A 43,654-nucleotide genomic window follows, 5' to 3' on the forward strand; every position below is an offset into this window, starting at 1 on the left:
TACAATACCAGTACCAACCTATACTGCAAAGACTTTAGCAGCCTGTTAAGGGGTTAAGGGGCTGCTTACGCAGCCCTCGTTATCCATCCCCGCACTAAAAGTACGAGGTCTTACGCGATTTTGATAATACCGATCGCTACGGGTCACTGCTGCACCTTGCGCAGTGACCCTTAAGCCTCACCTAATACTTGCACTCCCTCATCGAAACGATAACCATACACCACTTAAAACGTATGTTTATAACGCACTCAGTGCATTATTCCGAGGTATTGCTTTTATGCTGCACGGTCTCCCTCCCTTATTAAGGGGCCTCATTGCTTCTTTATTATTAGCACTCAATACACTCTTTTGGTGCTGGCCACTTTTTGCGCTTGCCTTATTAAAACTGATCCTGCCATTACCCCCTGTTCAACGTAAAATCCGTGTTGCCATGCACTGGATTGCTGAGGCATGGATCTCTATTAACTCTTTTTGGATGCGCTTGGTACAGCCCATAGATTGGGATGTGCAAGGCTTAGAAAAACTGGATCTGACTCACTCTTGGTTAGTCACTAGCAACCATCAAAGCTGGGTGGATATTCTCGCATTACAATACCAATTCAATCGCCGCCTACCCCTATTGAAATTCTTTTTAAAACAAGAGTTGATTTGGGTTCCAGTGATTGGCCTATGCTGGTGGGCATTGGAATTTCCATTCATGAAACGCTACAGCAAAGCTTACTTAGAAAAGCACCCTGAAAAGCAAGGCCAAGACCTCGCAACCACTCGTAAAGCCTGCGAGCGCTATAAAACCACTCCCGTCTCGATCTTTAATTTTCTAGAAGGTACGCGCTTCACTCAAGCAAAACATGCACAACAAAACTCACCTTTTAAACACTTACTCAAGCCTAAAGCCGGAGGCATTGCTTTTGTTTTAGATGCAATGGGCGAACAGTTACACGGTATGGTCAACGTAACAATTTACTACCCCGGTGGTCGGCCAACCTTTTGGGACTTACTCAGCGGCCAAGTCAAACGTATTGTCATGCGTATTGAAATCATGCCAATTCCCGAACAGTTTATCGGACAAAGCTACGATCAAAATATGGAGTACCGCGCTGAATTCCAAAGCTGGGTCAACCAGCTTTGGCAAGCAAAAGACCAACAGCTCAGCGAGATCATTACAGAAGAGCAAAATATCAAAGCCAATTAGCTTACACTTACCACCATAGTCGATGACGCGCGACTGGGCGAACAACCTCGATGCGCGTTATACTTATTGGCTTATTAAGCACCTGCACCGTGCGTTAAAGCTATTTTAGCGCACTCACTGCCTGCGCATTCACACCGAGTCTGCTGGTTAAAGCACTTGATGTTCCCTTCACACTAGAGGAGCGTTTCATGACAGTTATTAAGCAAGATGATGTAATTCAAAGCGTTGCTGACGCCTTACAATTTATTTCTTATTACCACCCCCTCGATTTTATTGAAGCCATGCATGAGGCTTATTTGCGTGAAGAATCTGCATCTGCAAAAGATGCGATGGCGCAAATTCTCATCAATTCACGCATGAGCGCCACGGGTCATCGCCCACTCTGCCAAGACACAGGGATTGTTACCGTGTTTGTTCGCGTAGGTATGGATGTACGCTGGGACGGTGCCACCATGGGCCTTGAAGATATGATCAATGAGGGTGTGCGTCGTGCTTACAAACTGCCTGAAAACGTACTCCGCGCCTCTATCCTAGCGGACCCAGCCGGCGCCCGTCGTAACACTAAAGACAACACACCTGCAGTGATCCATTACTCTGTGGTTCCAGGTGACAAGATTGAGTTTGATGTAGCGGCTAAAGGTGGTGGCTCTGAAAATAAAGCTAAAATGGCCATGCTCAATCCATCCGATTCCATCGTTGACTGGGTCCTCAAAACTGTTCCCGAAATGGGTGCAGGCTGGTGCCCGCCAGGTATGCTCGGTATTGGTATCGGTGGTACGGCAGAAAAAGCTGCAGTTATGGCCAAAGAAGTCTTGATGGAGCCCATTGATATTCATGAACTGCAAGCTCGCGGCCCACAAAATCGCACTGAAGAACTGCGCTTAGAACTGTTTGAAAAAGTTAACCAATTGGGTATCGGTGCCCAAGGCCTCGGTGGTTTAACCACAGTCCTTGATGTAAAAATTATGGACTATCCAACCCACGCAGCGTCACTACCGGTGTGCATCATTCCAAACTGTGCTGCCACCCGCCATGCTCACTTTGTATTGGACGGTTCTGGCCCTGCTGCACTAGAAGCACCTTCTTTAGATGCTTTCCCTGATATTGTCTGGGAAGCAGGCCCATCAGCTCGCCGTGTTAACCTCGACGAAATCACCCCAGAAGAAGTACAAAGCTGGAAACCAGGCGAGACCATTCTACTTAACGGTAAGATGCTCACTGGCCGCGATGCTGCGCACAAGCGCATGGTCGATATGCTAAACAACGGTGAAGAATTACCTGTTGATCTTAAAGGCCGCTTTATCTACTACGTTGGCCCAGTTGATCCAGTGGGCGACGAAGTTGTTGGGCCTGCTGGTCCAACAACAGCCACCCGTATGGATAAGTTCACCCGTCAAATCCTGGAAAGCACAGGCCTCTTGGGTATGATTGGTAAGTCTGAGCGTGGTCCAATTGCTATTGAAGCAATTAAAGATAACAAAGCTGTATACCTGATGGCTGTAGGCGGTGCTGCTTACCTAGTGGCTCAAGCCATTAAAAAATCACGTGTAGTGGCCTTCGAAGAACTAGGCATGGAAGCCATTTACGAGTTTGAAGTCGAAGACATGCCAGTTACTGTTGCCGTTGACACAACAGGGGAGTCAGTACACATTACTGGCCCAGCCCTGTGGCAGAAAAAGATTGCAGATAACCTAGCAGTTGAAATTAAATAAGCTAGACACTTCAATCAATACAGCTGCATTCAGGCCGAGACTTCCCTCTCGGCCTTTTTATTTATTGATGCCTTACATCATACCCTATCGAATTGCAGCTACTCCGTCCGCTGTCCCTCGCAAATACATCCAGTGAGCTCGGTGTTAGTGGCCAGTCTTTAACGGCTTAGGAAACTTACGTAAACGCCACGCTGGCCATAGCGCCAATAAGAACGCGACACCCAACAAAATAAAGGTACGTTCAAAGGCTATGGTTTCTGCTGCAAAATCCCCACCTAAGGACTGATGTTGCCACTCCAAAAACACAGTTAATAAGTTAATCCCAAAAGCCCCACCTAATTGCCGCACAAAGGTCACTGCGCCAGCACCATAAGGCAGCTCATCCACGGTCAAACTATCTAGAGAAGCTGTGCTCAGAGCTGGCATAATTAATCCTAACCCCATGCGCCCTAGCCCAGCAATGATACACAACCATAAAAACCCACTGGTTGCTCCCCAAATACCGTACCAAACCGATGAAAAAGCAAATAGAAAAAGTCCAAATCCCAACAACCAAACAATGGCTATACGGTCACACAGCCAGCCACTGGCAAAGGATGCTAAACCTAAAAAAACACCTGCTGGTAATAAAAGAATCCCCGCATCACCTGCGCTATATCCTTTAATTGTCTGTAGAAACAATGGGATTAAATAGGTTGAACCATACAGCCCTAATCCTAAAGCTAATGCCACCCAGCTCGCGCGTCGAAAAGGTGCTAAACGCCATAAGCGCAACGACAGGATAGGCTTCTTACTCTGTAACGTGCGCACAAAAAAAACAACACTGCAGATCAAAGTTAACAAGACTAAGCGACCTACGCGCCAATCCCCCCAAGCATAGCGTTGCGCTTCTGATATAGCGCCCAAGCCAGCAAAAATTGCAGTGGTCAACATAACAAAAGATAGTATATCTAAGCGCTTAGCGTTAACTTGCCTTTCATCAGGCAAGAGCCAATGCCCAGCAACTAGTAGCACTAAACATACCGGCAATGGCAACCAAAAAGCCGACATCCAACCAAAATGGTCAATCAAATAGCCACCCACCGTAGGCCCTATCGTCGGCGCAATCATTAAACCAAGCCCATAAACACCCATAGCTTTGCCGCGCCCACCGGCAGCATAAACACGAAATATCAACACCGTAGCTAAAGGTTGAATAATTCCAGCACACGCGCCTTGCAAAGTACGCAACACAATCAATTGCCAGCCCTCTGTTGCTAGCAAGGCAAGCACCGAGCAAATAACAAATAAACCAATACTAATGTGCACCGTTAACCGAGCACCTAGTTTAGTTTGCGCCCAAGCTGCCAATAACAATCCAGCTGTCATCGCTGCTAAAAAACCAGTGGCCAACCATTGCGCCATAGGCCGCCCCATTACGAACTCATCCATAATAGCCGGCAACGCTACGTTAATACTGGTAGATGAAAGCACCATAACCATGCTGCCGAGCATCAATACGCACAGCAACCACACTCGATACATAGGGCCAAAGTGGGCATTTAAACTGGCTAAATCTCGTTTCATGTGATGCTTTCTAGATTCGCCAACATACGGTTATGGATATCTTGGCACAGCTGAATATCTTGCTCCGACAACCCAGCAAACACCTCGGTGCGTACCGAAGTCGCAATGCTTTCAATTTGCTCGATCAAGCCTAAAGCCGTATCAGTAAGGAATATTTTTTTGACGCGACGGTCATGCTCAGCCAACTGGCGTTCAACCAAATGTTGCGTGGACAGCGCATCTAAGAGCCGAACTAAGGTGGGATTTTCTATTCCAAGACTGCTTGCCAACTCACCTTGCGTGAGTGGTTCTGAAGCACGAGCAATATGTAAAAGCACTTGCCAACGTGCTTGGGATAACCCAAGACCGGCTAAACGTCGATCGAGCTCTGCGCGCCAAGCACGCGATAATTGCGTGAGTTGCATTCCAAAGCGGTGCTGTTCATACATGGCTACGCAGTCTCCAAGCTATCCATTAGCTGACTCAGTATACCAATATTAAAGCAAGCTGCTAGAACAGCAAGCCCCACCTTATGTCATATAAAGCGGGGCGGTACCAAAACATCTATTTAACAATAATGCGCGCAGTATCCAAATAAACCGGCGCAATTTTCTTCAGTTCATCACGCTGCATATTTTCCGAAGCCAAGTGCACTTCTTCCAAAGCGTCAGCTAAATCATCCAACTCATCATCAATACGCTCAAGCGCTTGCTCCAAGGTATAGGTCAACTCATGAACCTGCATCATATCTGCGGCCGTCAGCTCACCCTTTAAAAGCTCCTCGAGACGATTATTGTACTCTGCCAAATGAGCCACTGCAGTTTGCAGGTCAGGCGATGCTACACCTTTAAAATGGGAAGGACGGTCATCATCAGCTAGCACACCGCCTGCCACCGCTAAACTTACTGTTAATAACGCACCTTTAATTAGATTTTTCATATCTCTCTCGCTCTACTTGATTTGCAAGTAACTTATCAAAAAACCATCGTAATGACAATCGTTATCATTAGCATTTCAGTAGAAAGAAGCTTCAGCCGCACACTAACTACCCATTGACATCCTCCCTGACCTAAAGGATGGGGATTCCTACTGCTAGACGACCATGCCCAGCCGCGAGAATTTTACGTGCCGCGTTGATATCGCGATCGTGGGTGACACCACACCCACTGCACGTCCATTCTCTTATTCCAAGTCCTGCGATACCTTTCGGCCTCGACCCGGGCAAACTGCCGCAACTCGAACAGGTTTGGGTGGTGTATGCCTCGTTTACTTCCTTAAAAACAATGCCTGCGTGAGCGCATTTATAGTCCAGCATTGTTTTTAATTGACCCCAGCCAGCGTCCAGCACTGACTTGGCCATCGTGGTTTTAACAAGTTTTAAGCTACTGACATTGCCCACATAGATTTCACCGCAGCGATTGACCAGCGTGCGGCTGAACTTGTGCAGGGCATCTTTTCTACGGTTAGCGATTTTCGCATGAATGATTTTGACTTGGGTTTTATTTCTGGCTCGTTGCGCTATGGCTAATTTTTCCTCAAGGCCACGGTAGAAGCGGCCCGCTTCCAGCTTGGTGCCGTCCGAGCAGGTGGCAGGAAGGACAGATAAAAAAACACCCCGAATAATCGAGGTGTTTTTATTATGATGCTTCTCTATGCTGCACTATTAATGCTCTTGTGCACCTGAACGACCAATACCGGTCTGACTGCGCACAGTTAATGCAGTAAAGGCATCACGCTCTTTATCAGCACGTGCGCTCTTATCGGTGATTGAGAAGAACCAAATAGCTGCAAACGCTAACGGAATTGAGAAAATACCAGGGTTCGGGAACGGACTGATCGGCTCTGCATTACCAAACACATCAACCCAAACTGTCTTACTCAACACAACCCAAATCGTTGCAAAGGCAAGGCCTAAGAAACCACCGATGGTTGCGCCGCGAGTTGTACAACCGCGCCATGATACAGAAAGTACCAATACAGGGAAGTTAGCACTTGCAGCAATAGCAAAAGCCAACCCAACCATGAAGGCAACGTTTTGATCTTCAAAGATGATACCCAGCAATACCGCTAAGACACCTAACACAAGCGTAGAAATCTTAGAAATACGCATTTCCTGCTGCTCAGTTGAACGACCACGAGCAATAACGTTGGCGTATAAGTCGTGCGCAATAGCTGCAGCACCAGCAAGTGCCAACCCTGCAACAACCGCTACGATAGTAGCGAAAGTCACGGCAGCCAAGAAACCTAACAACAAACTACCACCTACAGCATTGGACAGGTGTACCGCCGCCATGTTTGTGCCACCGACCAAATCTTTAAGCATATCGAAACTGCCATCAGCAGCTAGGTTAAAGTACTCAGGGTGACGCACCAACAATGCAATTGCGCCAAAACCAATGATAAAGGTTAGCAAGTAGAAGTAACCAATGAAGCTGCTTGCCCAAATCACAGATTTACGCGCTTCCTGCGCGCTAGATACAGTGAAGAAACGCATCAGAATGTGCGGCAAACCTGCTGTACCAAATGCTAACGCTAAACCAAGGGATAAAGCATTCAAAGGATTACCACTCACTGCTGCACCTGGTGCCATCAGTTCAGCACCCGTTGGGTGCACGCTCACTGCCTCAGCCAGCATAACATCTGGGTTCCAGTTAAACGCCATCAATACTAGGGCAGCCAATAAAGTACCACCTGCTAGCATCAGTACGGCCTTAATAATCTGCACCCAAGTGGTCGCGGTCATGCCGCCAAAGAATACGTAGATCATCATTAAAGTACCAATAATGATCACTGAAATTTTGTACTCAAGACCAAATAGCAGCACGATCAGCTTACCTGCGCCCACCATCTGTGCGATCAGGTAAAGCGCAATGATTAACAGAGAGGCACTGGCAGCCAAAACACGCATTGGTGTTTGTTCTAAGCGGAACGCGGTCACATCAGCAAAGTTAAAACGACCAAGGTTACGTAAACGCTCAGCAACTAAAAACATCACTACCGGCCAACCAAACAGGAAGCCAATGGCATAAATGATGCCGTCAAAACCACTAACATACACCATTCCCGCAATACCCAAGAAGGATGCTGCAGATATATAGTCACCAGCAATAGCCAAACCATTCTGGAAGCCAGAAATACCACCCCCAGCGGTATAGAAATCTGAAGTTGTTTGCGTTTTACGTGCTGCCCACCATGTAATCACCATGGTACCTGCGATAAACACCAAGAACATCACAATAGCCGATGTATTGGCTTGCCCTGTTGCCGCAAAAGCAGGTTGTGCAAACATAGAAAGCAGTGCGGTACTTAATAAAAGCTTTTTCATTCTACGTCCCTCACAATTTCTTCCAACAACGGATCAAAGGTTTTATTTGAGACGTAAACATACAAAGAGATCATAATGACTGCACTCAGCACAACCAAAATGCCCGTAAAAACCCCGACACTCATGGTCCAGCCTGCACCTAATGGCTGCGCAAATACCTCTGGCATGTAAGCCAAGGTTAAAATGAACCCAGAGTAAATCACCAGAGCTACAGCAAAGAAAATCATACTCACACGAGTACGACGTTTGACCAACTCCTCATATTTAGGATGCTTAAGCACCCGTTCAACTACGGTATCTTGCATTTTATTTCTCCTACTCAATCAAGCCTGTGCTTTGCGGCACGCTCGTCGAGTTATTTATTTTTATCAACTTCCTGCAATGCATGCGTGAAATCGCCAATTGCTGATGATGGAATATATGCAGCCACTGCAACTCGATACTTATTGTTTTTATTTGGATCTTGCTAATAACTGATTCATCCAAGGAAAGCTAATGTAATACCTTCAGCTCAGAGATATAGCCGACCTTGGTCTAAATTTGAAAAAAATAATGCATAAAAACAACACTTTACCCGCCTTTATCTAAGAAACGGGCGATGCATACCTACAAGATAGATGCACAACTGCCAACAATACCCTTGATTCTTACATGGTTATAACATTGATATACTCCTGCCAAGCCGCACCAGCCGTGGAGCCTCACGCAAAGCAACCTTGTCTACGCTGTCAAGCAATGACCCATCTGCTATTACTTAACATTTCACTCAGTACGCTGTTTAAAAGTGACGCTCCGCCTCTGCGTCATTTCGTCACTCCAGTAAAAAAACTACCGTTTTAAGTGCATTTTCACCAAGAAACCATAGCCTTATAACAAAAAGAACTTAAAGAAGATAAAAAACAGGCTTGTACGCTATATCGACCTGCACGATAATAAGCACCCATTTCATAACCGTTGATCTTTGACTATATAGCCATGAGCGAACTCTTACTTATTGTGGTCAGTGCCATCTTGGTGAACAATTTCGTATTGGTTCAGTTCCTCGGCCTGTGCCCTTTCATGGGGGTCTCCAAAAAGGTTGAAACCGCCATTGGCTTATCATTGGCGACAACCTTTGTTCTGACCTTGGCATCAATTTGCAGTTACTTATTACAGCAATACATTCTCAAACCTTTCGACCTAGAGTTTTTGCGTACCATCAGCTTTATTTTAGTCATTGCGGTGGTCGTGCAATTTACTGAGATGGTAGTTAATAAGACCAGCCCCATGCTGTATCGCGTATTAGGTATTTTCCTACCTTTGATTACTACCAACTGCATTGTTCTAGGTGTCGCGCTGCTCAATGCAAACCGAGGCGAATACACCTTTATTCAAGCCAGCGTAAACGGGTTTGCCGCGGGCATTGGTTTTTCTCTTGTTTTAGTTTTGTTTGCCGCGATGCGTGAGCGCATTGCCATTGCCGACGTACCTCAACCTTTCCAAGGCGCAGCAATTGGGATGCTTACTGCTGGCCTTATGTCTCTAGCCTTTATGGGCTTTAGTGGTTTAATCAAACTATGAGCATGGTGTTTATCGCCGTTACGGCGTTGGTTTTCCTGAGCCTAATTTTTGGTGCTATTTTAGGATTTGCCGCCGTACGCTTTCGCGTCGAAGGCAACCCCATTGCCGAACAAATTAATGCCATTTTACCGCAAACCCAATGCGGCCAATGCGGCTACCCTGGTTGCAAACCTTATGCAGAAGCCATTGCTGCAGGCGACAAAATCAACAAATGCCCACCGGGCGGCGAATCCACCATCCAAGCCTTGGCTGAATTATTGGATGTCGAACCTGAGCCATTGGACGCTGTAGAGGGCGAAAAGATAGAGGTAGTCGCCTTTATTCGTGAAGCAGAATGCATTGGCTGCACGAAATGCATTCAAGCATGCCCTGTGGACGCTATTTTAGGTGCTGCACGACAAATGCATACAGTCATTGCTAGTGAATGTACGGGCTGCGATCTCTGCGTTGAACCTTGCCCTGTGGATTGCATAGATATGCTTCCAGTAGCAAGCAGCTTACAAGATTGGAAATGGGATCTGCCTTTACCACCAGGCAGCATTATTGCCACAGATCGGGAGCAGGCAAAATGAGTACTTGGTTGATTCATCCATTGCGCGGCGGTATCCATCCGCCTGACTGCAAAACACTGTCCAATCAGCAGCCCATCCAACGTGCACCGCTACCTAAGCAACTTATCGTGCCTTTATTACAGCACATCGGTCATATAACCCAACCTGTAGTCAAAGTGGGTGATTATGTGTACAAAGGTCAGTTGCTTGCAGATTCTACAGCCCCACTCAGCGCGCCAGTGCATGCCCCTAGCTCAGGCACAATCAGCTTTATTGGTCCACAGCCTTACCCCCATGTTTCAGGTGAGATGCTAGACGCCATAGTTATTGACACCGATGGCTTAGACGCATGGTGCGAACTGCGCCCAACAGCTGATTTTACCAAACTGGCAATCCCAGACTTATTAGATAAGATCCGTCAAGCAGGCATCAGCGGCCTAGGTGGCGCAGGCTTCCCTACTTCGAACAAATTATCACCCCGCGCAGATCAACCCATTAGTACCTTGATTATTAATGGTGCTGAATGCGAACCCTATATCACCGCTGATGATGTACTTATGCGTGAACGAGCTACAGAATTGATACTCGGTATTGATATCTTAGCGCATATTTTGCAGCCTAAAAACGTACTGATTGCGATTGAAGATAATAAACCTGAGGCCATCTCTGCTATGCAACAGGCGGCTCAGGCGCGTGATTACCATGTGGTCAAAATCCCCACAATCTACCCATCTGGCGGTGAGCGCCAACTGATTCAAATTTTAACCGGCCAAGAGGTTCGCGCAGGACAAATCCCTGCTCAACAAGGCATTGTGTGTCAAAACATAGGAACAGTCTTAGCTGTGCATGATGCCGTCATCAATGGAAAGCCTCTGATTTCTCGCATCACAACCCTTACCGGTCAAGCCTTACAAACGCCAATGAATGTTGAGTGCCTGATCGGCACCCCAGTTCATGAACTATTGGCATTTGCCGGCCTACAAAATGAACATTTGAGCCGTTTGGTGGCAGGTGGCCCGATGATGGGGTTCACCTTGATCGATACAGCTGCACCTGTAATTAAAACCAGCAACTGTTTCTTAGCTGCAACTGCACAAGAATTACCCCCCCCCCCGCCAACCATGCCCTGCATCCGATGCGGTGACTGCGCAGAAGTTTGCCCTGCCAATCTACTGCCACAACAGTTACATTTTTATGCTCTCGGCAACGATCATGAACAACTTGAAGCCCACAACCTGTTTGACTGCATTGAATGCGGCGCCTGCGCCTATGTATGCCCATCAAGCATTCCACTGGTCCAGTATTACCGCGCGGCCAAAGCAGACATGCGCGAACAGGAACAAAAGCAGGTGAAAGCTGAACATGCCAAAGAACGCTTTGAATTCCGCCAAGAGCGCTTACGTCTCGAAGAAGAGCGTAAAGAAGCCGCACGTAAAGAGCGAGCTGAACGCTTAGCTCGTAGCAAAGCAAAGCAAGCGAAAAAAGCTGAACAAAACAAATCCGACGGCAACAGTGATAGCGCTGCGGCACAAGAAGAAATCAAACGCCTTAAAATCGCTTCAAGCATGGCACAAGTAGCGCTGCGTAAAGCTCAAAAACAATTTGATGAACATGGTACAGATGAACTTAAAGCCCAAGTTACTCAATTGAGCGCTGCTGCTGAGGAAGCTAAACAAGCACTACATAAGGCAACTAGCAAAGCTGAAGCTACTGTCCCTCCCAAACAAGGAGTAACAGACGATGAACTCAAACGCTTAAAGATCACAGCTAGCATGGCTCGAGTTGCTTTAACCAAAGCACAAAAGCAACTCGAAGCCCATGGCACTGACGAGCTTAAGGCTCAAGTCGAACAGCTCAGCAAAGCTGCAGATGAAGCAAAGCAAGCTTTAGATAAGGCGAATGAAAAAGCAACAGTGTCTGCACCACAACAAAGCTCAGCAAATGAAGTCAAACGCTTAAAGATCGCAGCCAGCATGGCCCGAGTTGCTTTAACCAAAGCACAAAAGCAACTCGAAGCCCATGGCACTGACGAGCTTAAGGCTCAAGTCGAACAGCTTAGCAAAGCTGCGGATGAAGCAAAGCAAGCCTTAACAGCAGCGACAGCTCGACAAGCGGCTGACCCAAAACCGACAGAAAAACCTGCTAAGCCTGAGCCCAGCGCTGCTGAGCAAGCTCTAAAAAAAGCTAAAATTGAGGCTGCCATGAAACGCGCCGCTTTACGCAAGGCCGAACGTGCGCAAGCTGATGCTAGCAGCATTACCGCTTTACAAGCAGAATTGGCCGAGGCGGAACAACACTTAGCCAAACTTAATCAATCTGAAACAGCGGACGTATAGCGCCCGCTGATGCAACATATTTGGAGCTCCGATGACTCTGCCCCGCATCACCTCACCACACGCCACAGGTGCCAATCGCACACAGCGCGTTATGCTACGCGTGATGGCCGCTACAGTGCCGGGTATTTTGACCCTCTGCTATTTCTTCGGCATCGGCCCACTGCTGAATATTGCCTTAGCCTGTAGTTTTGCTGTGCTCTTTGAAGCTTTGGTCCTACGGTTACGTAAGCGTCCAGTCGGATTCTTTCTCAAAGATGGCAGCGTTTTGGTCACAGGTTTATTACTGGCCTTAGCGCTCCCACCTTATTCCCCTTGGTGGCTCATCACCGTTGCGACAGGCTTTGCCGTTATTTTTGGCAAACAATTGTTCGGCGGCCTTGGACAAAACCCTTTTAACCCAGCAATGCTTGGCTATGTAGTCGTGCTAGTGTCTTTCCCTGTAGATATGACACTGTGGCCAGCTGCACACAGTATAGAAACAAGTGCCGGCTTGCAACATGTCTTCTTAGGTCAGGCTTTCCCTGACGGTTGGAGTCAAGCCACAGTGTTGGACGTATTAAAAAACAATAACAACCTCACTCTACAAGAGCTGTGGAATAACAACCCTGCCTACGGTCTGTTTGCCGGTTATAGTAGCGAATGGGTGAACCTAGCTTTCCTGCTCGGCGGTTTATACCTTCTACGCAAAAAACTTTTTAGCTGGCACGCACCGGTCGGCATGCTCATTGCACTGTTTATTATGAGTCTATTATTTTGGAATGGTAGCGGCTCTGATTCCAACGGTTCGCCACTGTTTCACCTGCTCAGTGGAGCCACTATGTTAGGGGCATTCTTTATCGTCACCGACCCCGTCAGTAGTGCGACCAGCGTGCAAGGACGCTTAATTTTTGGCGCTGGAGTGGGTGTGTTAATTTACGTTATTCGTGTGTGGGGTGGTTACCCTGATGCTGTGGCTTTTGCTGTACTGTTAATGAATCTTTGCGCCCCGACCATCGACTATTTTACCCGTCCACGAACCTATGGACACAAAGCTGCTAAGCGCGGCTTTAAGTCGGGAGAATAAAAATGCTGCCAGAAATTACGCGTTCTATGCTCAAAAATAGCCTTGTGCTTGCCGCCTTTGCAGCAATGACAGTGGCAGTGGTTGCAGTCACTCAGCAGACCACTCAATCACGTATCGCTGAAGCAGAGCGTGCCGCACAAGTTCGCGCCCTCGGTGAGATCCTACCGGCTGACAGCTACGACAATGAACTCCTCGACAATGTAATTTATTTACATGAGCCACTCTTAGGCCATCGCAAGGCAACACCGGCTTATTTAGCAAGCGCGGACGGAAAACCTGCTGCAATAATCATGCAGGCCAATGCCCCCGACGGCTATAGCGGCTCGATCAACTTGTTAGTAGGGGTTTTGGCCGACGGCACTTTAAGCGGTGTGCGAGTCATTCAACATAAAGAAACACCTGGCCTTGGTGATCAAATTGAGCTTGCCAAGAGTCCATGGATTAAAAATTTCGATGGTAAAAGCTTAGACAATCCCAATGAGCACGGTTGGGCAGTAAAAAAAGACCGCGGCGAGTTTGATCAGTTTGCTGGTGCAACCATCACACCTCGCGCGGTCGTTGGTGCAGTACATAAAGCACTACAATATTTTGATCAAAACCATACCGAACTCTTTGCGCAATTGAATACATCTGAGGTGAGTCAATGAGTGCGTCCTTTCGCGAAATCAGCATCAATGGCTTATGGAAAAACAACCCTGGTTTGGTTCAGCTACTTGGGTTATGCCCTTTATTGGGTACCAGCAACTCAACTGTAAACGCACTAGGCCTAGCCATTGCTACCGCCTTAGTTTTGATTTGCTCTAACGCGGCTGTCTCACTCATTCGTAACGCAGTCACTAATGCTGTGCGACTACCGGCCTTTGTGATGATTATTGCCGCACTTACCACCTGTATTGAGCTATTAATGCAGGCTTTCACCTATGAGCTATTCCAGATCCTTGGTATCTTTATCCCACTGATCACAACTAACTGTATGATCCTTGGCCGTGCAGAGGCCTTTGCTGCTAAAAATACCGTGTTGCGCTCCAGCTATGACGGTTTAATGATGGGCATCGGCTTTGGTTTGGTCCTAGTCATCATCGGAGCAACCCGTGAGCTTTTAGGCACGGGTATGTTATTTACCAATATGCACCTACTCTTTGGCAGCATTGCTGAGCACTGGCAAATAATTGTCTTTACCGATTACAAGGGTTTCTTATTAGCAATTCTACCGCCCGGTGCTTTTTTAGTTTTAGGCTTATTGATCGCATTAAAGAACTGGATCGATGCTTACTACACAGAACACATCGCCAGTAAAACTAAAGTTACGACAACTGTAGCAGCAGATCGTCGAGTCCGTGTGACTGGTGCTGTGGACTGACAATGGAACAGTCAGGCACATTGAGCACATGGAACGATGCCAAAGGGTATGGTTTTATTCGCGACCAACAAGGCCGAGATCACTTTGTGCACATTTCTAATGTCCACGGTAACCAACGCCCGCAACCAGGTGAACAGGTTGTTTTTATCCCCGGCACAGACAAAAAAGGACGTCTCCGTGTACAGTCGATGCGCAGCCTTGGCCCAGTGTCAGCCAACACAGCTCAGCGCAAACAGCGCCCACTCGCCGCTCGCAACCTTAAGAAAAGTCTTAGCCTAGTCTTACTCACTAGCCTTGCCCCTCTGCTAGGCGCTTGGCACATGTTTCAACAACACGCACTTCTATGGCCCTTACTTTTGTATATCGGCATGAGCCTGTTGGCTATCCTAATGTACTGGCGCGACAAAAACGCAGCTCAGAAGGGTAAATGGCGTGTACCAGAACAACAATTACATCTTATTGAGATGCTTGGTGGTTGGCCTGGAGCATTATTAGCTCAGCAACTTTTTCGCCATAAAACCCAAAAAATATCTTTTCAAGTTATCTTCTGGCTCATTGTTGCAGTTCACCAAGCGTACTGGATTGATCAGTTGGGCTTCTCTGGTGAGCTGCTAAGCAACTTGCTCTAAACAGCTCAACAAACTCAATCCCAGCGGCTCCGCATTACTGCACTCAACCAAGACAGTTAAAGCTGCCGCACCCAAAATACTTCATGCCTACGTACAGCTTTGCGCAAAAACTCATTCTCACCGGTCTTCGGCCAGCGACGCCCTGTAAACAATGCTTGGATATGCCTCCGTATACGTTTTTTCAAGGGCAGTGGCGGCTGCAAATCATGCTGCATTAATAAAGCCATAGCCTTATCAAGCTGTTGCTGCTCATTTAGCACATAACTGAATAACTCATCAGCAGGTAACTCAACCATTGCTGGCGGTAGCGCCACCCCCGTATTCGCCACTCCCATTGGCCAACGATCATTATCATGCAGATGATTGGCATATAAGAACAATCGCTTAGGTTGCCATGTACTTTGTTCTAACGCCTGATACAAAGCCTGTGTGGTAGCAATATGATCAGCATGCGGATCAATGTCTGGATGCGGCATCACCACAACATCAGGTTTAAAATGCTGTAAACACCCGACTAAATCAGCCACTAAGTTCTGCCATGTTGGCTGACCTGTTACATCGCCTGCAAGCTTGAGACTGTTGTACTGACGCACCCTGCGCGTATCAGTCTCACCGGACTCTTTCGATGCAAAAGGCACGCTTGGCTGCTTTGCCATTTCGGATAGCTGCATACAGTAATAACCGAGCTGCACACAATTAGTTTGTGGCACACCACCCCACAGCGGAATCGCTAAGCTGTCCCACGTACGTAAACGCCCTTTCAGCAGCGCAGCTTGCTGCTGCGACAAACCCAAACGCTGATAATACTCAGCCTCTATCTCACCTTGAGTCAAAGTAACGATGCTGACGTTATCTGCACTGCTATATAAACCAAAGGCTGCCAATTCGGCATCATCGGCATGGGGAGCAAGGATCATGATATTTTCATTAACAGGGCTAGTTTGCTCAAAGATGTACAATTCAACCACTGGATCAAGGTGACAAAAACGCCCCTGTACCGGCAGCCCTTCAGTCATTAAAGCCTCAGCCTGCCCCGTTAAATTTAAATAACGCACACCTTGCGCACCACGCTCAAAAGTTTGACTGTCATCACCTATACGTACAACAGGATCAAACCAACGCCCGAGCCAAGAACTTTTCAAACTCACTTTAGCAATTACTGTTGCTCCCGTAGAAAGTTGTTCAGTCGTGACCTGCCAACGCTTATTCACGGCAGTTAACTGTAGCCGACGGGTATTTTTAGGGAAACGATACTGATAATCATCTGTCGGTGAGTAAAACAAGTGATCAGCAAACCAAGCTTCATGCGCAGCCCATAGAATCAATAAAGCCAACGGAACAACCCAGAGCGGCATCGTCAAACCCAACACTAGCAAGCCCAGCAAGATGATAAAGATAGCCAAGCGCTTATTGCGACGGTGCTGCTTTAATAGTTGCTGTTTACGCACCGACATTAAGACACCTCATAGACGGCTACGCGGTTACACCAGCGGTCTTTATACTCACGGTCCGCGCGGCCAAAAGAGTAACGCAAAGACTTATTTAAAGCACGAGCATGCTGCCACTGCGCTTGTGTATTCACATAGCTCAACACACTACCAGGACTCATCTCATTATATTCCGGATCGACCCCACCATTGATGTACTCAAGGCTTACCCACTCTGGCGCTTCAACGCGATAAAGCACCTGATAAGCTACAGGAACATCATTAACCATAATATAATTGCCTGTTATAAAATCTCTAAGCAGCTCAAAGACCTCAGCGAGACATGTTTTACCCGGCACCGTAAAGCCCCAGCGTTTTTCAAACAACAAGCGATACATCTGCGCCTGCTCGGCTGCACTCAAACTGCTCACCGGAACAATGACACCACCCCGCTCTTCTAATAAACGCTGCTCACGACGCTGGTTATAACGAAATTTTTTACTGTACTGTTCCGGCTCACGAGCCAACGCTAAGCCTTCTTTTTGTTCTTTAAGGGTTAAAATACGCTCAACGTGTATTTCAGAAATATAGCGCCCCTTATGCCGCAAGCTAATTGTAGAGTTTGGCGCTTGCGGCAAAATGATTTCCGCATTGCCAAGATCAAAAACATCACGTTTTTTTTGTCGCTTTAGGACGGCTTTAGATAAAGCAATATGACGCCCCCAAGCAGGAAGCGCAGCCTGCAGTTGGCCATTGACACCTGACCAACCGAGGTAACGCACAGCAATCCCCGCCAAATCAGATAAACGCTCAACAACATCAGGGTGCGTGGCAACACTACCACCCCAGCGTAACCACGCCGCGCGGTATTCTTCAGCGCTGATAGGGTGCCAGCCACGCTCACGATATAGACGAAAATAGCTCAACATAATTTTAGTGGTTCCACTACCGCGTAATAAAAAAGCAATTCTAGCACAGGCAAAAAAGAGCTTTTATGTAGATCAACACCCACTTGCCGAGTACTGAATCAACTCACAAAGATGCCCAATAGAGGCATTTCAGGTAAGATTGCCTTTCCATTATTGAAGGCCATTGCATGCAAAAGCTCGATCACCAAGACTATTTAAACCTACGCAAAAACTGCAAAGTCATCGAACAAGACGGTTTTGGCGATAAAGTAATGATTCTGCAAGACGGTACGTTTTTAAAACTGTTTCGCCGCAAGCGTTTAATCACATCTGCGGCTATCTGGCCTTATGCACAACGCTTCGCCAATAACGCTAAGAAGCTTAAAAAGCTTGGCATTCCTTGTCCTGAAATCATTCAGGTGTATCGGATCCCTAGCATTGAGCGTGATGCCGTACATTACCACCCATTACCAGGGACAACACTACGGGACTTATACCGTGGCGATGTTGATTACCCTGCTGATCTACGCGAACGCTTTTTAAAGTTTGTTGAGCACATCCAAGACCTTGGCGTGTACTTCCGCTCAATCCATCTCGGCAATGTGGTACTCACCCCTGACAATGAGCTTGGACTGATTGATATCTCTGATATGAAAATCTTCCGCAGACCACTTAGTAAATGGCAGCGGAAGAGAAATGAGGAGCATATGCTGAGGGACTCTAGAGATAGATTTTGGCTTAAAAGCAGCACTAAATGAACCACTTCATTTATCTACTAAAGGCTAAGAAAGTGCGGAGTTAAATAACAACATATCTACCTCATTAAACGCACTCCCTTATATAAAAATCATTGACTGTGATTTTTAAAGATATAAAGTGTTTTCTTTCCGTTTGTTTTCTCAGACAACAGATGTAAATTCAACGTAGCAGCTTTGCTTAGTAATTCTTGATCCTTAACGCTAGCCTCTATAACAAAGTACTTAAACCGAGCACGCTCAACCTCTCCTTCTAAAACTTGATTCACATCAGGCATTTCCGGATAGCCTCGCCCTGCATAATAAGCAATACGTGAGTCCTCATAATAAATCGTGTCCTCTACATTTGTATGCTCCATAATCCATTCTGCTGCTTCTAAGTAATGTGTTTTCTTCACACTAGTAGATATGACATTAGCAAACATAAATAATATAGAAACAATAACAAAGGCTTTAGTTAATTTTGGAAACCCCTTATTTAATTCATATAATGTTATTGACATCATAGGGACAGCAAGCCAGACAAACATCGAGGAATATCTAGAGTTAATAAAACCAACCTGAATGAAAAAAGTCAGCAAAACAATAAAATAAAAAAACATCGATATTGAATTTATTTTATAGTTACTTGCACTAACTAAAAACGAACGCCGCCCTGCACCACTTAATAAAAACAAAGAAAACACACCTGCATACTCTAAAAGTCGAATTATAAGAGTAAACAAAAAACCAAAAAACAAAATCATTCCAGCATCAGAGTATGACCACTTTAAAAGTGACGCCTTTGCAAACTGATCGGACTTTAATAAAAGAGTTTGATACACTTTATATGGATTAACAAGATTAAAATAATAATCAATCCTTTCTTGTGACAGCCCCCCTTTAATTAATATATAAACAATACCAATAAAAGCAATTAAAGAAAAAATATAAGTTACTGAAAAAACATTAAGAAACCTATCCTTAATTGAAATAACTCTTCCATCCACTAGCAAGTAAACAAAAACAGCTGGAATTATAAAAACCGCCTCTAATCTAAAAAGAGCTGCTGCCAATATAAATAGCTGAATAGCGAACCCTCTTATAAAGCCAATATGTATACTAGTGGATACTGCCCAAACCGTTAGAAGTACAAAGAACCAAAACCCTGTATCTCTTATTATACTTTCTCTAAATCCATTAAAAACAGGAATCGATAAAACCAACAAAACTGCCCAATATGCAGCCTCTGGCGTTTTATTTTTCACCGTCGCCACAACACAAGAGCAAGCCCCAGCCATAAAAAGCACTGAAAGAACCATAGCAATTAACTCATGATCTAGGCTTGTTAAACTATGTATCAAAGAAATTAGTATGCTATACCATGGCCAGTTAAACCTCTCAAAAGCAATGTGCAAACCATCCCTAGACACAGACTGCGCAATGTCAATATAAAAAGCACCATCTTTACCAATAGTAACAAATCCTAAAAATGCAATTAAAGATAAGATGACACTTCCTAAAAAAGCTAGGCGAACCGGCTCTTTAAAGTACTTTAAACCTTGTTCTACAACTGTATTCATAACTTAAGCCTTCACCTAAAAATCAATCTAATAGCTTTTTTAGTATACGACCACTTAAATAGTACTTTAAAATCTGTACGTATAGCGAGCCTATACATCTCCTTTGCTTCATCATTCATTTCTGCTGTATAAAAACCACGAAATAATGAAAGTGCTCGTTGTGCAATAAATGCCTTTCTTAAAGTATAAAAACTCCCTGGTAGTCTATTAGTATCGAATATTTCATCAACCAACTCCAAACCAACATCTCTGTCATAACTAACATTATGGCGCAAACTTGATTCATGCTTATGTATGCGTGCTAGAGAGTGTTGAAGAATACTACACTCATAATTACCCAACGCTTGTGCAAAAACAGGCAAATCTTCGGCATTACGAAAATGTTCTGGATACTCACCTTTAGAAAATAGCTCTCGGTGCATCACCGTTGCACCGTTTGCCAATGATATAGACTTATCTATCAAGTAACCTTTAACTCGTGCTATAGGCTCACGAGGTAAAACATTAGGTATAGATAACTTGATTTTTTTCTCACCCGGCCAAACTGATGTATAGCCCCCTATTATCATTTTTGAAGATGGGTATTGTTTTATATGCTCCTCAATATAGCGTAAAGCGTTATCATCAAGTTCATCATCAGCATCAAGGAAAATTAAATAATCAGCACGTGCTTCGACTATACCGCGATTACGCACAGAAGCTGATCCGCCATTTTCCTTTTGAATCACACGAAACTCTTGTTCGTTTTTTTGCAACTCTGCTAATACTTCTTGTGTGTTATCTGTCGATCCATCATCAATCACTATCAGTTCGTGCTTTTGATTTAATTGCCGTAAAACAGAACAAACAGCCCGCGGTAAATACTTCGCATAGTTATACGCTGGAATAATAATACTGATTAACGGCGCACTAGACATTGTTATCCTTACCATCCTTAGTTACCAAAATATCTTCCATAATCAGATACTGCAAATCTGATCCAAAAAACATATCCAACGCATCTTTTGGTGAGCAGACCATCGCTTCACCGCGGCGGTTGAGGGAGGTATTCAAGGAGACGCCATTACCGGTGAGTTTTTCCAGCTCCACCATCAGGTCATACCAACGCGGGTGATGCTGACGTTCTAACACTTGAGCTCGGGACGTACCATCCTCGTGAACCACTTCAGGCACACGCTCTTTCCACTCATCACTTACTTCAAAAGTAAAGGTCATAAATGGAGATGGGTGATCGACCTTAAGCATTTTAGGGGCGACTGTATCCAGCATAGATGGACAAAAAGGGCGCCAGCGCTCACGGAACTTAATCTGCTCGTTAATACGGTCAGCAACATTAGGTACACTTGGACAACCGATAATCGAACGACCGCCTAGCGCACGCGGGCCAAACTCCATTCGCCCTTGGAACCATGCCACAGGATTACCATCCACCATAATCTTGGCAATTCGCTCGGGCACATTGTCGATTTTTTCCCATTTAGGCTGATCTGGGTGCTTCGCACAAGCGGCAATGATTTCTTCATTGGTGTACTCAGGACCGAGATAAACATGTTCCATTTTTTCTACAGGTACGCCCTTGCGTTGCGAAATCAACGCTGCAGCACCCACTGCTGTACCGGCATCACCCGCTGCTGGCTGCACAAATAACTCTTTAATCTCATCGCGCTCAATGATTTTCTGATTGAGCTTAACGTTGAGTGCACTACCGCCAGCAAAAGCCAAACGACCGGTTTCTTTGATGATGTCACCTAGATAGTAGTCCATCATCTCTAGTGCTAGCTTTTCAAACAGTGCTTGCACACTAGCAGCGTAATGAATGTAAGGGTCGTCTGCTATATCACCTTCACGCTTAGGCCCTAACCACTCGATCAGCTTAGGCGTAAAATAATAGCCCTTACCTTTCTCTTTATAACGACGCAAACCCACCACGTTGGCATATTCGGTGTTAATGACTAACTCACCATCTTCAAATTTAGCCAAGCGTGATAAGTCGTATAAGTCGGGGTTACCATAAGGTGCCATCCCCATCACTTTGAACTCACCATCAAGCATTTCAAAGCCTAAGAACTCTGTCATAGCACCATAAAGGCCACCTAAGGAATCTGGATCATAAAATTCTTTGATTTTATAAATCTTGCCCTTTTCACCATAACCAAAAAAAGTAGTGGCATATTCACCCTTGCCATCAATCCCCATAATGGCTGTTTTTTCTTCAAAACCTGAGCACAGATAGGCACTGGCGGCATGTGCAAGGTGATGTTCTACAGGTTCAATTTTAATCTTCTTTAAATCAAAACCGAGCTGTTCTAAGCACCATTGAATTTTTTTGTAATAACGATGAAAACGACGATTACCAGCAAAAATTGCATCTAACGAACGCTCTGGGGCATACCAGTAACGCTTGGCATAATGCCAACGAGCTTTCTCTAGAATACTTATAGGTGCAAACGGAATAGCTACCACATCGACATCATCAGGTGTGATGCCTGCCTGCTCTAAGCAAAACTTAGCAGACTCATAGGGCATGCGATTTTTCGCATGCTTGTCGCGCACTAAACGCTCTTCCTCAACAGCAGCAACTAATTTTCCATCAATATATAAGGCTGCCGATGGGTCGTGGTTAAGTGCACCAGACAGGCCTAGAACAGTTAATGACATGGATCTTTCGCCTCTTAATCTTTAAGGCAGCTGCTATTGAGGCAGCTGCGGTAAACGCTGATCTAACAATTGATACAATGGGCTATCTTGCGGCCAATTGCGTAATAAGCGAGCACGATCTTTAATATATGCTCGAGCAAAACTGCGCATGCTACGGTGTTGCTGCATGGCATCTAAATCAATTAAATAACAACGTTGCTGATGCCATAAAATATTATGGCCCTTTAAATCACCGTGACTGATTTTTTCACGAATAAGCGCCTCAAATAAGGTGACTAACGCAGCAACTTCAGCCTCAGGTACTTCTTCGCTATTTTGATATTCAGTCAAGCGGTCAATTATATCTTGCTCGCCACAATATTCACTAACCAACCAAGCGCGTCCGCGCAACCCCATCCATCTTTTTTCAATCACTGCTAATGGTTGTGGCGTGGCAATGCCAACAATCTTTAAACGATGCCCCTCAATCCAGCTATGCCATGCTCTACTCGGGCGCCAAAAGCGCTTAAGCCAATGTGTAAAATTTTTAATATTGTAACGCTTAATTACTAAACCACGCTGACCCAGTTGAATACGCGCTACAGTTGCAGCCCCGCCAGTTTTATAAATATGCCCGCTCTCAATAGCGCCATCTAAATTATCGAGCACTGGTTCCAGCTCAGTTTGCGCTCCCCGCCAAACAGCTCGCAAGCCAAACATCCCTGAAGTAACGCTAAACAAACTGCATTCACGGCCCGCTTTATTTAAATAATCCTTCACTCGCCACTGCCGCACCTTAAGTATCTGTTGTTGCAACACTTCGAGCCGAAGTGCGTACTCGCTATTGACCAACAAATAATGAACCAATAACGCTTCAAGGTGAGCATCAAATGCACTGGGTAATTGAGCAAAAAATACTGCCAAATTAGCGATAACTTTTTCTTTGGACAAAGGCTGTCCCGCTTGTTCACACTCAACGCCACCGGCATCAATGACATACAGCAGCCCTTCTTTTAATAAAAGGTTGTCTAAGTGCAAATCACTCTGCCATAGCCCCCGTTGATGCATGCTGGCTATAACCTGTAAAGCCTGACCGAGCACTGAATTTTGTGTTGAGCTTAAAGGCACCTGCATACAACACTTCGCCCACATATCAGCCAAGCTTTGTGCCTCTGTAATAAACTCAAACAATACATATGCACTACCATCAGTGTGCTGCTGTGCATCAAGAATGCTTGCACTAGCTATGCCCTGCTCAAGCAATAACTGTGCACCAATAACTTCTTTTTGCTGGTGTCGAACACCCTTATGGCCCACAAAAAGCTTCGCTAAGACACTGCGCCCTTGCCATTGTGCTTTACCGACATAGCGCTGCTCAGGTAAAACTCTAAGCCACTGCTCAATCACTAATGACTGACCATTTTCCAACTCCAAATTGAGCGGCAGTTGCGGTGCTCGCCCCTTCAATGCACTCAACTTCATGCGCGGCTTTCCTTATGTTTACGGCGAGCCTCTAACCGTTCCATCCAATAAGGAATCTCATCACATTTATCAAGATAGTTTTGTAAAAAAAGCTGCGTTTGCTCACGCCCCCACACAACTTGAGAACGGCGGAATAAAGGTTCTAAATCTTTAATACGATCACGTCGCCCTAGCAAAATAGGCCGCGTTTTTTCCAAATCAATCAATTGCGCGGTAAAACCAGTGGCCTGCTTTTGTAAAAAAATATGCTTAGGATAAAAACAACCATGTACTTGCTTGGCTTCGTGCAAGGTTTTGGCCAACTTCGCGCATGCTTGCACAATGCCTTGCTGTTGCTCATTCGAGAGTTCTTGCCACTGCGTCTGCCAATGCGCTAAGTCATGCCAACCTTCTAATGCATGGGTTATTAAGATTGCACGCTGCTCGCCATTAACTTTGCGCTGAGCAAAATAAGCAGCATTCAGTGCAGGAATACCTAGTTTTTGATAACGCTGAATATTGCGCATTTCACGCGCAAATGTGGGCTCACCAAAAGGCTTGTGCAGGGTGCGAGTTAAATAGTTGGCTTGGCGCTTAATATAAAATATTCGTTCACCTAGTGTTAACTTAGCAACACTGCTCCAACCATTGCCCCGCGCATTGGCCTCATCAACAGCGTCAAGCTGTAAGTTCCACAGTGCAGTAAAACTATCCAATTGATGTTGCGCCAATAGCGAGGCGATGGTTGGATCGATAAAATCTTTCATTCACGCCCCTCAAAAAAACGTACTATTTTGGCAATCTTTTTTTTATCTTGGGCGTTGAGTCGTACCCGCTGGCAATATTGCAAATAAAAGCGCAAACGTTGAGTGTTACTCAGATGGTATTTAGCAACTTTATCCAAACACGCTAAGTCTTTAATAATGCGATACTGCAGCATTGGTCCCCACCAAAAAGTACCAGCGGGACAGTCAATTAAATATACTTTAGCTTGATCATCAACCAATAAGTTACGCCACTTTAAATCATTATGGGTGAAGTTATGTTGGTGTAAGATGCGCGTTGCTCGAGCAGCTTGTTCGCTCACACCTTTCACCCAAGCATCGTCGCGTAACAATGGACTCTCTTGCTGTGCCAAATGGGCTAAGTCATGAGTGCGTGGTATTTCCCGCGTTATCATGGCACCTCGCACAAAAGCCCCTGCTTTACGCTCTAAACCTTGCGCAATCACTTCTGCAGTTGGTATGCCCCACTTAGCAAAACGCTTCAAATTTTGCCATTCAGCCTTAATCCTTGGGCGTGGATCATAACGACGCAAACCTTTGCCAGCGCTGCGGTAACGTTTGACGTAATAATCCACACCCTGACGGTTCACACGAATCACTTCAGATATCGGATCATAGGTAATGCGCTCACCTTCAAGGGCAAATACTCGGTCCAAGCTGCCAAAATCTGCTTGCAACTCCTGATAATCTGCCGCTAAACGCCAGCCCGACATTACAACGCATCTCCATAACGCTCTTTACGTGCATACAGCCTTGCTGCTTTAGTTTCTAGTTTTGCTAATAAAGCGCTCTCACCTTGCAAAATATCACGCAAAGGCTGCTGAAAGTACTCACGTAAGAAACGCAACTTATCACGCTCAGTTAAACCAATATCCAAGGCAGAAAAATATAAGGCCGCTAAGTCTTTATTGCGCCAGCGTTTAGGGGTTTGTCGGCGCGTTTGTGCTCGATGTAGGTCAATCACAGAAAGTCGAAAAGACTCCGGAGTAATATCTTGGTTAGTGTGCAAAAGAAAATGGCAAATGTAGCAATCGCGATGGTTCACACCCGATCGATGCATACCTCCGACCATCTGTGCCACCCGCTGAATTAAAGCCCATTTCAAAGAAGGTTGAGGGGGCTTCTCACACCAATGCATGCAATAGTCTTCAAGGCTCACTGTTGGTGCAAGCTCTTCTGTAATAATAAATGAGTGCTGCTGTGCTGGATTGCAGCCCCGTACACCAAAGGCAACGGCTGTCATTGTATCTATCTGGTGACGCTGCAAATGTTCAATTGCTTTCAGCTCTTGCTCAGCACCTAAAACTGGTGCCTTGGCTGTGAGCCAGTTTTTAAAGATTTCCGCCCAACCCACACCACGGTGAATTTTGACAAAATAACCACGCCCATCAACCTCAGTACGCAAAGTACGTCGTGCTTCAAGTTCTCGGTAGACTTCGCCTTGCAGCTGTTCCACAGCCACAAATGGATCTTGCCCTACCCACAAACTGGCAAAGGGCTCGTCTAACTTAAGTTTCATGCTGACTCCGCTAAAATAATATCGGCTGCACGCTGCGGCATCGAATACAAATCGGCCGTTTTAGCGTAATGCAGTGCGTTTTCTGACCAGCGCGTACGTAAATCGGAGTCCGCTAAAATATCACTTAAGGCCTGATCCAGCTTTTCTTGCTGAAATGGACTCTTTAATACCTGCCCACACTCTGCATCGGCAATATAATGTGCATAACCACAAACATCCGTTACAAGCACCGGCAAACCAGCAACCAATGCTTCAAGTAAAACGGTCCCAGTATTTTCATTATACGCTGGGTGAATCAGTAGATCTGCGCCCAATAGAAAACGCGGTATATCATCACGGCCGCTTAAAATCTTGATGTGCTTCGATACCCCTAATGCAGCAGCCTGAACATTAAAAGCTTTAGGGTTATCTTGCCCAATAACGATCAGCTGTGTCTTTTCACGCTGATGTTTTGGTAAGTTGGCTAAAGCCTTTAAAGTGCGATCTAAACCTTTAGTTTTAAAGCCTGAGCCGACTTGCAAGACTAAATGATGGTCATCTGCAAGGCTAAACTCTGTACGAAACTGCTTCCTAATTTCATCAGCATTACTGGGCGCTCGTCGATCTCTAGCAATCCCCGGCGGTAACAAGTGAAAACGTTCAATAGGCGTATTGTAATGCTGTATAAACAGTGGTTGCTGCACTTGTGAAATCATTAAAATCTGCGTTGATGATTCTGGAGAAAAGACAGCGCGCTCATACGCCGAAAAATGCTGATAACGACGACTATAGCGATAAAGTGGGTTACGCAAAGTTTGCGCTTTATCCTCATAACACCCATCTGCAGCGTAATACACATCAAGGCCTGGCATTTTATTAAAGCCTATCACCCGATCCACAGGAGCCTGCTGCATATCCTGCTGTAGCCACTGATAGAATTTTTCATTGCGACGATGATTCGACCAAGCTTTTACAGGGCCAATACGCACATCAAAACCATCGGGTACATCACCTTCCCAAATTAAAGTGTAAACGCGTATCTGATGCCCGCGCTGCTGACATTCTAAAGCAATGCGCATAAAGTCACGTTGCAAGCCACCAAAAGGAAAGTATTTATAGAGAATAAAAGCCAATTGCATCAGTTGGCTTCCTTAACTGGCGGTGTCTCTGCCACAGTACTGTTTGTACACCTATCCACTTTCAATAGTGGGTGTAAGGCCGCAAGTACCTGTTCTGCACCCAAGTTTTCAAAACAATCTAAATGCCGATCACCTAAACCTGCATTCGGCCCTGTCGCACACAGATGCACCTGTCCTTGCCCATACGCACCAATACGCCCAGGCAAAGTCGGCCCATATAAAGACACACAAGGTATATCTAATGCAGCTGCTAAATGTCCAAGTCCTGTATCTACTGCTACACAAGCTTGCGCACCTACAATTTGCGCTGCAACACCAGTGAGATTGAGCTTAGGTAACACCCGAACATGAGATAGACCAGCGGCAATAGCCTCTGCTCGCGCTTTTTCCGTATCATTACCCCAAGGAATACGAACGGCTATATTTTGCCCTGATAACTTTTCGGCTAAAGCACGCCACTGTTCTTGTGGCCAATGTTTACTAGGCCATGTTGTACCATGCAAGAAAAGTAAATAAGGCGCTTGTGGGCCATCTAGCGCTAAACTTTCACGGTTTAAGCTGTACTGCCCTATACCCTTTGGTAAGTTATAACCAATGGCTTGGGCAAAAAGCTGGCGGGTACGCTCAACGGCATGCTGATCTCTTTCTACGCTAATCTGCCGATCATAAAAATAACTCGCGATCGGTTCTCGCGCACTTTGACGGCTCAACCCGACCACCGGTACATTTTTAAACCCACGCGTGAGCCAAGCACTTTTTAATAAGCCCTGAGCATCCAACACAAGGTCATACTGACGTTGGTGAATGCGCTTTTTAAAATCATCCCACTCACCATTACGCCATGTTTTGAATAAATTTTTGCGCCAGCGACGAATCGCTACAGGAATCACTTGATCCACAGCAGGGTGCCAGTGTGGTATCTCTGCAAAACCTTCCTCCACTACCCAATCAAAACGAATACTGGGGTAAGCCCGTATCGCATCAGTCAGCGCAGGTAAGGTATGAATCACATCTCCCAATGAAGATGTTTTAATTAATAGGACTCGCACTAGTTTTCAGACTCTTGCAGGGAAATTGGAGTGCCAATCAGGTCATTCAAGGCATCAATGACTATCTGAGGTTCTAATAAACGTAAACAATCATAATGGCCAAAACGACAGGTGCGATCAAAACAAGGACTGCAATCAATACCTGTGCGCACTACAGCGACTTTATCGGCCAACGGCGGCGTAAACTCTGGCGAAGTCGATCCATAAACAGCAACCAAAGGTAAGTTCAAAGCCGCCGCTACGTGCATCAGGCCCGAGTCATTGGAAACCACAGCACTGGCGCAGGACATTAAATCAATGGCTTGTGCCAATGATGTTTCACCAGCAAGGTTATACACTTCCTCTCGTAAACCAAGGATTAAACGCTCACGAATATCCTCTCCACTAGGATGATCGTTTTTAGAGCCAAAAATCCACACTTGCCAGCCTTGACGAATTTTTTCTTCAGCGACCTGAGCATAATGAGTAGCTGGCCAACGCTTAGCATCACCAAACTCAGCTCCAGGGCATAAAACCAATACCGGCCGATCTCCCACTTGTAAATCAAAGCTAGCCAACGCTTTATCACGCTCGGCATCATCGATGACGAGATGCGGACGCGGATACGGCTTTGATAACTCTGTTTTAAGCGGATATGCCAACGCCATAAAACGTTCAATCATTAACGGGTAACGCTGCTTATCTAAAACACGTAAATCATTGAGCAAACCATAACGCATTTCTCCTTTCCAACCAGTGCGTACGGGGATTCCTGCAAAAAATGGAGTCAACGCTGATTTAAGTGAATTGGGCAGTAAAATTGCCTGATCATACAGACCTTTAAGTTGCTTACCGATTTTACGACGTGCAGATATATCCAGAACCCCGTGGCCAAGCGGAAAACTCAGCGCTTGGTGCACTTCAGGCATACGTTCTAAGATAGGCCGACTCCAATCCGGCGCTAACACATCAATGTTGCAATTTGGGTGTTGTTGCTTCAGACATATAAAAAGTGTCTGCGCCATCACCATGTCGCCGACCCAACTCGGGCCAATAATCAATATATTCATAGTGCAGAGTTTCAAGCATCTAGGCAGGCGCGGCAAGTACCGACCTCAAAAAGCCAGCCCTTGCCCAATATTTACTCTTTGCGCACACGAAACCATGTGGCATAGAGTGCCGGTAAAAATAACAAAGTTAGTACCGTAGCGACAATTAAGCCCCCCATAATTGCCACGGCCATAGGCCCAAAAAAAACACTACGGGACAACGGGATCATGGCCAACACGGCCGCTAAGGCAGTTAATATAATCGGTCTAAAACGGCGTACCGTTGCATCAATCACAGACTGCCAAGGCGTATGACCGAGTGCAATATCTGTCTCAATTTGATCCACCAATATAACCGAGTTACGCATAATCATACCTGATAATGCGATCGTACCGAGCATTGCAACAAAACCAAAGGGCTGATTAAACAGTAATAAGAATAAAGTAACCCCGATTAATCCCAGCGGTGCAGTCAAAAACACCAACACTGAACGGGAAAAACTGCGCAATTGAATCATCAACAAGGACAATACCACTAAGAGGAATAATGGTATCCCCGCCATTACAGAACGTTGTCCCCGATCCGAGTCTTCCACCGTACCGCCTACTTCCAGTAAGTAACCATCCGGCAAAATATCACGTATATGCTGCAAGTTCGGTAAGATTTCCTGCACCACATCGACGGCCTGACGCTTACCATAAATATCTGCGCGCACTGTCACCGTTGGTAAACGATCACGATGCCAAATCACACCCTCCTCAAAGCCATACTCTAAGTTGGCCACTTGAGAAAGCGACACACTGCTACCGTACTCCGTAGGAATCGCTAAGCTACCAAGGCTCGCTAAGTCTTCTCGTTCTTCTAAAGTCCCGCGCTGTAATATTTCAATCAGCTCATTACCTTCACGGAACTGTCCCACACTGGCTCCAGATAAAGCACCCTGTAAAAAATCAGACACACCTAAGGTACTAACCCCCATTGCTCGTGCACGATCCTGATCAATTTTCAAATGCACAACTTTACTGGGTTCCTCCCAATCTAAATGCACATTACTGACATGACTGTTCTCACGTACGACTTGAGCAACTTGGCGTGCCAAATGGCGCACCTGAGCAATATGTTCACCACTGATACGAAATTGCACGGGGTAACCCACTGGCGGACCATTTTCTAAACGGGTAATACGTGCACGCAATTCAGGAAATTGCTCCTGCATGGTTTCAATGAGCCAACTGCGCACTTCTTCACGCTGCTCAAGGTCTTCAGTAATCATGACAATTTGCGCAAAACTGGTAGCGGGCAATTGCTGATCCAACGGTAAATAGAATCGTGGTGACCCTGATCCCACATAGGCAACATAATTTTCAATACCTGCCCGATCAGCCAATAAAGCTTCCAGTTTTTCCACCTGCGTTTGCGTGGCTTTGAGTGAAGCACCTTCTGCCAGCTTAATATCCAACAACAGCTCAAGCCGGTTGGAGTCAGCAAAAAACTGTTTAGGTACAAATCGGAATGTGAAAATAGAGCCTGCAAACAGCAGTAAAGTCACCACGATCACCACAGCTCGGTGACTGACACTCCAAGTGATCACGGCACGTATTCGCTGATACAGCGGAGTAGCATAAGGATCGTGTTTACCTTCTTCACTGCCATGCTTTGCTGCTTTCAAGCGTGCTAGATCGGGCAGTAATTTATCGCCCAAATAAGGTACAAAAATAACGGCAGCAACCCATGAGACAATCAAGGCGATACCGACTACTTGGAAAATTGAACGGGTGTACTCACCGACACTCGATTCTGCAGTAGCAATGGGTAAAAAACCCGCAGCAGTAATTAAAGTCCCAGTTAACATAGGAAATGCTGTACTGGTCCAAGCGAAACTAGCTGCTTTAAAACGATCCATGCCCTGTTCCATTTTAATAGCCATCATTTCCACTGCAATAATGGCATCATCGACCATTAGACCTAACGCCAGCACTAACGCACCCAAAGAAATCTTATGCAAGCCAATGCCAAAGTAGTGCATGAGAGCAAAAGTCATCGCAAGCACTAACGGAATTGACAGCGCTACCACTAAACCTGTCCTAAAACCGAGCGAGAAAAAGCACACCAAAAGAACAATAGCCAAAGCTTCAACCAGCACCTGAACAAACTCACCCACACTGGTTTTAACCGCTGCAGGTTGATCTGACACTTTGCGCAATGTCATCCCTAAGGGTAAAATTTCCTGTAATCGTGCAAATTCTGCCTCAAGAGCTTGACCCAATACTAAAATGTCACCGCCATCGCGCATTGCCACAGCAATGGCTAAGGCATCCTCCCCCATAAAACGTACACGCGGCGCAGCAGGATCATTAAAGCCACGGCGTACTTCAGCAATATCCCCTAAACGAAACGTATGTTCACCAATACGCAGTGGAAACATTCGGATCTCTTGGACGCTTGCAAAACGACCGCTGACCCGTAACTGCACTCGATCACTCGCTGTTTCAATAAAGCCCGTAGCTGATACACTATTTTGTTCAGCTAAGGCTTGCTGTACAGCTTTCAATGGCAAACCCAAACTAGCTAAACGTGTATTGGATAGCTCAACCCAAATTTTCTCATCTTGCAGTCCAAAAATTTCAACTTTGCCCACATCCTGCACGCGCTGTAACTGCAACTGCACACGATCGGCATAATCCTTTAAAACAGCATAATTAAAGCCTTTCCCTGTCAGCGCATAGATATTTCCAAAAGTGGTACCAAACTCATCATTAAAAAATGGCCCCTGCACCTCAGGCGGTAAAGTATGGCGAATATCGCTGATTTTTTTACGGATCTGATACCAAAGTTCGGGCACTTTACTCGCATGCAAAGAATCACGAGCCACAAAAGTCACCTGTGACTCCCCAGGACGAGAAAAAGATATTACTTTCTCGTACTCCCCTGTTTCCATCAGCTTTTTTTCGATCCGCTCAGTCACTTGCTGAGCCACTTCTTCAGCGGTAGCACCTGGCCAAACCGTATGGATGACCATTGCTTTAAAAGTAAAAGGTGGATCTTCACTTTGCCCTAAGGAGCTGTAAGACATACTGCCAATAATAGCCAGTAACACCATACAAAAAAGAACCAGGGGTCGGTTGTTCAGCGCCCAAGCCGATAAATTAAAACGCATCAGCATTACTCCTGAACACTGAGTTGAATGGACTGGTTATTACGATCAACAGGGCGCACTTCAAGCCCCTCATGCAATACATGTACACCAGCCATCACGACCCATTCATGCCCCTCAAGCCCTTGCAGCACAGATACACTGTCTTGCCCAAAAGCAGCAACCTTGACCGGCCGCCGTTGTAGCTTTGAGGTATTTGGATCAACCACCCAAAGATAAGCCTCCCTATCCTCAGCGGTCACAGCTGATAACGGCACCGCAAAAGGACTAGCAACATCGGTATGGATATACACCTTAGCGCTCTGCCCTAGTTCTGCGGCCACAGTCGCTGTACGAAACGCTACACGGGCAGCATAAGTGCGTGAACGAGGGTCAGCCGAGGGAGCAATTTCACGAATCTCACCATCAAAACGCTGATCAGGCTGTGACCAGATAGCAACCTCTACTGGCTGCCCTACGCTAAAGGAGTCAATACTGTGTTCAGGTAAATGAATAGCCACCTCGCGCTCGCCATCAACGGCCAATACAAAAACTCTTTGTCCTGCTGCCACCACTTGCCCAGCATCGACCTTTACCTGAGCAATCACACCATAATAAGGTGCACGTAATTGTGTGTATTCAGCTTGATTCTGAGCTGCCGCAAGTTCTGCCCGGGCTTGGCGCAAACGAGCTAAACCGTTTTTATATTGGTTCTCAGCGTTATCATAGTGTGAATGGCTCAACATCTGCCGATCCAAAAGCTTTTTATAACGATCACGCTCAGCGCGCACCAATTCTAAATTTGCTTGCGCAGCCGACACTTGTGCCTGCATCGCATCAAGATGCAGACGCACATCTTCAGGGTCCAACTTTGCCAGTACCTGATCAGTACTGACTTGCTCACCCACATCCACCAAACGCTCAATCACTTTACCGCCCAACCGAAAAGCCAACTCAGGCTCTAGCCGTGCACGCACCTCTCCAGGAAAAGCCACAGTTTCCGCAACCGCAGTTGTCGGTTGAACCACCATCACAGGCCGTACACTATGTACCGCAGGCTCTTCATTACTGCACCCAATCAGCACAGTCAGTGACAACAAAGCAACAATAGAAATAAAACGATAAGACATGATGAGTTTGACCTTGCCAACAGCGACTGGAATACAGAACAGATGAAGTATAGTAAAATACTGTACTCACAAGTTCACTATTTATCTCTATGACTGAAAAATTAGCCAAGCCTAGCCCCGGCCGACCCAAAAACCTCACTAAACGTGCAGCTATACTTAAGGCGGCACAGGTATTGTTTTTACGTTTAGGTTATGAAGGTTGCAGCATGGATGCCATCGCCCAAGAAGCGGGCGTATCCAAGCTTACGGTATACAACCATTTCACCGACAAAGAAAAACTCTTTTGTGCTGCTATTAAAGCGCAATGTGACACACAACTGGCCGAGTTTTTTGTCACCCCTACTGTTCATCCTCCTTTGCACCTACGCCCAACTTTGCTTGCCCTTGCTCACAGTTTTCAAAGATTAGTGAACAGTCCTGAGTCCATAGCTTTACACCGCCTCATTATTAGCCACGCCACCACCAACCCAGAGCTCTCTCATCTTTTTTATGAGATTACTGCGTTGCGAATTACCCATAAAATGGAAGAACTACTGAGGTCCATTGACCGCACCAAGCAATTACACATTCCACATCCTCGACAAGCTGCAGAGCATTTTTTTGCCTTACTTAAAGGCGCACGTCATTTACAGTTGCTCATTGGCTACCCAAGCCAAAGCCCTAGCGAGGCACAAACTCATGTCGAGCATGTTGTGGATTTATTCATACGCGCCTACCAACCTAATCCCCATCAAGAAATATAAGCGCTACATATAATTATCCTCTGAGAAGCAAAGGACGAGGGTTCTATTTTAACTACAACCCCTTACAATGGATCACTTTAGCTTTATACAAACTGGGTACATCACATGTCTGACCACGCTTTACTGCTCGCGAATCTAGGTTCACCGCGCTCCACATCGGTTACTGATGTACGCAATTATCTGAACCAGTTTTTAATGGATCCTTATGTCATTGACATTCCATGGCCCTTACGTCGTTTACTTGTGAGCTTGATTTTGATCAGTCGCCCGGCCAAATCAGCCGAAGCTTATGCCTCAATTTGGTGGCCAGAAGGCTCACCACTGATTGTTATCAGTGAACAACTCACAGACGCAGTACGTCCATTATGGCCCCACGGTCCTGTCAGTCTTGCTATGCGTTATGGCGAACCTTCAATCAGTACGCGCTTACTTGAACTAGCCAAGCAAGGGGTTAAAACAGTAACGTTCGCGCCACTTTATCCACAGTTCGCTGACAGCACGACAACAACGGCTATTCAAGAAGCTGAACAATGCATTAAAAAGCATAATTTGCCACTTAAACTCAATATTGTGCCGCCTTTTTATGCAGACCCAGCCTATATTCAAGCCCTTGCTAAAAGCGCAGCAGCCGAACTCGAACAAGGCTTTGACCACCTACTTTTAAGTTTCCATGGTTTGCCTGAAAGTCATTTAAAAAAACTCGATCCAACGGGTTCACACTGTTTAAGCGATAAATCCTGCTGTGAAACTGCACCTTCAGCTGTCCTAGATAGCTGCTACCGCGCTCAATGCATTCGTAGCGCTAAACTGTTTGCCAAAGCAGCAGGCTTACGTTCCGAACAATGGTCTGTGGCATTTCAATCTCGCTTAGGGCGTAATAAGTGGATCGAACCTTATACCGATGCCACATTAAAAGAACTTGCACAAAAAGGCGTAAAAAAACTTTTAGTGATGTCACCTGCATTTGTTGCAGACTGCATTGAAACGCTCGAAGAACTGGGCATTGAAGGACGCAAAGAGTTTATTCAAGCTGGCGGTCAAGAGCTGGTTTTAATTCCATGCTTAAATGCAGAAGAATACTGGGCTCAAGCCTTGACTGAGATTTGTGAAAAAACATCAAAATAGCTGTTAAAACAACAGGTTAGAGCTTATTCAAAAATAACTGTCATGCCCCTTAGGCTAAATAGTCAATTACTGCGCCTTTTTGGCTCTTCCCGCTTTGCCTTTGCAGCGGTATCCTAGGCGCTTCATTTTTATTGAGTAGGTATTTTTCAAGCCCTTGAACACATCAACTGATACGTATCGTTTTACTCTGGATTCTTTCGAAGCTGCACGCTATGCCAACTTGTGTGGTCAGTATGATGAGCACTTACGCTTAATCGAACAACGCTTAGACATTACTATCCGTAATCGCGCTGAGCAGTTTGAATTGCTCGGTTCTCGCGACAAGACACGCACGGCAGAACAGCTGATCCGTCGTTTATACCGTGAAACCAAACACACAGATTTAACACCTGATCTCGTGCACCTCTTTTTGCAAGAGTCGAGCATGAAAGAGTTATCCGAGCCCTCTGCCAAGCAGAATAATCTTATTAGCTTACGCACCCGCAAAGGCTCGATCCGTCCACGCGGAGAAAACCAGCAAGGCTATGTAAAGTCGATTTTATCCCACGATATCAATTTTGGTATTGGCCCAGCAGGTACAGGTAAAACTTTTCTAGCAGTGGCCTGCGCTGTTGACGCTTTAGAGCGTGAATTAGTACAACGCATCCTATTGGTGCGCCCTGCGGTCGAAGCTGGAGAAAAGTTGGGGTTTCTGCCCGGTGATCTGTCTCAAAAAATCGATCCTTACCTACGCCCACTCTATGATGCCTTGTATGAAATGTTGGGATTTGAACACGTCACTCGACTGATCGAAAAGCAAGTGATTGAAGTGGCACCTTTAGCCTATATGCGTGGCCGTACCTTAAGTAATAGCTTCATTATTCTTGATGAAAGCCAAAACACCACTATAGAACAAATGAAAATGTTCTTAACTCGCATTGGTTTTGGCTCAACTGCGGTTATTACCGGTGACATCACTCAGGTTGACTTACCGCGCGGTACGGCTTCTGGCCTGATTCATGTCACTAAAGTCTTAAAGGATGTACCCGGTATTGGCTTTACCTTTTTCAAATCCAGTGATGTAGTACGTCATCCACTGGTGCAGCGCATTGTTGAGGCTTATGCCAGCCATGATGCTGCTAAAAAATTGACACACATAGAGAACCACAACCTTGATTGAGCTCGATCTACAAGTAGCCAGCTCCGCCAGTAACTTGCCTAGCCATGCTGATTTTTTAGCTTGGTGCACTTTAGCATTACGGCAACGCACAGCACCTTCTGAACTCACTATTCGACTAGTCGATGCTGAAGAAGGCTTGGAGCTGAACGCCACTTGGCGCGGCAAAGACTACCCAACCAACGTGTTGTCTTTTCCAGCAGACATTCCTGAAGGCCTGTTAGACATTCCATTATTAGGTGACTTAGTCATTTGTGTACCAGTAGTTGAACAAGAAGCAGCAGAGCAAGGAAAAACCCTGCCTGCTCACTGGGCACACCTCGTCATCCACGGTTGCTTGCATTTATTAGGCTATGACCATATAGATGATGAAGAAGCTGAAGAAATGGAAAGCCTGGAAAGCCAACTGCTGGCTGAAATCGGTCACCCTGACCCTTATCGCGATAATCAATATACGGATCCAATACCATCATGAGTGAAGATAGTTCTAGCAACGGGCATAAGTCTTGGCTAGATAAATTAACCCAAGCTTTTGCCCAAGAACCCAAAACTCGTCAAGACTTATTCGAGCTGCTGCGTGAAGCTAATCGCAACAAACTACTCGATAATGATGCCCTCGCTATTGTTGAAGGTGCTATTCAAATTGCCGATCTGCAAGTACGCGATATTATGATCCCGCGCTCGCAAATGATCAGCATCAAAGCCTGCCAAACACCAGAAGAGTTTCTACCAGCCATTATTGATGCTGCACATTCTCGTTACCCAGTAGTTGGGGAAAACAATGATGAAGTATTAGGCATCCTACTGGCTAAAGATTTACTGCCTTTAATCAGTAAAAAAGATGAAGGAACCTTTGATTTACGTACCTTGCTGCGCCCTTGCAACTTTGTGCCTGAATCAAAACGTTTAAATGTTTTGCTTAAAGAGTTCCGTGCCAACCACAATCATATGGCTGTTGTAATTGATGAGTATGGTGGTGTTGCTGGCCTAGTGACCATTGAAGACGTATTAGAACAAATCGTCGGTGATATCGAAGATGAGCATGATGTCGAGGAAGACAGTTATATTCGTACCTTACCCACCGGGGATTATATTGTTAAAGCTCTCACTCCTGTAGACGACTTTAACGACTTTTTTAACAGTGGTTTCTCTGAAGATGAATTCGATACCATTGGCGGTGTAGTCATGAGTGCTTTTGGTCATTTACCTAAGCGCAATGAAACCATTGAAATTGATCAAATACGTTTCCGTGTACTTAACTCTGACAGTCGGCGTTTACATTTATTGCGTATCACCCCACTCAATAAAAAGTCTAAACATAGCGACTAAGCTGAGCAATGTCCCAACCGTCGTCTGAATGAACTTAGGAATATACCTCATGCAATGGCTGATACAACGCGGTTGGTTAGGCAATGTTCTCGCTCTCACCGTTGGTGCCTTAATCACTTTAGCTTTAGCGCCCTTTAATTTTTGGGCGCTCGCCCTTATTGCTTGTTCCGTTTTATATCTGAGCTTAAGCCAGTTGAGTCCTAGCCAAGCAGCACTACGCGGTTGGGCGTTTGGTCTCGGTATGTTTACCAGTGGTACCAGCTGGGTCTATGTCAGTATCCATGATTACGGGGCAGCCCCCCCTTTTTTAGCAGGTTTTTTGACGGCAGTTTTCGTAGCGGGTTTATCACTCTTTCTAGCTCTTTTCGGATGGCTCTGGGCACGTTTTATTCGACAACAGCAACATACTCTTAGCAATGCTTGGGCTTTTGCTGCTTTATGGGTGACCATTGAAGCTTTTCGAGGTTGGTTTCTAACTGGCTTTCCATGGCTTTATTTAGGTTATAGTCAGTTAGATGGTCCTTTATCAGGTTTAGCACCATTAGGTGGCGTCTGGCTCATCTCTTTTGCTTTAGTATTAACTAGTGTGCTACTCGTCACTCTACTGCTCAATAAGCAAAGACTGTCACGCTGTACTGCCGTGATTAGCATACTTGCGCTTTGGGGGCTAGGTTTCACACTGCAAGCAAAAAACTGGACAGAAACTGCTGGAGAACCGCTTACAGTAACGGCAATTCAAGGCAACATTGAGCAAAATTTAAAGTGGGATCCTGCGCAAATTGAAGCCCAACTGGCCCTCTATCAAACGCTGACACTCAATGCAGCCGCAAGCGACTTAATTATTTGGCCAGAAACTGCAGTGCCTATTTTAAAAGACCAAGCACAAGGCTATCTCAATAGCATGGAGCGTATTATAAACCGACAAAATTCCGCTCTCATTACCGGCTTACCCCTGCGCCAATATGACTCGTACGGTGACCTACGCTATTACAATGCAATTACCACCCTTGGCGATAGCAATGGTGAATATCTAAAACAAAAATTGGTACCTTTTGGTGAATATGTGCCATTACAAGAGATGTTACGTGGCTTAATTGCGTTCTTTGATCTACCAATGTCAGACTTTGCTCGCGGCCCTAGCAAGCAAGCGCCCCTCGATGCTAAAGGCTATAAAATCGCCCCTTATATTTGCTATGAAGTGGTCTACCCAGAATTTGCTACTGAGCTGGCCGCACAAAGCGATATTTTATTAACCATCAGTAATGACACTTGGTTCGGCACGTCGATCGGCCCTTGGCAACATTTACAAATGGCGCAAATGCGTGCTTTAGAAGCAGGCCGTTGGATGATTCGCTCAACAAATAACGGCATCAGCGCACTGATTGACCCAAAAGGCCAAATCAATGCAACCATCCCTCAATTTGAACAATCTATTCTGCGCGGCTCTGTAGTACCTATGCAAGGCTTAACCCCTTACCTGCGTTGGCAGTCTTGGCCTCTGATTCTACTGAGCGCTCTATGTTTAGTGCTGGCATTTGTACAGCGCAAGCTTCAAGCTGACGCCTGAAACCAAGTTGACAAGTGACGCGCAGTAAAACCTAAAAACACTGCCCGTAAAGCCATGAAGAATAAAAAGGCAATCCATAAGCCATGGTTGCCTAGCCCCTGTAACAACCAAGCTACGGGTGCACATACAAGCACTGCCAACAACATTGAGTTACGCATTTCTCGTGCTCGCGTTGCACCAATAAATAAACCATCCATCACATAGCTCCAAACTGTAATTAACGGCAACAGAGCTAGGTAGATCAGATAGTTTTCAGCTGTTGCTTGTACGCTTGGAATATTGGTTTGCAAAGCAATAAAAAGGTCGCCAAACAACCAAAACAACACCGCAAAAACCAGCCCAGCCAACAGAGAGTATAGACTCACTAACGACAACGCACGGCGTAAAGCGCGGCGATCTTGCTGACCCAAAGCATGCCCAGTTAATGCTTCAAGCGCATGGGCTAAGCCATCCAAAGCATAAGAACACAACAGCAAGCCATTAAGCAGCAAAGCATTCGCGGCGACAGTGCTATCTCCTAGACGTGCACCTTGGAAGGTCACAGTAAAAAATACACCTTGCAATGCCAAGCTACGAATTAAAATATCACGATTAACCGAAAGCAGTGGGCGCCAATTACTCCACATAAGGATATGTTGCCAGAAGTTTAATAATGGTCCTTTATCCACATACCGCCAAGCCAAGAACAACCCCAATAAAGCACCTGACCATTCAGCAAGCACCGATGCCCGAGCAGCTCCTGCCACCTCCCAATGCAAACCAAATACAAAATAAATATCTAAAACGATATTGACTGAGTTTGCTGTCAGTAACATCCATAAAGCCGCTCGGGCATTTTGAATACCTAATAGCCAACCCGCTAAAACATGCATCATTAAAGCAGCAGGTAAACCATAGAGGCGGATAAGCACATACTCTTGCGCCAAAACCTGCAAATCCCCAGACGTATCCATCCATACTAAAACTTGCGGCATAAACGCTAAAGCTAAGGCAACACAAATCAACGTCAGAACTAGCACCAACCCAAGGCTTTGCAGCAAAATATAACGCAATGCTTGTAGATCATTACGCCCAGCAGCTTGAGCTGCAAATCCTGTGCTGCCCATCCGTAAAAAGCCACACGTCCATACCAACATGGTATAGATGCTACCCCCTACAGCTACTGCGCCCAACTGATACGCGTGTGGCAAGCGCCCCACTACGGCGCTGTCAACCAATGCCACTAGCGGCACAGATAAATTGCTTAGAATCATCGGAATAGCAAGCGCAAATAAACGCTGTCGTGTACCAGTATGACGCCAAGCATCAAGCAATATCGCGATAAAACGCTGCATCAATCAAACCTCCACTATCAGCGCGAAGCGATCAATATAAAGCCTGATATAAACGTCGACGATAAAGAGTAACCAATGGATTATCAGTGCCAAGCAAATCAAAAACTTGTAGCAATGTATTGTGTGCTGCACCATCAGCAAAGCCACGGTTACGAATAAAAAGTCGCAATAAGTTATCCAAAGCCGGCTCATAGTTTTGTCGTGCTAATTGTTGGATGCTCAAGTGCAAGAGCGCCTCATCATCGTGAGGTTCTTTTGCCAACCGCGTTTTTAAATCCGCCATATCGGGCAGTTCCGCTGCTTGACGCAAAAAAGTAAGTTGCGCGCGCACTGAAGCTACAGCATGCTTTTGCTCTTCATCAACTACAGAATTAATGACCGTTTCAGCATCTGCTAACGCACCTCGTTCTACCAAACAACGGGCGTAGAGCACTAAAGCTGCAGATTGTTGATCATCACCTGTCAAAAGCGCATGAAGAAAAGCTTCCGCTTTAGCAAATTCCCCATTATCAAATAAGTTTTGCGCAGTAACTAAAGGTGCTTCTTTAGTATCAACTGGCTCGGTTACATACTTAGCGAGTAATTCACGAATATTCGACTCAGACTGAGCCCCAGTAAAACCATCAACCGGCTTACCATCTTGAAATAACACAACCGTAGGTAAGCTTTTCACACCTAATCGAGCAACAATCTCTTGCTCTTGGTCACAATCTACTTTTGCCAGTAGCATCTCTCCAGCATAACTGTCCGTGATTTTTTCTAGCACAGGCATTAACACCTTACAAGGTGCGCACCATTGCGCCCAAAAATCTACCAAAACAGGCTTATGAAAAGAGTTTTGAACAACCAGCTGATCAAACTGCTCAGCACCGACTACATCAAATACAAAAGCATTATCAGTCACATTATGTCCTTTCTAAAACTAGTAATTTAAAAGCAAGTTAAGTACGAACGGCACGATAGACCTTAAAACCATCACGTTCAGCCAACACTGTACAAGAACCTAAATGTTGTTCTATCAGGGGCGGATACTTTAAAAAACTGTTAGCCACAATGCGTAGCTCACCACCAGGCTGCAGATGCAAAGCTGCTTCACGTAACATGGTTTCTGTAGTCTCGTACTGTGTATGTACACCCTGATGAAATGGGGGGTTACTAATAATCCCAGCCAGCTGTTTAGGGGCTGCATGAATCCCATCACCCACAACAGACGTTGCTTTTAAACCGTTAGCAGCCAACGTCAACTCTGTGCTATGAATCGCAAATGCATCCACATCTAACATCGAAAGCTCAAACTGTGGATAACATTTCAATAAAAAAGAACCAACGACACCGGCACCGCAACCAAAATCTAAATAATGCCCGTGTGGCAGATCATCTAAACACTCTAATAACAACCGAGTACCTAAATCTAAACGCCCATGACTAAAAACCCCTGGCACAGTATGTATCTGTAACTGGTGACCTGCCGCCTCAACAGTAAAAGGTTTACTCAAAGCATTTAACTCAGGAATTACGGGCTTATCTGTTACTTGGCAACGCCAAAGTTGGCAATGTCGCGCACTATCAACTTTACTGATACGACCAAATGCTGCCATTTGTTTTGCTGCACGCTCCACTCCTGCACGTTTTTCACCAACTAAAAAAATGACACCAGAAGCCACTTTAGCTGCTAATTCTTGTAATAAATACTCAGTTAATTCACGTGACTTTGGCAGAAATAAAATACCTGCGCTGTAATCAACAGATGAGAGTGTTGTTGAAAAAGTACAGCGCTGATCAAAACGCTGATTTAATAGTGTATGTTCACCTGCGTGCCAACTCCAACCTTGAGCTTCAGGTAACTCACCAAGTAACGCATCAGCAGGCAAGCCTGCCAATACAACATTACCTTTAAATAATTCGATGTTACGCAATAACACCTGACTTCTTGGATCCATAATTTTGCACCTAAAAATATAGCTGCATTTTAACAGCAAAACCTAAAAATTAGGCGCTAAAACCGAGAATACAATTGCAAGCAATGAATGCAGGGAAGCTCTTAATAGAACAGCAATATAAACCGCACACAATCTTTTCACTGTAGTCCAGATTTAACAGTTAATTACTATACTTTTGTCGCCCTGACAGCAGGTCATTGCAGGCTAGAATACAAATTAAGTACTGCACTGTAGCGTGATTCGAACAGGGCCTGCGTGAAGGTGAGCTAGGAAGGTGAGTCATCAGACACGGTTAAAAGACCAAGGATGGTTGCACGCAAGAGCCCTTAAGGACACTGATGTTTTGAGCGTTATGGCTAAGGAAGGCTGTCTTGGCGCCCTCAGGATGAGAATGCCACTCAAGCGTTGAGTTACCCCTCCGAATGTACATATCAGAACGTGGCGCTGCTCGGGCTGGATGTTACAGTGCAGTACTGACTTCTATCTGCTTCTAATTGTTCGTCCTTTATTTTGCACACGGCTGACTCAGACTGCATTGTCCTGCAGTTGCTGTTTTTTCTGGGCATAAAAAAACCCCAGTTCATTTCTGAACTGGGGTTTTGCTGTATAAGCTTGACGATGACCTACTCTCACATGGGGAAACCCCACACTACCATCGGCGATACATCGTTTCA

At 45.6% G+C, this 43,654-nt stretch carries 39 protein-coding genes; 16 read left to right on the forward strand and 23 right to left on the reverse strand.

All coding sequences use genetic code 11. The features are described from left to right. Positions 1 to 277 precede the first annotated feature (277 nt). Both TOI97_RS11320 and TOI97_RS11325 read left to right on the forward strand, forming a co-directional pair. Positions 278 to 1,192, forward strand: a complete 915-nt coding sequence (locus TOI97_RS11320) for an acyltransferase (RefSeq protein WP_321554239.1) — start codon at positions 278 to 280, stop codon at positions 1,190 to 1,192. A gap of 188 nt (positions 1,193 to 1,380) precedes the next feature. Continuing rightward, on the forward strand, positions 1,381 to 2,904 hold the full coding sequence (locus TOI97_RS11325; RefSeq protein ID WP_321554240.1) for a fumarate hydratase: 1,524 nt from the start codon (positions 1,381 to 1,383) through the stop codon (positions 2,902 to 2,904). Positions 2,905 to 3,048: 144 nt separating this feature from the next. Here TOI97_RS11325 and TOI97_RS11330 read toward each other — a convergent pair whose 3' ends face one another. The 6 genes from TOI97_RS11330 to TOI97_RS11355 all read right to left on the reverse strand — a co-directional run bounded on the left by TOI97_RS11330 (position 3,049) and on the right by TOI97_RS11355 (position 8,079). Next, entirely contained in the window at positions 3,049 to 4,470 is a 1,422-nt protein-coding gene (locus TOI97_RS11330) for a DHA2 family efflux MFS transporter permease subunit (protein WP_321554241.1), read from the reverse strand. Next, complete coding sequence (locus TOI97_RS11335; protein ID WP_321554242.1) at positions 4,467 to 4,898, reverse strand: MarR family transcriptional regulator; 432 nt, start codon at positions 4,896 to 4,898, stop codon at positions 4,467 to 4,469. Before TOI97_RS11335 ends, TOI97_RS11330 begins: the two co-directional genes overlap by 4 nt. Positions 4,899 to 5,013: 115 nt before the next feature. After that, entirely contained in the window at positions 5,014 to 5,388 is a 375-nt protein-coding gene (locus tag TOI97_RS11340) for a DUF6746 family protein (RefSeq protein WP_321554243.1), read from the reverse strand. A 130-nt stretch (positions 5,389 to 5,518) separates the two neighbouring features. Then, a complete protein-coding gene (locus tag TOI97_RS11345) occupies positions 5,519 to 6,103 on the reverse strand; it encodes an RNA-guided endonuclease InsQ/TnpB family protein (RefSeq protein WP_321554275.1) in 585 nt (194 codons plus the stop codon). A gap of 9 nt (positions 6,104 to 6,112) precedes the next feature. Beyond that, positions 6,113 to 7,774 carry a cation/acetate symporter ActP gene (actP, locus tag TOI97_RS11350; RefSeq protein WP_407651349.1) on the reverse strand — a complete coding sequence of 554 codons (1,662 nt, stop codon included), beginning with the start codon at positions 7,772 to 7,774 and terminating at the stop codon, positions 6,113 to 6,115. Continuing rightward, entirely contained in the window at positions 7,771 to 8,079 is a 309-nt protein-coding gene (locus TOI97_RS11355; RefSeq protein ID WP_321554244.1) for a DUF485 domain-containing protein, read from the reverse strand. Before TOI97_RS11355 ends, actP begins: the two co-directional genes overlap by 4 nt. A 670-nt stretch (positions 8,080 to 8,749) precedes the next feature. Here TOI97_RS11355 and rsxA point away from each other — a divergent pair. From rsxA to TOI97_RS11390, 7 genes are read left to right on the forward strand one after another with little or no spacing between them, the layout of a single operon-like run. After that, complete coding sequence (rsxA, locus tag TOI97_RS11360) at positions 8,750 to 9,334, forward strand: electron transport complex subunit RsxA (RefSeq protein WP_321554245.1); 585 nt, start codon at positions 8,750 to 8,752, stop codon at positions 9,332 to 9,334. Next, complete coding sequence (gene rsxB, locus TOI97_RS11365) at positions 9,331 to 9,906, forward strand: electron transport complex subunit RsxB (protein WP_321554246.1); 576 nt, start codon at positions 9,331 to 9,333, stop codon at positions 9,904 to 9,906. Before rsxA ends, rsxB begins: the two co-directional genes overlap by 4 nt. Further along, complete coding sequence (rsxC, locus tag TOI97_RS11370) at positions 9,903 to 12,221, forward strand: electron transport complex subunit RsxC (RefSeq protein WP_321554247.1); 2,319 nt, start codon at positions 9,903 to 9,905, stop codon at positions 12,219 to 12,221. The genes rsxB and rsxC overlap by 4 nt, the downstream gene beginning before the upstream one ends. 31 nt (positions 12,222 to 12,252) lie before the next feature. Then, on the forward strand, positions 12,253 to 13,284 hold the full coding sequence (locus tag TOI97_RS11375) for an RnfABCDGE type electron transport complex subunit D (RefSeq protein ID WP_321554248.1): 1,032 nt from the start codon (positions 12,253 to 12,255) through the stop codon (positions 13,282 to 13,284). Between the two features lie 2 nt (positions 13,285 to 13,286). Beyond that, positions 13,287 to 13,931 (forward strand): electron transport complex subunit RsxG, encoded by a 645-nt coding sequence (gene rsxG, locus TOI97_RS11380; protein ID WP_321554249.1) that lies wholly within the window; start codon positions 13,287 to 13,289, stop codon positions 13,929 to 13,931. Next, positions 13,928 to 14,644, forward strand: coding sequence for an electron transport complex subunit E (locus tag TOI97_RS11385; RefSeq protein ID WP_321554250.1), 717 nt, complete (start codon positions 13,928 to 13,930; stop codon positions 14,642 to 14,644). Before rsxG ends, TOI97_RS11385 begins: the two co-directional genes overlap by 4 nt. A 2-nt stretch (positions 14,645 to 14,646) precedes the next feature. Further along, positions 14,647 to 15,273 carry a DUF1294 domain-containing protein gene (locus TOI97_RS11390; protein ID WP_321554251.1) on the forward strand — a complete coding sequence of 209 codons (627 nt, stop codon included), beginning with the start codon at positions 14,647 to 14,649 and terminating at the stop codon, positions 15,271 to 15,273. Positions 15,274 to 15,329: 56 nt separating this feature from the next. Here the strand turns inward: TOI97_RS11390 and TOI97_RS11395 are convergent, their stop codons facing one another. Together TOI97_RS11395 and TOI97_RS11400 are read right to left on the reverse strand one after the other, a co-directional pair. Then, a complete protein-coding gene (locus tag TOI97_RS11395) occupies positions 15,330 to 16,727 on the reverse strand; it encodes a PIG-L deacetylase family protein (RefSeq protein WP_321554252.1) in 1,398 nt (465 codons plus the stop codon). After that, positions 16,727 to 17,629: a GNAT family N-acetyltransferase gene (locus TOI97_RS11400; protein ID WP_321554253.1), complete on the reverse strand. Its 903-nt coding sequence runs from the start codon at positions 17,627 to 17,629 to the stop codon at positions 16,727 to 16,729. The genes TOI97_RS11395 and TOI97_RS11400 overlap by 1 nt, the downstream gene beginning before the upstream one ends. A gap of 167 nt (positions 17,630 to 17,796) precedes the next feature. Between TOI97_RS11400 and TOI97_RS11405 the strand changes: the two genes are divergently transcribed. Then, positions 17,797 to 18,366 carry a serine/threonine-protein kinase gene (locus TOI97_RS11405; RefSeq protein ID WP_321554254.1) on the forward strand — a complete coding sequence of 190 codons (570 nt, stop codon included), beginning with the start codon at positions 17,797 to 17,799 and terminating at the stop codon, positions 18,364 to 18,366. A gap of 89 nt (positions 18,367 to 18,455) precedes the next feature. Here TOI97_RS11405 and TOI97_RS11410 read toward each other — a convergent pair whose 3' ends face one another. The 12 genes from TOI97_RS11410 to TOI97_RS11465 form a co-directional block, all read right to left on the reverse strand. Next, positions 18,456 to 19,925: a glycosyltransferase family protein gene (locus tag TOI97_RS11410; RefSeq protein ID WP_321554255.1), complete on the reverse strand. Its 1,470-nt coding sequence runs from the start codon at positions 19,923 to 19,925 to the stop codon at positions 18,456 to 18,458. An 11-nt stretch (positions 19,926 to 19,936) separates the two neighbouring features. Then, entirely contained in the window at positions 19,937 to 20,842 is a 906-nt protein-coding gene (locus TOI97_RS11415; RefSeq protein WP_321554256.1) for a glycosyltransferase family 2 protein, read from the reverse strand. Next, complete coding sequence (locus TOI97_RS11420; RefSeq protein ID WP_321554257.1) at positions 20,835 to 22,583, reverse strand: carbamoyltransferase family protein; 1,749 nt, start codon at positions 22,581 to 22,583, stop codon at positions 20,835 to 20,837. The genes TOI97_RS11415 and TOI97_RS11420 overlap by 8 nt, the downstream gene beginning before the upstream one ends. 33 nt (positions 22,584 to 22,616) lie before the next feature. Next, positions 22,617 to 24,044 (reverse strand): lipopolysaccharide kinase InaA family protein, encoded by a 1,428-nt coding sequence (locus tag TOI97_RS11425; RefSeq protein ID WP_321554258.1) that lies wholly within the window; start codon positions 24,042 to 24,044, stop codon positions 22,617 to 22,619. Next, positions 24,041 to 24,790: a lipopolysaccharide kinase InaA family protein gene (locus TOI97_RS11430; protein ID WP_321554259.1), complete on the reverse strand. Its 750-nt coding sequence runs from the start codon at positions 24,788 to 24,790 to the stop codon at positions 24,041 to 24,043. The genes TOI97_RS11425 and TOI97_RS11430 overlap by 4 nt, the downstream gene beginning before the upstream one ends. After that, positions 24,787 to 25,521 carry a lipopolysaccharide kinase InaA family protein gene (locus TOI97_RS11435; RefSeq protein ID WP_321554260.1) on the reverse strand — a complete coding sequence of 245 codons (735 nt, stop codon included), beginning with the start codon at positions 25,519 to 25,521 and terminating at the stop codon, positions 24,787 to 24,789. Before TOI97_RS11435 ends, TOI97_RS11430 begins: the two co-directional genes overlap by 4 nt. After that, complete coding sequence (gene rfaP, locus TOI97_RS11440) at positions 25,521 to 26,327, reverse strand: lipopolysaccharide core heptose(I) kinase RfaP (RefSeq protein WP_321554261.1); 807 nt, start codon at positions 26,325 to 26,327, stop codon at positions 25,521 to 25,523. The genes TOI97_RS11435 and rfaP overlap by 1 nt, the downstream gene beginning before the upstream one ends. Further along, positions 26,324 to 27,445 (reverse strand): glycosyltransferase family 4 protein, encoded by a 1,122-nt coding sequence (locus TOI97_RS11445; protein ID WP_321554262.1) that lies wholly within the window; start codon positions 27,443 to 27,445, stop codon positions 26,324 to 26,326. The genes rfaP and TOI97_RS11445 overlap by 4 nt, the downstream gene beginning before the upstream one ends. Next, positions 27,445 to 28,494 (reverse strand): lipopolysaccharide heptosyltransferase I, encoded by a 1,050-nt coding sequence (waaC, locus tag TOI97_RS11450; RefSeq protein WP_321554263.1) that lies wholly within the window; start codon positions 28,492 to 28,494, stop codon positions 27,445 to 27,447. The genes TOI97_RS11445 and waaC overlap by 1 nt, the downstream gene beginning before the upstream one ends. Next, entirely contained in the window at positions 28,494 to 29,543 is a 1,050-nt protein-coding gene (gene waaF / locus TOI97_RS11455; RefSeq protein ID WP_321554264.1) for a lipopolysaccharide heptosyltransferase II, read from the reverse strand. The genes waaC and waaF overlap by 1 nt, the downstream gene beginning before the upstream one ends. 71 nt (positions 29,544 to 29,614) lie before the next feature. Then, positions 29,615 to 32,680 (reverse strand): efflux RND transporter permease subunit, encoded by a 3,066-nt coding sequence (locus TOI97_RS11460; RefSeq protein WP_321554265.1) that lies wholly within the window; start codon positions 32,678 to 32,680, stop codon positions 29,615 to 29,617. A gap of 5 nt (positions 32,681 to 32,685) precedes the next feature. Continuing rightward, on the reverse strand, positions 32,686 to 33,786 hold the full coding sequence (locus TOI97_RS11465; protein WP_321554266.1) for an efflux RND transporter periplasmic adaptor subunit: 1,101 nt from the start codon (positions 33,784 to 33,786) through the stop codon (positions 32,686 to 32,688). Between the two features lie 89 nt (positions 33,787 to 33,875). Between TOI97_RS11465 and TOI97_RS11470 the strand changes: the two genes are divergently transcribed. The 6 genes from TOI97_RS11470 to lnt all read left to right on the forward strand — a co-directional run bounded on the left by TOI97_RS11470 (position 33,876) and on the right by lnt (position 39,706). Next, positions 33,876 to 34,529, forward strand: coding sequence for a TetR/AcrR family transcriptional regulator (locus TOI97_RS11470; RefSeq protein ID WP_321554267.1), 654 nt, complete (start codon positions 33,876 to 33,878; stop codon positions 34,527 to 34,529). A gap of 105 nt (positions 34,530 to 34,634) precedes the next feature. Further along, entirely contained in the window at positions 34,635 to 35,654 is a 1,020-nt protein-coding gene (gene hemH / locus TOI97_RS11475) for a ferrochelatase (RefSeq protein WP_321554268.1), read from the forward strand. 154 nt (positions 35,655 to 35,808) lie between these two features. Then, entirely contained in the window at positions 35,809 to 36,813 is a 1,005-nt protein-coding gene (locus TOI97_RS11480) for a PhoH family protein (RefSeq protein WP_321554269.1), read from the forward strand. Beyond that, positions 36,806 to 37,285 (forward strand): rRNA maturation RNase YbeY, encoded by a 480-nt coding sequence (gene ybeY, locus TOI97_RS11485; protein ID WP_321554270.1) that lies wholly within the window; start codon positions 36,806 to 36,808, stop codon positions 37,283 to 37,285. Before TOI97_RS11480 ends, ybeY begins: the two co-directional genes overlap by 8 nt. Then, positions 37,282 to 38,139: an HlyC/CorC family transporter gene (locus TOI97_RS11490; protein WP_321554271.1), complete on the forward strand. Its 858-nt coding sequence runs from the start codon at positions 37,282 to 37,284 to the stop codon at positions 38,137 to 38,139. Before ybeY ends, TOI97_RS11490 begins: the two co-directional genes overlap by 4 nt. A 49-nt stretch (positions 38,140 to 38,188) precedes the next feature. After that, complete coding sequence (gene lnt / locus TOI97_RS11495; RefSeq protein WP_321554272.1) at positions 38,189 to 39,706, forward strand: apolipoprotein N-acyltransferase; 1,518 nt, start codon at positions 38,189 to 38,191, stop codon at positions 39,704 to 39,706. Here the strand turns inward: lnt and TOI97_RS11500 are convergent. The 3 genes from TOI97_RS11500 to TOI97_RS11510 are packed head-to-tail and all read right to left on the reverse strand — an operon-like array spanning position 39,691 to position 42,980. Further along, positions 39,691 to 41,028, reverse strand: coding sequence for an MATE family efflux transporter (locus tag TOI97_RS11500; RefSeq protein ID WP_321554277.1), 1,338 nt, complete (start codon positions 41,026 to 41,028; stop codon positions 39,691 to 39,693). The two genes, lnt and TOI97_RS11500, sit on opposite strands and share 16 nt — an antisense overlap. A 43-nt stretch (positions 41,029 to 41,071) precedes the next feature. Next, positions 41,072 to 41,944 carry a thioredoxin gene (trxA, locus tag TOI97_RS11505; RefSeq protein WP_321554273.1) on the reverse strand — a complete coding sequence of 291 codons (873 nt, stop codon included), beginning with the start codon at positions 41,942 to 41,944 and terminating at the stop codon, positions 41,072 to 41,074. Between the two features lie 37 nt (positions 41,945 to 41,981). Then, positions 41,982 to 42,980 (reverse strand): class I SAM-dependent methyltransferase, encoded by a 999-nt coding sequence (locus TOI97_RS11510; protein WP_321554274.1) that lies wholly within the window; start codon positions 42,978 to 42,980, stop codon positions 41,982 to 41,984. Between the last annotated feature and the right edge of the window lie 674 nt (positions 42,981 to 43,654).

The organism is Denitrificimonas halotolerans, from assembly GCF_034259425.1.
Taxonomy (GTDB): Bacteria; Pseudomonadota; Gammaproteobacteria; order Pseudomonadales; family Pseudomonadaceae; genus Denitrificimonas; species Denitrificimonas halotolerans.

Excerpts from the sequence above, each read along its gene's own strand:
- TOI97_RS11325 (WP_321554240.1), top strand. The coding sequence starts at position 1,381 with ATGACAGTTATTAAGCAAGATGATGTAATTCAAAGCGTTGCTGACGCC.
- lnt (WP_321554272.1), top strand. The coding sequence starts at position 38,189 with ATGCAATGGCTGATACAACGCGGTTGGTTAGGCAATGTTCTCGCTCTC.
- rsxA (WP_321554245.1), top strand. The coding sequence starts at position 8,750 with ATGAGCGAACTCTTACTTATTGTGGTCAGTGCCATCTTGGTGAACAAT.
- TOI97_RS11385 (WP_321554250.1), top strand. The coding sequence starts at position 13,928 with ATGAGTGCGTCCTTTCGCGAAATCAGCATCAATGGCTTATGGAAAAAC.
- TOI97_RS11470 (WP_321554267.1), top strand. The coding sequence starts at position 33,876 with ATGACTGAAAAATTAGCCAAGCCTAGCCCCGGCCGACCCAAAAACCTC.
- rfaP (WP_321554261.1), bottom strand. The coding sequence starts at position 26,327 with ATGAAACTTAAGTTAGACGAGCCCTTTGCCAGTTTGTGGGTAGGGCAA.
- TOI97_RS11375 (WP_321554248.1), top strand. The coding sequence starts at position 12,253 with ATGACTCTGCCCCGCATCACCTCACCACACGCCACAGGTGCCAATCGC.
- TOI97_RS11425 (WP_321554258.1), bottom strand. The coding sequence starts at position 24,044 with ATGAAGTTGAGTGCATTGAAGGGGCGAGCACCGCAACTGCCGCTCAAT.
- TOI97_RS11340 (WP_321554243.1), bottom strand. The coding sequence starts at position 5,388 with ATGAAAAATCTAATTAAAGGTGCGTTATTAACAGTAAGTTTAGCGGTG.
- TOI97_RS11430 (WP_321554259.1), bottom strand. The coding sequence starts at position 24,790 with ATGAAAGATTTTATCGATCCAACCATCGCCTCGCTATTGGCGCAACAT.
- TOI97_RS11460 (WP_321554265.1), bottom strand. The coding sequence starts at position 32,680 with ATGCGTTTTAATTTATCGGCTTGGGCGCTGAACAACCGACCCCTGGTT.
- TOI97_RS11490 (WP_321554271.1), top strand. The coding sequence starts at position 37,282 with ATGAGTGAAGATAGTTCTAGCAACGGGCATAAGTCTTGGCTAGATAAA.
- TOI97_RS11510 (WP_321554274.1), bottom strand. The coding sequence starts at position 42,980 with ATGGATCCAAGAAGTCAGGTGTTATTGCGTAACATCGAATTATTTAAA.
- hemH (WP_321554268.1), top strand. The coding sequence starts at position 34,635 with ATGTCTGACCACGCTTTACTGCTCGCGAATCTAGGTTCACCGCGCTCC.
- waaF (WP_321554264.1), bottom strand. The coding sequence starts at position 29,543 with ATGAATATATTGATTATTGGCCCGAGTTGGGTCGGCGACATGGTGATG.
- TOI97_RS11355 (WP_321554244.1), bottom strand. The coding sequence starts at position 8,079 with ATGCAAGATACCGTAGTTGAACGGGTGCTTAAGCATCCTAAATATGAG.
- TOI97_RS11400 (WP_321554253.1), bottom strand. The coding sequence starts at position 17,629 with ATGTTGAGCTATTTTCGTCTATATCGTGAGCGTGGCTGGCACCCTATC.
- rsxB (WP_321554246.1), top strand. The coding sequence starts at position 9,331 with ATGAGCATGGTGTTTATCGCCGTTACGGCGTTGGTTTTCCTGAGCCTA.
- TOI97_RS11410 (WP_321554255.1), bottom strand. The coding sequence starts at position 19,925 with ATGAATACAGTTGTAGAACAAGGTTTAAAGTACTTTAAAGAGCCGGTT.
- TOI97_RS11395 (WP_321554252.1), bottom strand. The coding sequence starts at position 16,727 with ATGTCGGTGCGTAAACAGCAACTATTAAAGCAGCACCGTCGCAATAAG.
- TOI97_RS11320 (WP_321554239.1), top strand. The coding sequence starts at position 278 with ATGCTGCACGGTCTCCCTCCCTTATTAAGGGGCCTCATTGCTTCTTTA.
- rsxG (WP_321554249.1), top strand. The coding sequence starts at position 13,287 with ATGCTGCCAGAAATTACGCGTTCTATGCTCAAAAATAGCCTTGTGCTT.
- TOI97_RS11420 (WP_321554257.1), bottom strand. The coding sequence starts at position 22,583 with ATGTCATTAACTGTTCTAGGCCTGTCTGGTGCACTTAACCACGACCCA.
- actP (WP_407651349.1), bottom strand. The coding sequence starts at position 7,774 with ATGAAAAAGCTTTTATTAAGTACCGCACTGCTTTCTATGTTTGCACAA.
- TOI97_RS11445 (WP_321554262.1), bottom strand. The coding sequence starts at position 27,445 with ATGCAATTGGCTTTTATTCTCTATAAATACTTTCCTTTTGGTGGCTTG.
- TOI97_RS11335 (WP_321554242.1), bottom strand. The coding sequence starts at position 4,898 with ATGTATGAACAGCACCGCTTTGGAATGCAACTCACGCAATTATCGCGT.
- TOI97_RS11435 (WP_321554260.1), bottom strand. The coding sequence starts at position 25,521 with ATGTCGGGCTGGCGTTTAGCGGCAGATTATCAGGAGTTGCAAGCAGAT.
- TOI97_RS11405 (WP_321554254.1), top strand. The coding sequence starts at position 17,797 with ATGCAAAAGCTCGATCACCAAGACTATTTAAACCTACGCAAAAACTGC.
- TOI97_RS11415 (WP_321554256.1), bottom strand. The coding sequence starts at position 20,842 with ATGTCTAGTGCGCCGTTAATCAGTATTATTATTCCAGCGTATAACTAT.
- TOI97_RS11330 (WP_321554241.1), bottom strand. The coding sequence starts at position 4,470 with ATGAAACGAGATTTAGCCAGTTTAAATGCCCACTTTGGCCCTATGTAT.
- TOI97_RS11465 (WP_321554266.1), bottom strand. The coding sequence starts at position 33,786 with ATGTCTTATCGTTTTATTTCTATTGTTGCTTTGTTGTCACTGACTGTG.
- rsxC (WP_321554247.1), top strand. The coding sequence starts at position 9,903 with ATGAGTACTTGGTTGATTCATCCATTGCGCGGCGGTATCCATCCGCCT.
- TOI97_RS11390 (WP_321554251.1), top strand. The coding sequence starts at position 14,647 with ATGGAACAGTCAGGCACATTGAGCACATGGAACGATGCCAAAGGGTAT.